The sequence below is a fragment of the Bradyrhizobium sp. A11 genome, assembly GCF_042077125.1.
Classification (GTDB): domain Bacteria; phylum Pseudomonadota; class Alphaproteobacteria; order Rhizobiales; family Xanthobacteraceae; genus Bradyrhizobium; species Bradyrhizobium japonicum_B.
In genome coordinates this window covers 5617930-5674643 of record NZ_CP149509.1, presented here as the reverse complement: position 1 = coordinate 5674643, position 56714 = coordinate 5617930, and the positions used below count along the sequence as shown (strand labels likewise).

Genomic DNA, 56714 nt, shown 5'->3' with positions numbered 1-56714 from the left:
CCACAGCGGGTTGCTTGAAGCGTGAGGCGGCGTGCGCGGTGCATCTTTCTAATTTGTGTCCCGGACGCGCTGCAACGCGTGAGCGTTGCTGCGCTGAGCCGGGACCCAGGAAGCCAGGCACTCGCTGAGACATGGGCCCGGCTCTGCAGCGCACCGATGAAGGAGCGCTGCGCTGCGCCGGGGCAGGAGAATGGAGTTCCAGGCGTAACTGCATCAATAACGTCATTGCAATGACGACGAACGAAGGTTGGATCGCCGCGAGCTCGTTCAACTCGCCCGCAAGCGGGAGGGAGCAGACCTCCGTCGTGGCAAGCGATGCGCCTTCAGGGGCGGATCGGCCAGGGCGTCAGCATCGGGCTCGGTTGAACTATCGCTGGGGCGGCCCCGTCATCGCCAAATACTAAGGCGTGGCGGGCGCGCCACTGATCGTCTGCGATCAATAGATCGCTGCGCTGATCGAGGCATAATTTAATAGCGCGCCTCTACCCCCAAGCTTAGTGCAATACGCGAGCGCCTTCTGCTAGCCGGACTTTCTCTCTTAGGCCCTCAAGATCCTTTACTGCCTTAAGCAATCTCACCAAATCGGAGATTATGTGTGCCAAAGTAGGCTTTTGCGGCTTTGAGGTTCGAGATTTCTGTTTCATCGCGAAACGGCTCCCTGCCAGGACCGGTGAAGATAGGCCGGGATTGGCAAGGACCGTGCCAGCGACGCGAACGGCATTTCAGACCAGAGAGCGCGCAGGAGGCAAGTGAAGTGAAAGGGTTATCTGGCCGGCGCCCCTTTCCATCCATACGACTGGCGCGCGATCTGGCCAGTGATGTCAATGTCCTTTTCGTCAGAGAGGCGCCAGGCCGCCACTCCGAAGCAGACGGTTAGAACCACGGCTGTTGTCAGCAGCAGCATCGATAGAAACTGGCTCACACCTACACCCCCGAACGACCACGCATGAGCGAGCGACCATGGAACGTCGATTCGGAAAATGCAGATGCTTTGACCTATTGGCAGAATATCCCCAAGCCACGCGCGAAAGCGCAATTATCCCTGGGTGCAGCTGTCATCGTTCCAACCGTGAAACTGTGCCAGGCCCTGATGCGGAGCGCCGATCCATGGTTCGGAAAGCAGCCGCTTAAGAACGCACGCCCGAACCGGTCCGCGGCCCGGGGGGCAAAGTGCAGGCGGGAACGTTTGTTGCTGGCGCGAACCGCGTTGAGAACGTTGCGAACTTCGCATCCCGCGTCGCCGAAAGAGCGGCCGAAATAAACGATGAAGATCCGATTGTTGCTAGCGCAACGAGCACGACCCCGAAAATTAGGCTACGCATTTAAAACCTCCCTCGCTCATCTCAGCATCGGACCGCGTTGTTTCGGCATTGCTTCGTCTGGCCGCCAAAATGGCTTCGTGCACACGACCGTGAAGTGCGCCGAGAGCGCTTACCAGCCCCCGATGACCATGGCGACGGGCCCGAAGATAATCCATAGGACATATTTAATTCCCCACGGAGGAATGTTTTAAATCGGCCATTTAAAGCTAGAGTGTCGCGGCAGAGACTTTCAGGCTCCCGGGCCATGATTGCCGCAGCTGGCAGGTTACAGGGCATATCGACTGTTCTGGCAGGCTTTGGGCTTGACCGGGGCAGAATGCGAGTTCCCATTTAAATCTCCACTTCGAGATGAGTCGGGATTTGCCGTGGATATTTACTTGCTCTCACTCGCGGCGTGCGTTGTCGGGGTTCTTCTATTCATGGCATTCCATCGATAGGGCCGACAACGGACGCAACAGTTACATTGAATCCTCAGCCCAAGCCGAAATTAATAATTTGGGCCGGTTGTTTTTGACTGTGCACAAATGCTCGCGTTCAATTCCAAGGGTTGGAGGCGAACGTGTTTTTGAATTGGGTCCTCGTTATCCTTATCGGCGTCAGCGTTGCGGTCCTGATAGCCCACGCGATTGACGCGATGCGTTCCTGAGGTGCCCTCTTGGCGATGGTCCGATAGACCTTGCCGGCAGATCATGAAGGGACTGGAGGCAATCCGAAATCAGCCGCCGCAATAGCCTCACTTGGACCTGGCGTTTCTGCCACCATGTGGACCGAAGCAAATTGGTCCCAGCGGCAACTTGTGGAACTCGCCGCTTTGGTAGATCGCGGAGCGAATTGACGCGCAGTCGATTGAAAATCAACTAACGATACGTCTGGTCGGAAGCACCTGATGGTGGAATAATTCCCGACGCTTTCTTGATTTAATTTTGACGTCGGCCGCGAACGGCCGGCGATGTGGATTTTCATCATGGCCGCGCTTCCTCAGGACGTGGTGACGGATTTGCAGCAGGAGAATGCGCGGCTCCAGGCCGAATTGCGCGCCGCACAAGATCGCGAGAGCGCCACTGCGGACATCCTCAAGATCATCGCCAGTTCGCCATCGGAGGTGAAGCCGGTATTCGATGCAATTGCGAGGCAGGCCAATGCCTTGCTTGGCGGATTTTCGACCACCGTATTCCGCTTCATCGACGGCACGGCCCATTTGGCGGCATTCACGCCGACGAATTCTGCCGCCGACGAGGCCTTAAAGAACATGTTTCCGAGGTCAATTGCCGAGTTTGAAAGTTTTGCAGATGTCCAGGCGGGTAAGGTGGTACCGACTCCCGACACTGAAGCGCTGACGAACGAAATTAAATTCATCGCTCGCGCCCGCGGCTTTCGCAGCATGTTGTTCGTTCCGCTCGCGACCGGCGGCGTGGTGATCGGCATGATCAGCGTAACGCGGACCGAGCCCGGTACTTTCGCTCCGCATCATGTGCAACTTCTGCAGACCTTCGCCGACCAGGCCGTTATCGCCATTGAGAATACGCGGCTGTTCAATGAGGTGCAGGCGCGTACCGACGACTTGCGGGAATCGCTGCAGCAGCAGACCGCGACCGCCGATGTCTTGAAGGTCATCAGCCGCTCCGCGTTTGACTTGCAGCCGGTGCTCGACACGCTGACAGAATCAGCGGCGTGGCTCAGTGGTGCCGACATGGCGGCCATCGTCCGGCAGGACGCCGACGGCGCCTACTGTCATGCAACGCGATACAATTTCTCGCCCGAGTGGGCCGAAGTCTCGGCGGGCATTCGGCTTAGTGCTGGACGCGGCAGCGTCGTTGGGCGTGTGCTGCTATGCGGCAAAGCCGTCCAGATTCAGGATGTCCTGGTCGATCCCGAATATGCCTATCCCGAGCAGCAGAGGGCCGGCGGTTATCGCACCCTCCTGGGCGTGCCCCTGCTTCGGTCCGGGGAAACGATCGGCGTGCTGTTCCTGGGCCGTAAGACCGTGAACTCGTTCACGGACAAGCAGATCGACCTGGTCTCCACTTTCGCCGATCAGGCCGTGATCGCGATCGAGAATGTCCGGCTATTCGATGAGGTCCAGGCGAAGACGCGCGATCTCGCCGAATCGCTTCAGCAGCAAACGGCCACGGCCGATGTACTGAAGGTGATCAGCCGCTCGACCTTCGACCTGCAAACCGTGCTCGATACGCTGGTCGATTCGGCGGCGCGGCTGTGCGAAGCGGAGATGGCGTTCATCATGCGCCGCGAGGGCGATGAATATCAGGCCGGAGCAGCGGTAGGGTTCTCCAAGGAATACATCGAGTTTCTGCGGGTTCACCCGATTTTCCCCGGACGGAGCACGGTCACAGGTCGGGCCGTGCTGGAACGCCGTCCGGTGCAGATCCTCGACGTCGCTGCCGATCCTGAATACGGCCTGCAGGCGTCGATCACCATGGCCGGTCAGCGCACCGCGCTCGGTGTTCCTCTCCTGCGCGAGAATGAGCCGATCGGCGCGATCGTGATCGCCCGCAAGCGCGTGCAGCCCTTCACGGAAAAGCAGCTCGAGCTCGTCACCACGTTTGCCGACCAGGCCGTGATTGCCATCGAGAATGTGCGGCTCCTGGAACAATTGCAGACCAGGACGCGGGATCTGTCCGAGGCGCTGATGTACCAGACCGGCAGCGCCGATATCCTGCGCGTCATCGCGTCCTCGCCGACCGAGGTCGGTCCGGTGCTCAAGGCCATTGTGGAAAGCGCATGCGGACTTTGCGAGGCCTATGATGCGCTGGTCGTTCTGAGGGACGGCGACGATCTCGTTATCCAGGCGCACCATGGCCAAGTTCCCGTGGTGTGGAGCCGACGATCGATCAGTGCGGAATCGCCCACCGGCCGGGCCATTATCGATCGCCGCACAGTTCATGTGCACGACCTGCTCGGGCCTGAAGGGGAGGAATTCCCGACGGGACGAGAATATGCGCTTCGCTCCAGCGTTCGGACCGTCCTGAGCGTGCCGCTTTTGCGAGAAGGCGAGAGCATGGGGGCGATCGTGCTACGCCGTACGGAGGTGCGCCCGTTCGGCGAGAAGGCGAGAGCATGGGGGCGATCGTGCTACGCCGTACGGAGGTGCGCCCGTTCGGCGAGAAGCAGATCAACCTGCTTCAGACCTTTGCAGACCAGGCAGTCATCGCCATCGGCAACGTGCGTCTGTTCGAGCAGCTGAACGAATTGCTGGAGCGACAGACGGCAACGTCGGAGGTGCTGGAGATCATAAGCGCTTCATCGGGCGCCTTGACCCCGGTCTTCGACAAGATGCTGGAGAATGCGACCCGCATTTGCGGCGCAGGTTTCGGCACCATGAATCTCTACGAGGACGGCGGCTTCCGCACGGTGGCGCTGCATAACGCGCCACAGGCTTATATTGACACCCGGCTATCCCAGAAAATTCGCCCGCACCCGGCAAGCGGGCTCGGCACCGTCGAGAAAACTCATCAGACGGTTCATATCGACGATATCAGGACTCAGCCGCCCTACGTCGAAGGCAACCCGAACGTTCGCGCGCTCGCCGATCTGGCCGGTGCAAGGACGCTCGTCATCGTGCCAATGCTCAAGGAAGATGAGCTGATCGGCACCATCACGATCTTCCGGCAGGAAGTTAAGCCCTTCACCGACAAGCAGATCGAACTCGTATCCAATTTCGCGCACCAGGGCGTGATAGCAATCGAGAATGCACGCCTGCTGAATGAACTGCGCGAGCGCACAAGGGAATTGTCACAGTCGCTCGAGGAACTTCGAAATGCGCAGGATCGGTTGGTCAACACCGAGAAGCTTGCCTCGCTCGGGCAGCTTACCGCCGGCATTGCACATGAAATCAAGAACCCGCTCAACTTCATCAACAATTTCGCTGCGCTGTCCTCCGAGCTGATCGACGAGCTCCGCGACGGGCTGCGCTCAGCCACGTTTGGCGAGGCAGCAAGGCAGGACATCGACGCGCTGATACACCTGCTGCAGGGCAATCTGGAGAAGATCGTGCAGCACGGAACGCGCGCCGATTCCATTGTCAAGAATATGCTTCTGCACTCTCGCGAGGGGGCAGGCGAGCGCCGCTCGGCCGATATCAACGCCATCGTCGAGGAGAGTCTCAACCTTGCTTATCACGGCGCGCGCGCTGAAAAAGCAGGCTTCAATATCACGCTTGAAAGGAATCTCGATCCATCCGCAGGGGCGCTCGAGCTGTATCCGCAGGAAATCACGCGGGTGGTCCTCAATCTCGTTTCCAATGGATTCTACGCGGCGAGCAAACAAAAAAGCGCCACCGGCGACGGCTTCGAGCCAAGGCTGCGCGCGACGACCACAAATCTGGGCGGCTCCGTTGAAATCCGGATTCGCGACAATGGCGCCGGCATCCCGGCCGACGTGAGAGAGAAGATATTCAATCCATTCTTCACGACCAAGCCCGCAGGCGAAGGCACCGGCCTCGGCCTTTCAATTTGTCACGACATCATCGTGAAGCAGCACGGCGGCAGCATCGAGGTCGATACCGAGCCCGGCGATTATACCGAGTTCATCATTACGCTGCCACGTACGCTGGCTGCACCATCGCGAACCGGAGGCAGAAGTTGAGCGTCTACATATTGGTCGTCGACGACGAGCCGGACGTCGAGGCCTTGTTTCGCCAGCAGTTTCGCCGCGATTTGCGCGCCGGCCGCTTTCTCATGGAGTTCGCGTCTAGCGCGCCCGCGGCCCTGGAGCGCGCGGTCGAGATGGAGGATGCCACCCTGATTCTGATCCTGTCCGACATCAACATGCCCGGAATGAGCGGGCTGGAGATGTTGCCCATCGTGCGTTCGGTTCGCCCCGATGTGCCGGTCATCATGATCACGGCCTACGGCGACGCCGAGACCAGGCGCAAGGCGCTGGCGAACGGCGCAACCGATCTGATGACCAAACCAATCGACTTCGCGGCGCTGCGCCAGGAGATAGACACAAGGCTTGAGCAGGCCGCCTGACCATTCTTGTGGTCGATGACAAACCGGAATGTCTCGCAAGTTGGAATAGCGCAGCTCATCTGACTTCGATGTTCACCGAAAACACCGGGAGGTTGAAAATGAAGACGCTCTTGGTCCCGCTTCAAAATATTCCGATGATGACATCCACGCTCAATGTCGTCGTAGGCCTCGCGCGACGTACTGGCGCCTATATCGAAGGCTTTCCGCTGCGATTCAGCATCCCGCCATATGTGGCCTCAGAATTGGCCACCGGCATCCTCCTGGATTCGTTTGAGGCGAAGAGCGAGGCCGAATTGAATGACATGCGCAACTCCTTCGAAGCATTCATGCTGAAGCACGACATTCCTCGAGCCAGTGCGGGTTCAGGTCGGCCATGCTTCGGCTGGCTGGAGAACGCGCCCGAGGGCGAAGACTTTGTCGGAAATTATGGGCGCGCTTTCGATCTGATCGTGATGGCACGGTCTGACGTCGATGCTGCGGGCCTTCACCGTCGCGCGATCGAATCCGCGCTGTTTGAGAGCGGCAGGCCGGTCCTGCTGGCGCCGTTGAATGCACCGCCAAGCGTCGCGACAAACATCATGATCCACTGGAATGGTAGTACCGAGCAAGCGCGGGCAAACGCCTTTGCCATGCCGCTGCTTCGCTTGGCGAAAAGGGTATCGGTTCTAACTGTCATTGGCGGCCAGGAGGTAACAGGACCATCTGCCGATCGGATCGTCGAGCAACTGCGCTACAATGACATTGCAGCCGAGGCCATAAGGGTCGAACTGGGGAATCGCGATACCGGCGAGGCGGTCCTCGATGCCGCCAGGACCAGGGGCTGCGATCTCCTGATCAAGGGCGCTTTCACCCGCACTCGGCTGCGGCAAATGATATTCGGCGGGGCGACCAGCTACATCATGGAACACGCGGATCTGCCGGTCCTGATGGCTCATTAGAGCGGTAAGCGGCTCTGTTTTGCCCGGCGGAGCAAGATGAATTCGGCAGGAGGGCAGGGGATGGATGGTGGGCGCACAAGGGATCGAACCTTGGACCTCTCCCGTGTGAAGGGAACGCTCTCCCGCTGAGCTATGCGCCCGGGACCATCATGCAGACGGCCGGACCTTATCGGCCGGCCGGCGCATCGGAGCCCGCGATTTAGAAGTGCGGGCTTGAGGTGTCAAGTTTCCAGGTGCCGCGGGGCCGGAAAACCTTGCCCCGGTCACCTGACGTGCCACCGAGGCGCGATTTGGGCCGCTTACGCGCCCTGCTGGCGGGCGCGGGAGGCGTGGGCCTGCAGCGCCCGGATCCGCTCGGCCAGCGTTCCGCCGCCTTCGGGCAGGCTCGGCGTGCCGTTGGTCGCGGCGTCGTTGGCCGGGCGCGGCGCCGGCTTCGGCGGCTGGCCGGCCTCGGCCGCCAGCAGCGCCTCGATCGGCGAGTTAGGGCCTTCGAGCTGCATCGCGAGCTTGGCCACCTCGGCGGCGATGTCGTTGATGCGCTCGCGCAACAGCGCATTCTCCATGCGCTCGGTCGCCCAGGAGCTCTCCGCCTGCTGCTGGATCGCGTTGACATCGCGCTGGAGCTTGGCGCGCTCCTCGCGCGCGGTGCGGAGCTGCGCCTCGAGCGCGGTCTTTTCCGCGCGCAGGGTCTCGACGGCGGCCGACGACTTCGCGCTGCTCAACCCGGCGATGTCGACGCGCAGGTCCTTGATGGTGCGCTCGGCTGCTTCGTTGGCCTGGCGCAGCTGGTTGTTCTCGTACTCGCGCTCGGCGAGCAGCTTGCCCTGCGTGGCGAGGCGGCCTTCGAGATCGGTGACGCGGCCGGACAGCATCTCGGCTTCCTTGACCTGCAACAGCAGCTGGCGGTCGAGCTCGGTGACGCGCTGGCTGAGATTCTCGACCCGGCCACGCGCCTCGCCGAGTTCGCGCGAGGCGGTCTCGGATTCGGTGCGCTCCTGCGCGAGGCGCGCCTGGGTGGCGGCAAATTCCTTCTCGGCGTCGCCGACGCGGTTCTTCAATTCCTCGATCTGCGCGCGCACGGCGAGCAGCTCGACCTGGCGGCTCTCCGCCATCATCGAGCGATCGGAGAGTTCAGAGTTGATCCTGGCGAGCTCGGCCTGCTTGTCGGCCAGCGCGATCTCGGCTTCGCGCAAGGCTGCGGTCTTGGTGTTGAATTCCTCCTCGGTGGCGCGGAGCTGCTCCTTCACCGCTTTCTCGCGCGCCTCGAGCGCGAAGATCGTGGCGTTCTTCTCGCCGAGCTCGATCTTCATGCGGTTGATGGCGTCGCTCTTCTTGCCGAGCTCGGCGAGCTGGCTCGTGGTCTTGTTCTTGAGCTGGTCGACGCTCATCTCCAGCCGCCGCGCCGACATGGCGAATTCGGCGCGGAGCTGGTCCTTGTCGGCCTGGATCTCCGCCATCGACAGCGGCGTGGCGGCTTCCAGCCGGCGCGTGGTCAGGCGCACGGCGCGGTTATGCACCAGCGGCACGATGGCGAGCCCGCACAGCATCGACAGCAGGAAACCGATCGCCAGGTACATGATCGGCTCGACCATGGGGCAGAACTCCCAAGCTTAAGGAAAAATTCACCAACGACCATGCCATGGGGCGCCGGCAGAAAGCCAGCCCCGGCCTGTCGTTAACCTTGATCCGTAACCGGATGGGAGCAGAAGGACCTAGAACGGGTTCCAGGTCGCCCGCGGGGTGTATTTGAGATAGCCGATATTGGCGCCGAGCCGCAGGCCGAGCCCAGAGCGGATCGGCACCAGCACGATGTTGTTGGCGGTGAGCGCCGTCATGCCGAAGCCGCCGATGATATAGGCCGAGCCGTCGAGGCCGGCGAAGCGCTGGTAGATCGCGTTGGTGGCGGGCAGGTTGTAGACCAGCGTCATGGTGCGCGCGCCGTCGCCGCCCCAGTCGAAGCCGAGCGAGGGGCCCTGCCAGTAGACGCGCAGATCCCCGGCGTTCTTGGTGTAGAGCGTGCCTTCGCCGTAGCGCAGCCCGGCGACGAACGCGCCGGAACCTTCCTCACCCAGGATGTAGCCGTTGGGCAGGCCCCATTGGCTGACCGCCTTCTCGATGATCGAGGCGAGCCCGCGCGAGACGTTGCCGAAGAAGCGGTGGCCGGCCGTGACGAGCTCGTCCGGTCCGTAGGTGCTGGGCGTCGGGGTCCGCTGCGGCGGCGGCAAGTCCGGCGGCGGCGCCGTCTGGGCCGAAGCCGGCACGATCCAGCCGACCATCGCGGCAAGCGCGAGCGCAGCAAGGCGTGATGCGAAAGTCATGAAAGAACCCCTGGTACCGAATCCGGTCGCTTCCTTAACCTGACGCCAACAGGCATGGCTCTAGGTTGCGCCGGATGTCCCCTCGACTCGGATGTTATCCGTAGCAACTATGACGGCACAACGGCAGGAAGATAGCCCTTTGCGCCCCGGAATCGCCTTGATCGGGCTTCTCGTCTGCCTGCTGTCGGGCATATGGATTGCCGGCTCCGGCTTGCCGGCCGAGGCCGCCACCACCGAGCGAGTCGTCGTCAACCGCTTCACCGGCGTCGCCATCGAAGGCTTCGACCCCGTGGCCTATTTCGTCGATGGCCAGGCGGTGCAGGGCACGGCGGAGTTCGAGGCGAACCTGTGGGGCGCGGTCTGGCGCTTCCGCAACGAGGGCAACCGCGCCTCCTTCCTGGCCCATCCCGAAATCTATGGACCGCAATTCGGCGGCTACGATCCCGCCGATATCGCCCGCGGCGTCACCATCGCCGGCAATCCCCGTTTCTTCGCGATCGCGGCGCAGCGGCTGTATCTGTTCAGCCGGGAAGCCAATCGCGACGCCTTCGCCGCCAATCCCGAACGGTTCCTCTATGAGGTCGGCAAGCGCTGGCCGGCGCTTCTGGAACAGCTTGGTCAGTAGCGGCCTACCGCCTGTGGATCGCCCCAGGCGATGAATTCCGGGATGATGAAGCCGCGCGCCTGCCGCGCACCGAAGCGCAGCTCGCCGCCTTGGCCGTCGGTCACCCTGCCGCCGGCCGCGGTCACGACCGCAGCACCGGCCCCGACGTCCCATTCACAGGTGGGCCCGAAGCGGGGGTAGATGTCGGCGCTGCCTTCCGCGATCCGGCCGAATTTCACCGCCGAGCCGCAGGTCTTGCGCACGGCGTTGGGCCTGCCATCGATGAAGGCCTCGCTCCTGGGATCGCCATGCGAGCGGCTCACCGCTGCGATCCAGGGCTCGCCCCGTGCCGGCAGCTTGCGGGTGTGGATCGGCTCGGCCGCGCCGATGGTCGGGCCGTCAAACCTTACGCGCTCGGCGCCGCGGCCGACGATGCCGCGCCAGAGCACGCCGAGCGCGGGCGCGCTGACGATGCCGAGCACCGGCACGCCTGACGTCACCAGGGCGAGGTTGACGGTGAACTCGTCGCGACCGGCGACGAACTCCTTGGTGCCGTCGAGCGGATCGATCAGGAAGAAGCTGGCCTCGAACGGCGGCGAGGCGAGCTGGGCCCGCTCTTCCGAGAGCGTCGGGACGTCGCCTGCGAGCTGTGCCAGGCCCTCGGCAATGATGCGGTCGGCGGCGAGGTCGGCCTCGGTCACGGGCGAACCATCCTGCTTGCCCTCGACCCGCATCGCCGCGCGGTTGACCGACAGGATCGCCTCGCCCGCCTTCACGACCAGCGCCGTCAGCGGCTCCATCAGCCCGGAGGCGGCCGCGCCGTCGATGATCCGCTTCACCTGGATGCCTCAATCATCGGCAATTCGTTCCTTCTGGACTGATTCGGCCCGATCGATTGATGGGGCTTATGTCCGCCTCGACCCGATCGCAAGCTAGCTGCCGCGGGCTGGCGAATGTTAGAACCCGCAGCATCCGTCAAGCATGCGTGATTCGCGGCGTCCAGCGCCGTGCAATTCCAGGAACCCTCCAGGACCCCTTTATATGTCTGACGCCTCGTCGCCCGCGACCGCTACTGCTCCCGATATGCTCGAACTCGCCGCGCTGCTGTGCTCGCGGGTCTGCCACGATCTCATCAGCCCCGTCGGCGCCATCGTCAACGGGCTCGAGGTGCTCGACGACGATCCCAAGCCCGAAGACCGGGAGTTCGCGCTCGACCTGATCCGCAAGAGCGCCAAGACCGCCTCGGCCCGGCTCCAGTTCTGCCGTCTTGCCTTCGGCGCGGCCGGCTCCTCCGGCGCGCAGATCGATCTCGGCGATGCCCAGACCATGGCGAAAGGCCACATCGAGGACGGCAAGTGCTCGATCACCTGGAATCTGCCGCGGCTCCTCCTGCCGAAGAACCGCGTCAAGCTGCTGCTCAACATGCTGGTCGTCGCCCAGCACACGATCCCGCGCGGCGGCATGCTGACGATCGACCCGATCGGCGAGGGCGAGACGATGAGCTTTCGCATCACCGCGACCGGTCATAACGCGCGCCTGCCGCAGAACATCTCCGAGCTGCTGAGCGGCGAGCGCGGGCCGGCCGCCGATGCGCACGCGATCCAGCCTTATTATACGCGGCTGCTGGCGCAGGCCTGCGGGCTCACCGTGAAGCTCGCGCCGGAAGGCGAAGCCATCACCGTTACCGCTTCGTAAACGGCGCGTCGCGCCCGGCCTCTTAAGCAAATCTTTACGAGGCGCTTCGGCTTGTCCGGAGCGCCTTATCTCTTTGTTGGTTCCGTTCTTTTGCACATACTCAACCAATATTAAACGCTTTGCGGTGAAGCTGGCATCATTCCGAAATGGCGCATCACACCTCGTGCGCGCCCTTCCTTATGAAGGCCTGTTTTCATGGATGATCTGTTGCGGGAGTTTTTGACGGAGACCAGCGAGAGCCTGGACACCGTGGACAATCAATTGGTGAAGTTCGAGCAGGAGCCGAACAACGCCAAGATCCTGGATAACATCTTCCGCCTGGTCCACACCATCAAGGGCACCTGCGGCTTCCTCGGGCTGCCGCGGCTGGAAGCGCTGGCCCATGCCGGCGAGACCCTGATGGGCAAATTCCGTGACGGCATGCCGGTGACGGCCGAGGCCGTGACGGTGATCCTGTCCTCGATCGACCGCATCAAGGAGATCCTCGCAGGGCTCGAAGCCACCGAGGCCGAGCCCGAGGGTAACGACCGCGATCTCATCGACCAGCTGGAAGCCATGGTCGAGCAGGGCATGGCCGCCATGTCAGCGTCGGCTTCGCCGATCGCGGCAGGCGCTGCTGCTCCCGCACCCGTCGCCGACGCCCCGCCGCTGGTGCCGGAAGCCCCGGCTGCCGCACCCGCCAAGGAGATGGCCACGGGCACGCTGATCGACCAGACCCTGGAGCGTCCGCTGCGTCCGGGCGAAGTCTCGCTCGACGAGCTCGAGCGCGCCTTCCGCGAGACCGCGATCGAAGCGCCGGTGCCCGCGCCGGTTGCCAAGGCCGAGGTGAAGCCCGAGGTGAAGCCCGAGGTTGCTCCCGAAGCACCGGCCGCCAAGGACGCAAAACCCGCCAGGGAGAAGGCCGCGCCGAAGAAGTCGATGGCCGACGAGGGCGCCTCTGAAGGCGACCGCATCGCCAACCAGTCGATCCGCGTCAACGTGGATACGCTGGAGCATTTGATGACCATGGTCTCCGAGCTGGTCCTGACCCGCAACCAGCTGCTGGAGATCTCCCGCCGCAACGAGGACACCGAGTTCAAGGTGCCGCTGCAGCGCCTGTCCAACGTCACCGCCGAGCTGCAGGAAGGCGTCATGAAGACGCGCATGCAGCCGATCGGCAATGCCTGGCAGAAGCTGCCCCGCATCGTCCGCGACCTCTCATCCGAACTCGGCAAGCAGATCGAACTGGAGATGCACGGCGCCGACACCGAGCTCGACCGCCAGGTGCTCGATCTGATCAAGGACCCGCTCACCCACATGGTGCGCAACTCCGCCGATCATGGCCTGGAGACCCCCGCCGAGCGCCTGGCCGCCGGCAAGGGCGAGCAGGGCACCATTCGCCTGTCCGCCTATCACGAGGGCGGCCACATCATCATCTGCATCGCCGACAACGGAAGAGGCCTGAACACCGAGAAGATCAAGGCCAAGGCGATCTCTAGCGGTCTCGTCACCGAGGTCGAGCTCGAGAAGATGAGCGAGGCCCAGATCCACAAGTTCATCTTCGCTCCGGGCTTCTCCACCGCGGCCGCCATCACCTCGGTCTCGGGCCGCGGCGTCGGCATGGACGTGGTGCGCACCAATATCGACCAGATCGGCGGCACCATCGACATCAAGAGCGTGGCCGGCGAGGGAAGCTCGGTCACCATCAAGATCCCGCTGACGCTCGCCATCGTCTCCGCTTTGATCGTGGAAGCCGCCGGCGACCGCTTCGCCATCCCGCAGCTCTCGGTGGTCGAGCTGGTGCGGGCCCGCGCCAACTCCGAGCACCGCATCGAGCGGATCAAGGACACCGCGGTGCTGCGCCTGCGCAACAAGCTGCTGCCGCTGATCCACCTCAAGAAGCTCTTGAAGATCGACGACGGCGCGGCCTCCGATCCCGAGAACGGCTTCATCGTGGTCACTCAAGTGGGCAGCCAGACCTTCGGCATCGTCGTCGACGGCGTGTTCCACACCGAAGAAATCGTGGTCAAGCCGATGTCGACCAAACTGCGTCACATCGACATGTTCTCCGGCAACACCATCCTGGGCGATGGCGCCGTCATCATGATCATCGACCCCAACGGCATTGCCAAGGCGCTCGGCGCCGCCGGCTCCTCGGCCCATGACATGGGCGACGAGAACGGCGCCCATCACATCGGCTCGGGCGAGCAGACCACTTCGCTGCTCGTGTTCCGCGCCGGCTCCTCGCAGCCCAAGGCGGTCCCGCTCGGCCTGGTCACTCGGCTGGAAGAGCTGCCCGCCGACAAGATCGAGTTCTCCAACGGCCGCTACATGGTGCAGTACCGCGAGCAGCTGATGCCGCTCGTGGCCATGGAAGGCGTCACCATCGCCAGCCAGGGCGCCCAGCCGATCCTGGTGTTCGCCGACGACGGCCGCTCCATGGGCCTCGTCGTCGACGAGATCATCGACATCGTCGAGGAACGCCTCAACATCGAGGTCGGCGGCTCCTCCTCCGGCATCCTGGGCTCGGCCGTGATCAAGGGCCAGGCCACCGAGGTGATCGACGTCGGCCACTTCCTCCCGATGGCGTTCTCCGACTGGTTCACCCGCAAGGAGATGAAGCCGTCGCTGCACTCGCAGTCGGTGCTGCTGGTCGACGACAGCGCGTTCTTCCGCAACATGCTGGCCCCGGTGCTGAAGGCGGCCGGCTACCGCGTCCGCACCGCGCCGACCGCGCAGGAGGGCCTGGCCGCGCTGCGGGCCCAGAGCTTCGACGTGGTGCTGACCGACATCGAGATGCCCGACATGAACGGGTTCGAGTTTGCCGAGACCATCCGCGCCGACAACAATCTCGGTTCGATGCCGATCATCGGCCTCTCCGCGCTGGTGTCGCCGGCGGCGATCGAGCGCGGCCGCCAGGCCGGCTTCCACGATTATGTCGCCAAGTTCGACCGTCCCGGCCTGATCGCGGCGCTGAAGGAGCAGACCGCGGGCGCCGCCGGCGCCTCCGAGCTGAGCCGGGCCGCAGCGTAACCCAGGGGATCAGGAGACAGGCTTATGGCCAACAACAAGATGCAGTCCAGCGAAGGCGCCATGGTCGAATACGTCACCGCGATGATCGGCGGCCAGCTGTTCGGCCTGCCGATCTCCCGCGTCCAGGACGTGTTCATGCCCGAGCGCGTCACCCGCGTGCCGCTGTCCTCGCGCGAGATCGCCGGCGTGCTCAATCTGCGCGGCCGCATCGTCACCGTGGTCGACATGCGCGCCCGTCTCGGCCTGCCGCAGCCCGAGGACGGCAAGGTGCCGATGGCGGTCGGCGTCGATCTGCGCGGCGAATCCTACGGCCTTCTGATCGACCAGATCGGCGAGGTGCTGCGCCTGCCCGAGGCCGGCATGGAAGAGAACCCCGTCAACCTCGATCCCCGCATGGCCAAGCTCGCCGGCGGCGTCCACCGCCTCGACGGACAGCTCATGGTCGTCCTCGACGTCGATCGCGTCCTCGAGCTCGCGCCCGAGATGATGGCGGCCTGATACCGCGGCCTCACTGCCGACGGACCTGCAATTGGAAGTGCCCCCCAACGGGGGGAGGAAGCAGAGGTTCACATGCGCACTTGTCTCGTCGTTGATGATTCCAGCGTCATCCGCAAGGTTGCGCGCCGCATCCTGGAGGGCCTCGACTTCCAGATCCTCGAAGCCGAGGACGGTGAGAAGGCGCTGGAAGCCTGCAAGCGCGGCTTGCCCGACGCGGTGCTGCTCGACTGGAACATGCCGGTGATGGACGGTTACGAGTTTCTCGGCCATCTCAGGCGGATGCCCGGCGGCGACCAGCCCAAGGTGGTGTTCTGCACCACCGAGAACGACGTCGCGCATATCGCGCGCGCGCTGCATGCCGGCGCCAACGAATACATCATGAAGCCGTTCGACAAGGATATCGTCACGGCGAAATTCCAGGAAGTCGGCCTTATCTGAGCGATCCGCCGGTGGCCGACCGGATCCTCCGGCGCCTGTTTTCAACTGTCTCCTTTCAGTCTGAGTTGGTGAGTAATGAGTGTTGCGTTCGCAGGTAATTCGACCACGACCGGCTCGCGCGAAGCGGGGCCGCTGCGGGTGATGATCGTCGACGATTCCGTCGTCATCCGCGGTCTGATCTCGCGCTGGGTCGGAGCCGAGCACGACATGGAGGTCGCAGCCTCGCTTCGGACCGGGCTCGAGGCGGTCAACCAGATCGAACGCATCAACCCTGACGTCGCGGTGCTCGACATCGAAATGCCCGAGCTCGACGGCATTTCGGCGCTGCCGAGACTGCTGGCGAAGAAGCGCGATCTGGTCATCATCATGGCCTCGACGCTGACCCGCCGCAACGCGGAAATCAGCTTCAAGGCGCTGTCGCTCGGTGCGGCCGACTACATCCCAAAGCCGGAATCGACCCGCGAGGCATCGGCCGCGGACATCTTTCATCACGACCTGATCCAGAAGATCCGTCATCTCGGCGCGCGGCTGCGGCGCAAGTCCGCAGTTGCGAGCCCGCCGCTGGCGCCCGCGAGCCCGGCTCCGGCCCCGCGCGGTCCCGTTGCCCGGCCCGCCGCGCCGGCTGCGACCGTGCCGGCCGCGCCGTCGGGATCGCTGGCGCTTCGCCCGTTCTCCAATCAGGCCCCCAAGGTGCTGCTGATCGGCTCATCGACCGGCGGTCCGCAGGCGCTGATGGCGCTCGTCACCGAGCTCGGCCCGGTGATCGACCGCTTCCCGGTGCTGATCACCCAGCACATGCCGCCGACCTTCACGACCATTCTCGCCGAGCATCTGGCGCGTTCGAGCCGCCGGCCGGCAGCCGAGGCGGTCGACGGCGAGCCGGTGAAGCCCGGACGGATCTATCTTGCGCCCGGTGGCAAGCACATGCGCGTCGCACGCAACGGCGCGGACACCGTGATCGCGCTCGACGACGGCCCCGCGGTCAATTTCTGCAAGCCCGCGGTCGACCCGCTCTTCATCTCCGCCATCGACATCTGGCACGGCAACATTCTCTCCGTGATCCTGACGGGCATGGGGTCGGACGGCATGCGCGGCGGCAAGGACATCGTTGCCGCCGGCGGCAGCGTCATCGCGCAGGACGAAGCCTCCAGCGTGGTCTGGGGCATGCCCGGTGCGGCGGCCAATGCCGGCATCTGCGCGGCCATCCTGCCGCTCAACCAGATCGGCGCCAAGGTCAACCGCCTGTTCGCGGGAGACCGCTCGTGACGCCTGTCGATTACGACTATCTGCGCAAGTTCCTGAAAGAGCGCTCCGGCCTCGATCTCTCGCCCGACAAGCAATATCTGGTCGAGAGCCGGCTCTTGCCGCTGGCGCGCAAGGCGAGCCTTCCCGGCATTCCCGATCTGGTGCTGAAGATCAGGAACGGCGACGGCCGGCTTGCGACCGACGTGGTCGAAGCCATGACCACCAACGAGACGTTCTTCTACCGCGACAAGATCCCGTTCGATCACTTACGCGACACCATCCTGCCGGGTCTGATCCAGGCGCGCGCGGCGCGCAAGAGCCTGCGCATCTGGTCGGCGGCGTCCTCGACCGGGCAGGAGCCCTATTCGATCGCGATGTGCGTGAAGGAGATGGGCGCGGCTCTCGCCGGCTGGCGCATCGAGATCGTCGCCACCGACCTGTCGCAGGAGGTGCTGGAGAAGTCGAAGGCCGGCGTCTACAGCCAGTTCGAGGTGCAGCGCGGCCTGCCGATCCAGATGCTGGTCAAATATTTCAAGCAGACCGGTGAGCTCTGGCAGCTCAATGCCGACATTCGCGCCATGGTGCAGTTCCGCCAGCTCAATCTGCTGCAGGACTTCTCTCATCTCGGCACGTTCGACGTGATCTTCTGCCGCAACGTGCTGATCTATTTCGACCAGGACACCAAGGCCGTGATCTTCGAGCGGATGGCGAAGGCCCTGGAGGCCGACGGCACGCTGCTGCTGGGGGCCGCCGAATCCGTCGTCGGCATCACCGATGCATTCCGCCCCATCGCGGACCGCCGCGGTCTCTACCAGCTCAATCCCGCCCGCTCCGGCCGCCCGATGGGCGGATTGATGCCGCAGCCGCTGAAGCTCGCCGCGGCGAAGTGATCTTCTCCTCGTCATTCCGGGCTCACTCGCTTCGCGAGCGCCCCGGAATGACAATTCACAAAATCGCATGCGGCAGAAACCGCGAGCGGTTGCCCGTGATCGGGCTCTCGTCCTCGCGGATCGACAAGCCGCACGGCTCGTGATTCACCAGCCAGCTTCCCACCACCGGATAGAAGCCTGAGAAATTCGGCAGCGGTGCCAGCGCCTGGCGCACGAAACCCTCGGCGCCGTAGGGGCCTGCCTGCTCGTCGAGCGGCATCCCGCCGGACACCAGGGTGACGTTGGCGCCTTCGCGCGACAGCAGCGGCTTGCGCACATAGGACGTGCCGAGTTCGGCGGCGCGCGGATCATCCTCGAAGAATGCCGGCAGCAGGTTGGGATGGTTCGGAAACATCTCCCACAGCAGCGGCAGAATGCCCTTGTTCGAGAGCACCGCCTTCCACGGCGGCTCGATCCAGCGCGTCGGCGCATCCTTCAGCTTGGCGCCGAAGGAATCGTGGAACATCCACTCCCAGGGATAGAGCTTGAAGGCGAGCGCGATGTCGTTCTCGTCGAGATCGACGAAGCCGCCGCCCTCGTCGCGCCAGCCGATCTCCTCGATGTCGAGCAGCCTTGTCGGGAGCCCGGCCTGGCGGGCGGTGTCCTCGAGATAAGCGAGCGTGCCGGCGTCCTCTGCGTTGTCGGTGATGCCGGCGAGATGGAGATGGCGCCCGGCAGCAATCTCCTTCCACGCCGCGATCAATCGCTCATGGATGGAATTGAACTGATCGGCACGGGAGGGGATGACGCGGCGTTCGATCGCCTGTTCGAGCCAGGTCCATTGAAACACCGCGGCCTCGAAGATCGAGGTCGGCGTGTCCGCGTTGTATTCGAGCAGCTTTGCCGGACCTTTGCCGTCATATTTCAGATCGAGACGGCCATAGAGGCTGTGATCGTCGCGCCGCCAGCTTTCGGCGATCAGGCTCCAGAACGCGTCCGGTATCTGCAAACGCCGCAAATGGCGCTCGTCGCCGATGACGCGGCCGGCAAGCTCGAGGCACATCGTCTCGATCTCGCCGGTCGGCGTTTCGATACCGCGCTCGATCTCGTCGAGCGTGAAGCCGTAATAGGCACGTTCGTCCCAATAGCGTTCGCCGTCGATGGTGTGGAAGACGAAGCCGCATTTTGCTGCGGTCTCTCGCCAGTCGTCGCGCTCGAGGCAAGTGATCCGCTGCATGGATCAACCGCCGCCGGAGAAGCCGTGGCCGAACGAGCCGAAGCCACCGCGGCTCACGCTGCTGTGGCCGGAATCGGACGAGGTCGCCGACGATGAATGGGACGACGAATCGCTGCTGAACAAGCTCGATCGCGACGACCAGCGCGAGCTGCTGCCACTGCCCGACGAACTGCTGCTGCTGCATGTCGTGGTGGTCTGCCCCGGCACGGCGCCAGGGGTCGGCTCGCAGTTTTGCCGCGGCATCAAGGTGTAGGCGGTGGTGCCGACCGCGATCGTGCCCATCACCAGCAGGGCGACATGGCCGGAGCGTTTCGTCTGCGCCTTTTGCGGCGCTGGCTCGGGGACCGGCCGGCGCTTGCCGAACTTGATTGTGACGGGTGGGTCGGCCATGTCAGTAGATCATGCTGGCGGCGTTGAGGAGGCCGGCGGCGAGCGAGGCCAGGCCGAGCCAGATCGCAGGCGCGAGCTCGCCGGCATCGATACGCGTCGACAGGTTCGGCACCGGAACCTTGACGAGATAGAACACGATCACCTGCACGATCAGCGCGATGGTCGCCCAGATCAGGCAGTCCAGCACGTTGGCCGAATGCGCGATGGCGCTGACCAGCGGCGCGACGAAGCCGAGCAGGCTGAGTCCGAGCGCGATCGCCGCAGCCGGCTGGTTGTCGCGGATGAGCTGGAATTCGTTGTGCGCGGTGATACGGGTATAGACGAACAGATACGCAACGATCGCGATCAGCCCGGTGCAGAAATAGACCAGGAAGGCGGGCAGGCCGGCCAGTGATTGCAGGATCATCGTTCCCCCGTCGTGCAGCGACCATTCGTCGGCCGGGGAAGGATAGCGGTTCAAACGTTAAGCGAGGGATGAAGCGATGCCCAAAAACAAAACCCCGCCATTTGCGGCGGGGTCCAGGCTGGGAGGAGCGAGCCCTAAGGGCTCGCGACGTAACTCAAAAGGTCAGGCGGGGATGCGCTCGTCGGCCTCGTGCGGCTCGCGCAGCACGTAGCCGCGGCCCCACACGGTCTCGATGAAGTTGCGGCCCTCGGAGGCGTTGGCCAGCTTCTTGCGGAGCTTGCAGATGAAGACGTCGATGATCTTCAGCTCCGGCTCGTCCATGCCGCCGTAGAGGTGGTTGAGGAACATTTCCTTGGTGAGGGTGGTGCCCTTGCGGAGCGAAAGCAGCTCCAGCATCTGGTATTCCTTGCCGGTCAGATGCACGCGCTGGCCGCCGACTTCCACCGTCTTGGTGTCGAGGTTGACGACGAGGTCGCCGGTCTGGATGACCGACTGGGCATGGCCCTTGGAGCGGCGCACGATGGCATGGATGCGGGCCACCAGCTCGTCCTTGTGGAAGGGCTTGGTCATGTAGTCGTCGGCGCCGACGCCGAGACCCTTGACCTTGTCCTCGATGCCGGCGAGGCCGGAGAGGATCAGAATCGGTGTCTTGATCTTGGAGACCCGGAGCTGCTTGAGCACGTCGTATCCGGACATGTCGGGCAGGTTGAGGTCGAGAAGGATAATGTCGTAATCGTATAATTTACCGAGATCGACGCCTTCTTCCCCCAAATCGGTCGTGTAGACGTTGAAGCTCTCCGACTTCAACATCAGCTCGATCGACTGCGCGACGGCGCTGTCATCTTCAATCAGCAAAACGCGCATGCCAGTTCCCCATAGTCGCCGCTCCTGGGCGTCAGGTCGGCCGCATTCGCGGCACTCAACAAAACGCCTTTGAACAACTGATTCGGATCCTGACAACAGATGGTTAACAAATCCTGATTCTGGAACGCAAGTCCCTCGGGTGCAATTTTTGTCGAATCGCCCTAAGGTCTTGCGGTGAAGCAGCTTTCGTCACCCAGCTCCGTTCAAGTTCCACTTTAAGAGACGGGCCTAACCGACTCCCGCGACTCAGCCTTCTTCTGAAGGGGAGTCACGCTCAGTCACAAAGACAGTGACGCAATGATTAATGATGCGGGTAAACACGAAGTTAAGCGGCGTTCAGAAATATGGCGAAACTTAAGGTTTCCTCCGTGAAGTCCCGGGGATCGCTGCGGCGGCCGGGAATTCGCGAAGGCGACCCATTACATGAAGGCCCTCATATTGAACGCGCGCTCCTGATGAAGGCTTCCCGATGAAGGCTCTTGCCGAACAGATCGGCGACATCGACGGCATCAATATCTACGGCCGCGTGGTCGGCGTCCGCGGCCTGATGGTCGAGGTGGCCGGTCCTATTCACGCCATGTCGGTCGGCGCGCGGCTGGTGATCGAGACCGGCGCCAACCGTTCGATTCCTTGCGAGGTGATCGGCTTCTCCGGCAACAATGCTGTCGTGATGCCGTTCGCCGGCCTCGACGGCGTGCGCCGCGGCTGCAAGGCCGTCATCGCCAATGCCGCCAATCTGGTGCGGCCCTCGTCGGCCTGGCTCGGCCGCGTCGTCAACGCGCTGGGCGAGCCGATCGACGGCAAGGGACCGCTGCCGCAAGGTGCCTCGCCGATGCCGTTCCGCAACACGCCGCCGCCGGCGCATTCGCGCAAGCGCGTAGGCAGCCCGCTCGATCTCGGCGTGCGCGCGATGAACACCTTCCTCACCTGCTGCCGCGGCCAGCGCATGGGCATCTTCGCCGGTTCCGGCGTCGGCAAGTCGGTGCTGCTGTCGATGCTCGCCCGCAACGTCGACGCCGATGTCAGCGTCATCGGGCTGATCGGCGAACGCGGCCGCGAGGTGCAGGAGTTCTTGCAGGACGACCTTGGCGAGGAGGGCCTGGCGCGCTCCGTCGTGGTGGTCGCGACCTCCGACGAGCCGGCGCTGATGCGGCGCCAGGCGGCGTATCTGACGCTCGCGGTCGCCGAATATTTTCGCGACGAGAACAAGGACGTGCTGTGCCTGATGGACTCGGTGACGCGCTTTGCCATGGCCCAGCGCGAAATCGGCCTGTCCGCCGGCGAGCCGCCGACGGCCAAGGGCTACACGCCGACCGTCTTCACCGAGCTGCCGAAGCTTCTGGAGCGCGCCGGCCCGGGCCTGGGGGAGGGCGCCATCACCGCGATCTTCACGGTGCTGGTCGACGGCGACGATCACAACGAGCCGATCGCGGACGCCGTGCGCGGCATCCTGGACGGCCACATCGTGATGCAGCGCTCGATCGCCGAGCGCGGCCGCTATCCCGCGATCAACATCCTCAAATCCGTCTCCCGGACCATGCCGAAATCGGCCGATCCGCAATTCTGGCCCGTGATCCAGCGGGCGCGCCAGGTGATGGCGACCTATGCCGACATGGAGGAATTGATCCGGCTCGGCGCCTACCGGGCCGGCTCCAGCCCGGAAGTCGACGAGGCGATCCGCCTGCACGAGCCGCTGGAGGCCTTCCTGCGCCAGCGCAAGGACGAAAATGCCTCGCTTGCGGACGGCTACCGCCAGTTGGCGCAAATCCTCGGTAATTTGGAAACGGAACGCTAACTTTGTCCGGTCATCATCCGATCCCACAGAGTAGTAGAGCCGGTCTGGGCCTCCATCGGGCCCGTGGGGTGACCGGTATCGTCCCACGTGCAGCGGGGGGACTTCTGGGGAGTACGAGTCGATGAAGTCACGAGATACCCTCATTCGCCTGAAGAAGTTTCAGGTCGACGAGAAGCGCCGCCGGGTCACCCAGATCGAGACCATGATCGCCGATTTCCAGCGGATGTCGGTCGATCTCGAGCGCGAGATCCAGACCGAGCAGGAGCGCGCCGGGATCAACGATCCCTCGCACTTCGCCTACCCGACCTACGCCAAGGCCGCGATCCAGCGCCGCGAGAACCTGACCCGCTCGGCCGACGAGCTCAAGGGCCAGCTCGACGAAGCCAAGGCCGCGCTGGCCGAGGCCTTCGAGGAGCTGAAGAAGGTCGAGCTGCTCGACGAGCGCGACCAGGCCCGCGAGCGCGCCGAAGAGAATGCCCGCGAGCAGGCCGACCTCGACAGCATCGGCCTGATGCGCGCCCGCATCGGCGCCGTCGCCTGACGGCCGACAAGCAAGGCTACCAAGAAATCCGCAGAACCCGGACCCGCAAGGTCCGGGTTTTCGCATGTGCTGTCCACAGCGTGGCGCCGCGCCCCTTGGTGGTCGGCTTGGCCGCGCGCTATGGTGATGGGGATGAATGCTGTGCCAGCGACGGCGGTGCCCACCTCTCCCTTGGGAGAGGTCGGCGCGGAGCGCCGGGTGAGGGGTGACGGTCTCCCGTTGGCCCTGCGCCCCCTCACCCGATTTGCTGGGCAAATCGACCTCTCCCCATCGGGGAGAGGTGACGGCAAGCGGCAGGCCGTGTGTCAGGGGGCTGAATGCTGACGCCAGCAGAGCTGGTCGGGTTGATCGAGGCGGTGGCGAAGGGCGATCAGGCCGCGTTCGAGCGCCTCTACGCCGCCACGCGCGCGAAACTCTATGGCGTCGTGCTCCGTATCTTGCGCCGGCAGGATCTCGCAGAGGAGGTCATTCAGGAGACCTACGTCAAGATCTGGAACGGCGCCGGCCGGTTCAATCCGGCGCTGTCGTCGCCGATCACGTGGATGGCCTCGATCGCGCGCAACGGTGCGATCGACGTCGTCCGCAAGAAGTCGGAAACCTCCATCGAGGAAGAGCCTCAGGCGATGGAGGTTGCGGCCGACAGTCCCGACCCGCTGGCGCGCCGGGAGATGACCGAAGAGCTGAAGCGGCTCCTGGAATGCATCGGCCGGCTCGAGCCGGACCGTCAGCGGCTCGTGCTTCTCGCCTATTACAACGGCTGGAGCCGCGAGCAATTGGCGGAGAAATTCGCAGCCCCCGTCAACACGGTGAAGACGTGGCTCCGGCGCAGCATGTTGGATATCCGGGAGTGCCTCGGACTATAGAGGATGATGAGAGTGCAAAAGATCGTGCAGAGCTCTTGCTTCACCTCTCCCATAGGGAGAGGTCGGATTGCATCGCAAGATGCAATCCGGGTGAGGGGCTGTGCTCTCTCGTGCGACCTGAACCCCTCACCCGATTTGCTCGGGACGATGCTGCGCATCGCCCGGGGCAAATCGACCTCTCCCTTCGGGAGAGGTGAGGGAACGTGATGGCCTATACCGAGGACCATATCGCGCTCGCCGCGGAATATGCGCTCGGCACGCTCGATGCCGACGAGCGTGCGCAGGTCGAGACCATGATGGCGGTGGACGAGGCGTTCGCCGCGATCGTGCAGGCCTGGTCCTTCCGGCTCGGCGGTCTCAACCAGATGGTCGGCTCGATCGAGCCGCGGCCGATCGTGTGGGAGAACATCAGGGCCGAGATCGTGCGGTCGTCGCAGGCGCAGCAGCCGCCCGCGCTTGCGGAAGCTTCGCCGCCGCCACCTCCGCCTGCACGGGAGCTGCCCGCTGCGGGGGCGGCAGAGCCGGCGACGGAGGCTTCGCCGACACCGGCGGGGTCGCAGGCCGAGGCCGCGCCGCCGGAGATGCCGCGTCCGGAGCCGGACACGCTTGCCGACGTCGCGCCGCAATTCATCCCGCAGGTCCATGCCCCGGATCTTGCCGTCGCGCGCGCGCCGCAGGCGGCGGTCGTCGACGATGGCAACGTGATTCGTCTCGAGGGTCGCATCAAGCGCTGGCGCTCCATCGCATCCGTCGCCGGTGCGCTCGCGGCGGCGCTGCTCGTGACGCTGTCGCTCCAGATCTTCCTGCCCGACGCGCTGCCGAACGGCTTGCGTCCCGCACCGCGTATCCAGACCGTGGAAGTGAAGACACCCGCCGCGCCGCTCGCCGCGTCCGCGCAATATGTCGCGCTGTTGCAGGGCCAGGCCGGCGGTCCGGCCTTCATTCTCACCGTCGACGGCGCGACGCGGAATTTCACGGTGCGCAAGGTCGGCGCGGCGCCGGAGCCCGGCAAGAGCTTCGAGCTCTGGCTGATCTCCGACAAGCTGCCGCGCCCGCGCTCGCTCGGCGTGATCGGCTCCGGCGATTTCACCGCGCGTCCGCTGCTCGCCTCCTATGATGCCGAGATCGTCAACGGCGCGACCTACGCCGTCACCGTCGAGCAGGCCGGCGGCTCACCCGACGGCCGGCCGACCTCAGCCCCGGTGTTTTCCGGCAAGCTGATCGAGACCGTGCCGCCGTCCCAGCCGCAGGCGCCCGCGAAGAAATAGGTGCCGTAGCCCGGATGGAGCGCAAGCGTAATCCGGGGCCGCCGTCCCGCATTTCGCTTGCGCTCCGTGCGGGCAACAAGATCCCTGTCGCCAGCGTCCATCCCGCCGTCGCATCCCGACAAGCCCCCCTGAATCGGCCCCCGATTTGAACCTCGCCGCAATCCGTGGCGTCAAATTTCCGGAAATTGCAGTCGGCGCCGCCGATCGCGGAGCCGAAAGAGGGGCTAGAGATCAAATGGATGCAGCGAAAACGCCGGGCATCGTCGTTCACCAATATACGGGACTGCCGCAGGGTGCGGCGTTCGAGCATTGGCGCGAGCGGGCCGTCGGTCCCTGCGGCCTCGACATCGGACCGAGCCATGGCGACAGCATCGATTGCCGGCTCCAGGTCAGCGTGGTCGACAACATCACGCTCGTCATTCCCGAAGGCGCCTCCGCGCAATATTCCCGCACCCAGAGCCATCTCGCCGACGGCAGCGACGACCTCGTCCTGATCGCCGCCCATGCCGGCCGCGTCCGCGTCGGGCAGAACGGCCACACCGTCGAGCTTGCCCCCGCCCAGATGGTGCTCGTCGACATGAGCATCACCGGCACCGTCGGGCACACCGACGAAAACCGCTTCACCACCATCCGCATGCCGCGCCGCGCGCTGCTCGACATCAATCCGCGCGCCGAGGGCAAGCTGTCGCAAGTGCTCTCCGACGGAGCGGTCGCCGAGACCATCTTCCGCTACCATGCGCTCGCCGCCAATCACGCGCCGCATCTCGACGCGGTGGGCCAGCGCCTGACCGCGCAGCACATGGTCGATCTCGTCGGCCTCCTGCTCGGCACCGATGCCGAGCACGCGAGTCTCGCGCGCGGCCGCGGCCACGCGGCGGCGCGGCTCGACCTGATGCGTGCCGACGTGATGGCCGCGCTCGGCCGCAACGATCTGTGCCTGTCCGAGGTCGCGACGCGCTCGGGGCTCAGCCCGCGTCAGGCGCAACGTCTGTTCGAGCAGGCCGGCACGACCTTCACCGAATTCGTGCTGGAGCAGCGTCTGCTGCAGGCACGCAAGCTGCTCGGCGATCCCCGCGCCAGGGCGCGCAAGATCAGCGACATCGCGCATTCCTCGGGCTTCGCCGATCTGTCCTATTTCAACCGCGCCTTCCGCAAGCGCTTCGGCGCGACGCCGTCGGAATTGCGCGAGAGGTAAGCTGCGGTTTTCCGCAGCGGCGCGGCGCTAGCACGGTTGGTCGATCCGGCCGAATGAGCTATATCGGGCTCGGCGGGCAGACCGCAGGATTTTCTTTGGAAAGCACGGTCCACGGACATGGCGCGTATTGTCGTGCTCGGCGCTGGATTTGCAGGCCTGTGGGCGGCCATCGGTGCCGCGCGCAAGCGCGACGAGATCGGCGCCGGCCGCGATATCGAGATCTGCTTGATCGATCGCAATGCTTATCACAACATTCGTGTGCGCAATTACGAGGTCGATCTCAGCGAGGTCGCGATACCGCTATCGAAACTGCTCGATCCCGTCGGCGTCAGTCACGGGATCGGCGAGGTCGAGGCCATCGATCCAGTACGGCGCGAAATTTCGCTGGTCACAAGCAGCGGCGATGAGAAGCTGGTCTATGACCGTCTCGTGCTGGCGCTCGGCAGCGAGGTGATGCGTCCCGACACTCCCGGACTCGCGGAGCACGCGTTCGATGTCGATAGCTACGCTGCGGCGCTCCGCCTCGAGGACCATCTCGCCCGGCTAGGCCGCAGCGCGCCGTCGCAGGGGTATTCGACCGTCGTGGTGGTCGGCGCCGGCTTTACCGGCATCGAGGTGGCGGCCGAGATGCCCGACAGGCTGGCCCGTGCGGGACTTGGCGGCAGCCCCCGTGTCATCCTGGTCGATCCCAATCCAGCGGTCGGCGCCAGCATCGGCGCGGCGGCGCGTCCCGTCATCGAGACGGCGTTGGCCGCGCTCGACGTCGAGATGCGTCTCGGTGTGCGCGTCGTATCGGTCGAGTCGGCCGGCATTCGCTTGAGCTCGGGCGAGTTTATTCCGGCTCAGACGGTGATCTGGTGTGCCGGGATGCGTGCGAGCCCCCTGGCGGCAAGTTTTCCGGATGCACGCGACCGGCTCGGACGCCTCCTGGTCGATCCCTTCATGCGGGTTTCGAATGTCGGCGGCGTGTTCGCGGCCGGCGACGTCGCTTCGAGCGTGGTCGACGGGCTGCATCCGACCGTGATGTCCTGCCAGTTCGCGCGTCCCATGGGCCGCTTCGCCGGCCACAATGTTGTCGCCGATCTCACGGGCTTGCCGATGCTGTCGCTGCGGATTGACTGGTACGTGACCGTGCTCGATCTCGGCGGCTGGGGCGCCCTCTATACCGAAGGTTGGGATCGCGACGTGAGGTCGACCGGCGCAGCCGCGAAGGCGACCAAGGAGATCATCAATCGTAAGCGCATCTATCCGCCGCTCACCGGCAACAAGGACGACCTGTTCGCGGCGGCAGCTCCGACCGTGCAGGCGCCGCCACCCACTTATGGAGCGTGGTCGCACTAGCCAATCTGTGAGCTGCCGGCCCGCGGTGTGCAGGTTGGAGCTTGGCGGGAAGCGCAAGTTGCTCCCTCATTGCGAGCTGGCACTCGCGAATCCCGGACGTCGCTTCGCTCATCCGCGCTACAACCCTACAAGGCCTTGCGTTGCCCGACGGGCAAACACACAAGCCCTCGGTCAATCCGCGTCACCGAAAATATTCCGCTTTACCGAATTTCGGAAATGACGTATGAATCATTCACCACTCTCGTGCCCCGGACGCTGCGCAGCGCCCTCCTCGGCGGTGCGCTGCAGAGCCGGGGCCCATGCAGCAGTGAGCGCTGCGGCTCACTGGGTCCCGGCTCTGCGCAGCAACGCTTGCGCGTTGCAGCGCGTCCGGAACACGCGATTCATGCATTGACGTCCCCACACGCTCCGTCATGGGGTGCGCCGTGCCGAGCTTGAGGCGGATGCAACCAGAAGCAATCGCGACCCCAGACATGAGAAAGCGCCCGTGGGGGGCGGGCGCTTTCTGTAGTCGACTTGGGGTTGGGGTCGTCTACATATCCACGTGGCGACTTTGGGGGGCTGATAAAGAGCCGCGTGAATTCAAAAAACTCGTGTTCTCCTTAGCGAACGAGCGACGTGTTCGCGCTGGTGATGGTCACCGGCTTGCCGGCCTTCATGACGCGTGCAGTCTGGGTGAGGCCTTCGTCCGAGCTCGTCGCGCGCGCAGTAATGCCAAGCCCCGCAACGGCGATGCCGGCAACGAGGGCAACGACCACGATCTTCAAGTGGGTCGAGCGATCTGCGCTGTAAATCGAGTGGTTCATGGAAGGCTCCTGCCGCCATCTACCCGAAGTAGTCGCCTGCGTGTTTGGGCAGGTTCATGCTTCCGGTGCCCAACAACCTAGTATTGGGGGGATTCGTTCCCAAGAGGCCATCACAAGAGCGTGACAGGACGTGAGAAGTCGCGATCGAAAGCGACCCCTGATCGTGCATTTTTTGCAATTATTTCAAAGCTGTAATGTGCCGGTCAGGCGCCTTTTCGACAGCTGGTCGACAAGGCACCAGAACTCAAAAACCATTTGCCTGTGCCGAAAAACACACGGCTTCTTAAGACAAATCAGACGCTTCCGACCGTTTTCAACCTCGCCCTGGGGTGGATTTCAGCCTGCGACAGCACGGTGGTCTGGGCCCGGAACCGCTCCACCAGGGACCGGACGAAGGGACGAATAGCCGCAGAGGTGACCAGCACCGGCGCCTCGCCCTCGCGCGCGGCACGCTCGAAGGCTTCGCGCACGGCGGTCATGAATTCCGACAGCTTCGAGGGCTGCATCGCAAGGCTGCGCTCCTCGCCCTGGCCGATGATGGATTCGGCAAAGGCCTGCTCCCATTTTGCCGACAGTGCGATCAGCGGCAGATAGCCGGCGTAGGAGGTGTTCTGGGCGCAGATCTGGCGCGCCAGGCGCGCCCGGACATGCTCGACCATGGTCGCGGGATTGCGCGAGAAGGCCAGCGAGTCCGCGATGCCTTCGAGGATGGTGGAGAGGTCGCGGATCGAGATCCGCTCGGCGAGCAGCAATTGCAGCACGCGCTGGATGCCGGAGACCGTGACCTGTCCCGGCACGATGTCCTTGACCAGCTCGCTCTGCTCCTTGGGCAGCTCCTTGAGCAGCTTCTGCACCTCGCCATAGGAGAGCAGGTCCGACATGTTGGCCTTGAGCAGCTCGGTGAGGTGGGTGGAGAGCACGGTGGCGGCGTCGACAACGGTGTAGCCCTTGAGCGAGGCCTCCTCCTTGAGGCTGGCATCGACCCAGGTCGCGGGCAGGCCGAAGGTCGGCTCGGTGGTGTGGATGCCGGGCACCTGCACCTGGCTGCCGCCGGGATCCATGACCATGAACTGGTTCGGCCAGATCTTGCCGGTGCCGGCGTCGACCTCCTTGATCTTGATGATGTAGGTGTTGGCCTCGAGCTGGACGTTGTCGAGGATGCGGACCGCCGGCATCACGAAACCCATCTCGATCGCGAGCGAGCGGCGCAGCGCCTTGATCTGCTCGGTTAGGCGGTCGGTGCCGTCGGGGCCGTTGACCAGCGGCAGCAGGGCATAGCCGAGCTCGATCTTGAGGTCGTCGATCTTGAGCGCGGCCGAGATCGGCTCGTCCGCCGCGGCGGCGCCCGGCGCACCCGGCGTTCCCGGAGCGGGTGCGGCCTTGGCGGCTTCCTCGGCCCGGGCGGTGACGCGGTTGCGGTTGCGTGCGTTCCAGGCCAGCGCGCCGGCGCCGGCGCCGAGCGCCAGGAACGGGAGGGTCGGAATGCCCGGCAGCGCCGCCAGCACCAGCATCACCGCCGAGGACATCGCCAGCGCCTGCGGATAGCCGGAGAACTGCTTCATCAGCGCCTTGTCGGCGGCGCCGGAGACGCCGGCCTTGGAGACGAGCAGGCCGGCCGCGGTCGAGACGATCAGCGCCGGCACCTGGGTGACGAGGCCGTCGCCGACGGTCAGGAGCGTGTAGGTGCGGCCGGCGTCGGCAAACGACATGCCCTGCTGCGCCACGCCGATGATCATGCCGCCGACGACGTTGATGAAGACGACCAGGAGGCCGGCGATGGCATCGCCCCGGACGAATTTGGAGGCGCCGTCCATGGCGCCGAAGAAGCCACTCTCGTCCTCCAGCTCCTTACGGCGCTCCTTGGCGACCTTCTCGTCGATCAGGCCGGCTCCGAGGTCGGCGTCGATCGCCATCTGCTTGCCGGGCATGGCGTCGAGGTGGAAGCGCGCGGCGACTTCGGCGATACGGCCCGAACCCTTGGTGATGACGACGAAATTGACGATGATCAGGATGGCGAAGACGATGATGCCGATGACGAAATTGCCGCCCATCACGAAGTTGCCGAAGGCTTCGATGACGTGACCGGCGGCGGCCGTGCCCTCGTGCCCGTGCGACAGGATCAGGCGGGTCGAGGCCATGTTGAGCGACAGGCGCAGCATGGTCGAGATCAGAAGGACGGTCGGGAAGGACGAGAATTCCAGCGGCGTCTGGATGAACAGCGAAGTCATCAGGATCAGGATCGAGAGCGTGATCGAGATCGCCAGGAACACGTCCAGCACGATCGCAGGCAGCGGCAGGATCAGCACCACCAGGATGGTGAGAACGCCGAGCGCCAGCGCGATGTCGCCGCGCTTGAGGACGGTGACGATGTCGTTGAGGGAGGGGATCGAGGGCCTCGTGCTGCCTACGCCCTGTCCTGCGGTGACGTCGACCATGGTAGCTGCCTCCCCGCGCGACTGCCGTCCGCGCGCCCCAAACGTCTGCGCGGCGGCCGATGGGCCGCCGTTCCGAAAGTGAGGCACCGCACTGGCGTCCACGGGGTTCCTCCCGTTCTACGCGGCCGACGACACTCGACTTCACCCGGCAATTCTTGCCGGGTGTATGGTTAGCAAAGGGTTAACGCAGGGTGGGAAGTGAGGCGGGGCGGGTGTTTCGGGGCCCGGCTGTGGTCATTCCGGGGCGCGCGAAGCGCGAGCCCGGAATCCATCGGGCCGCATACGCTATGGAGAAATGGATTCCGGGCTCGCGCCAAAGGGCGCGCCCCGGAATGACGGTCGGGGAAAAGCCCCCTATTTCGCCTTCTGCATCTTCGTCACCGTGTACCCCGAGGCCGCCTCCTCGGCCTCGAAGGTCACCTTGTCGCCGACCTTCACCTGCTTGAGCATGGCGGGATCCTTGACCCGATAGACCATGGTCATGGGGTCCTCCATGCCGAGGCTCTTCGCCGGACCGTGCCTGAGCGTGATCTTGCCGGCGCCCTCGTCGATCTTCTTGACCTCGCCGCTGATCGCGGCGCTCTCGGCGGCGAGGGTTGCAGTCGCAAGGCCGACGGTCAGCGCCAGCGCGGCAGTGATACCGTTGATGCGGTTCATGTGAATCTCCTTTCGCGTTACTTCACGGTGACGTGGCCGACCATGCCGTACTCGCGGTGGTCGGGAATGAGGCACGAATATTCGAAGGTGCCGGGCTTGCTGAACTTCCAGAGGATCTCGGTCGTCTTCTTTGGTGCAAGCCGCGCCGCATTGGGCTCGTCGTGCTCCATGTGCGGATGCTTTTTCATCTGCTCCGCATGCGCGAGATTCTCTTTGGTCGTGGCGAGCAGGAATTCGTGGTCCTCCTTGCCGACATTGCGCAGCACGAAGCGGATCTGCTCGCCGCGCTTGACCTCGATTTTCGCAGGCGTGTAGTCCATCTCGTTGAGCAGGATCTCGATGGTGCGCGCGGGCTTCTTGGGGTCGCCGGGCTCGCCGGCCGAAAAGGTCGCGTGAGAGTGCTTGTCGTGCGCAAGGGCCGGCGCGGTCGACAGCGCAATCAGCGCGAGGCCGAGCTTGATCGTCTTCATGGTCAACTCCAGTTGATGGTTCATCGAAACGCTCACATCTTGTGCTTCATCGGCGGGCTGCCGGATTTCTGCCGTGCCGGCTCCGGGGCGGGTGCGGCCACTTCGTAGGCGACGGTGCCTTGCGGGAATTTGTACGGACCGGGATCGCGATAATCGTCGCGCGCGAGGTCCTCGCGGATCTTCATCACCGTGAACATGCCGCCCATCTCGATCGGGCCGAACTGGCCGGTGCCGGTCATCATCGGCAGCGTGTTGTCCGGCGTCGGCATCTCCATGTTGCCCATCGCCATGCCGGTCGAGCCCATCGCCATGCCGTCGGGCGCGAGCTTGCCCACGGCCTTGGCGAGATCCTTGCGCGACACGCCGATCAGGTTGCGCACGTCGTGCCCCATCGCGTTCATGGTGTGATGCGACTTGTGACAGTGGAATGCCCAGTCGCCGGGATTGTCGGCGAGCACGTCGAACACCCTGACGGCACCGACCGGCACGTCCGTCGTCGTCTCCGGATATTGTGCGCTCTCCGGAATCCAGCCTCCGTCGGTGCAGGTCACCGCGAAGCTGTGGCCGTGCAGATGGATCGGATGGTTGGTCATGCTGAGATTGCCGATGCGCACGCGCACCTTGTCGCCGAGCCGGACCGGCAAGGGATCGATGCCGGGAAACACCCGGGCATTCCAGGTCCACATGTTGAAGTCGGTCATCTCGTTGACATGGGGCAGGTAGGTGCCGGGGTCGACGCGATAGGTGCTCATCACGAAGACGAAGTCGCGGTCGACCGGCCGGAAGCTCTGGTCGCGCGGATGCACGACGACCATGCCCATCATGCCCATCGCCATCTGTACCATCTCGTCGGAATGCGGGTGGTACATGAAGGTTCCACTTTTCTTCATCTCGAACTCGTAGACGAAGGTCTTGCCCGGCTGGATGTGCGGCTGGGTCAGCCCGCCGACGCCGTCCATGCCGCTCGGAATGATCATGCCGTGCCAGTGCACGCTGGTGTATTCGGGCAGGCGGTTGGTGACGAAGATGCGGAGCTTGTCGCCCTCGACCGCTTCGATCGTCGGTCCGGGCGACTGGCCGTTATAGCCCCACAGATTCACCTTCATGCCCTCGGCGAACTCGCGCACCACGGGCTCGGCGACGAGATGGAATTCCTTCCAGTCGCCGTTCATGCGGAACGGCAGCGACCAGCCGTTCAGCGTCACCACGGGACGATAGTCGGGTCCGCTGGCGGGATGGAGCGGCGGCTGCATCACCACCTTGTCCATGTGCGGGGCTTCCGGAATCGACGCGGCCTGCACGCGGCCTTGAACCGCAGACGCGCCGACGAGCGCGGCGGTCCCCAAAAATCCTCGGCGGGAAAACATCTCGGTCTCCGTGTCAGTGGCCGCCGCCGGCGGCAGGCGCTGCCGCGGCGATGGCGGTTGGATTGTCGCCGCCGGCGGCCGGCACGCCGCCGCCGTTGACGGCGGTCTGCAAGTCGGCCTGGGCGAGAAAGAAGCGCTGCCTGGCGTCGATCGCGCCGCGCAGCGAGGCCAGGCGCTGCCGCGCCTCGGTCAGCAGCGCGAAGATGTCGACCTGCATGCTGGAGAAGCGCAGTTGCATCTCCTCGGTGATGATCTTGCGCAAGGGGATGATCTCGCGCTGGTAGTGGCTGGCGATGTCGTAGCTCGAGCGATAGATGCGATAGGCATCGCGCGCTTCCGAGCGCACGTTGACGGCGCGCTCGGTCAGGCGGTTGAAGGCGAGATTGTAGGTCTCCGCCGCCTGCCGCACCCGCACCTCGCCGCCGTCAAAGATCGGGATCTGGAACTGGACGTCGAAGCCGCGTTCGCGGAAAGACGGCCCTTCCGGATCCTGCGTGCGGCGGGCGATGCCGGCGAGGTCGAGCAGGGTCACGAAGCGCGTCGCCTCGGTGAGGTTCAAGGCCTTGGCCAGTGCCACCAGCTCCAGCCGCGCGATCTGCAGGTCGATGCGATGGGCAACCGCGTCGGTCTCGATCGAAGGCAAGGTCAACGGGCGGCGCGGCAGCGGCGGCAAGGCGTTCGGCAGGCGGAAGTCGAGGCCGCCGTCCCACAGCCCCATCAGGCGTGCCAGTCTTTCGCGCGAGCTCGCTGCCATCTGCCGTGCGGTGGCGAGGTCGGCGGTGGTCTCCGCGTAAAACACCTGCTCGCGCGCCTGGTCGAGCTTGTTGAGGGAGCCGGTCTCGCCGAGCTTGACGGCGAGCTGTGCGGTCGATTCCGCCGTCGCCTTGGCGTCGGTCAGCAGCGCCACCATCTCGTTGCCGGCAACGGCGCGCCAATAGGCGCGGCGGACGTCGGCTGCGAGCCGCAGCGTTGCCAGCGCCGCGCGCAACTGGGCCTGACGAAAATGCTCGCGGGCGATCTCGGAGCGGAACGGCAGGGTGGCGAGCGCGAGGATGTCGCCGACCACCTGGCGCTCGATCTCGCTGGCGCCATTGCCCGTGATGCGCGAGACCGCGAACACGGGATTGGGCGGCAGGCTCTGCTCGACCAGGTCGGTCTCGGCCAACGCCAGCTCGTTATAGGCGGCTTGCAGTCCCTTGTTGTTGAGCAGCGCGATCTGCACCGCGCTCTCGACGCTCAGCGTGCGCGCCAGCAATTGGTGAACGCGCCCCTCGACCGCGCCGGCGCCCTCAGTCGTTCGCACGAAGGCGACGTCCTTGTTGATGGCCCGGCTGGTCAGCTCGGAAACGGCGCTCATGCCGCTGTCGGGCGAGAACGCGGCGCAGCCGGAGACGCTGAACGCGATGAGGACGAGCAGGCCTCGCGCAAGATGGGATGTCATGGCGCGCTCCTACCGGTCCTGCTTCGACTGCGGCGTCACCGCGTCGTTGCGGCCACGCCATGGCGCGGGCGTCGCTGGCCGCAGGCTGGTGTAGGGCGCGATGGTCGACCGATAGCCGACCGGCGCGACCTTCGCCGCCGGATCGGCCGGATCGGCGGCCGCGACCTGCGTGGTGGCCGGCATGCAGCCGGACAGCGCCAGCGCAACCAGGGCCAGCAACGGCCAATAGAATCGAAAGTGTCGTCCACGCACCGCAGTTGTTGCGGCGGACTCCGCCCCGGAAAGCGTCAGCATGATTCATCCCTGATCTGAAAGACCACAGGCTCGCGCGCGCGAAAGAGCGCGCAACGGCCCGAAATCGTCGCGTCAGATCAGGCGATGGGAGGGCGGTAGTGCAGGGGCGGCGCCGCGCTGTGCAGGCCGGCCACGATCTCCGGCGCACAGGCGGTGACAGGCAGAAGCGGCATGGCGACGCTGGGCAGATCGGCCGGCAATGCGCTCACGCACATCATTGCGCAGCAGGGGCCGACAGTGCCCCGGTCGCCATGGTGATGCGGCGCCGGCGCATCCCGTTCGGCGGTCTGGTGATGCGCGTGCGGTCCGGCGTGCTGATGCGAGCTGGCGTCATGCCCGTGGCCAGCAGGCATCTGATGATGCGCCGGCACGGCCTCATCGAGGCAGGGCGCCGGGCCGTTGCTCCAGGCGAGGCTTGCTGCCGGCGCGAGCACGCAGAACAGATAGGCGAGGGCAATGAGGCGCCCTACCTTGATCCGCACCGATCGTCTCAATCGCAGCAACATTGCGTCGTCAGGTTCCCACGCGGCGATGGTGCCTGCGTTGATTGCAAGCTAATCGCAAAAGCGGCGGCCGCCAAGCACCTTGTTACCGCAGTGCACAGCGCATGCCCAATATCGCGCCACGATGCTTGACCATCAAGCGCCCAGCGAACATGTTCCGGCCGTGCTCGCGCCAAATCATCCAGGACAGAGACCGGCCTCCTTCACGCCTGATTCGCGTCAGGCCTGGGTGCGCCTCGTACTTGCGCTCGTCATCGGCTCGATCGGCGCCGTCGGCATGTGGGCGGTCGTGGTCGTGATTCCCGTGGTGCAGGCCGAATTCGGGGCGACGCGCGGCGCCGTGTCGCTCGCCTTCACGATGATGATGTTCGGTTTCGGGCTCGGCGGGGTGATCGCCGGCAAGATCACCGACCGGTTCGGCATCGTGCTCGCGATGGCGATCAGCATTGCCTTTCTCGGCATCGCCAATGTGCTCGCGGGCCTGTCGACACAGCTCTGGCAGTTTGTCGCCGCCTATTTCCTGATCGGCCTCGGCACCTCGGCGACCTTCGCGCCGCTGATGGCGGAAGCCTCGCATTGGTTCGAGCGCTATCGCGGCCTTGCCGTGACCATCGTCGCCAGCGGCAACTATGTCGCGGGAGCGATGTGGCCGCCGATCGTGAGCTGGGGCACCGAGACGATCGGCTGGCGCTACACCCATATCGGCATCGGCATCGTCTGCGCCAGCACGATGGCGCTTCTGGTCCTCGTCCTGCGCGCGCAGATGGGCGACGACCATGTCCGCGACCATGCCAATGCGCCGCCGCCCCGCGTCGATCTCAAGCTGTCGACCAACACGCTGACCGTGCTGCTCTCGATCGCCAGCATCTCCTGCTGCGTCGCCATGGCGATGCCGCAGGTGCACATCGTCGCCTATTGCGGCGATCTCGGCTACGGCGTGGCGCGCGGCGCCGAGATGCTGTCCTTGATGATGGGCTGCGGCATCATCAGCCGGATCGGCTCGGGCTATCTCGCCGACAAGATCGGCGGCATCCGCACGCTGCTGGTGGGATCGCTGGCGCAGGGCTTCGCGCTGGTGTTCTATCTGTTCTTCGACAGCCTCGCCTCGCTCTATCTCATCTCCGCGATGTTCGGCCTGTTCCAGGGCGGCATCGTGCCGAGCTACGCCATCATCGTGCGCGAGGCGATGCCGGCGAGCGAGGCGGCGACGCGCGTCGGCATCGTGATCTTCGCCTCGGTGTTCGGCATGTCCTTCGGCGGCTGGGTCTCGGGCGTGATCTTCGACGCCACCGGCTCCTACGGCGCGGCGTTCGCCAATGGCGTGGCCTGGAACGCGCTCAACATCAGCATCGTCGTGCTGCTGCTGATCCGCTCGCGGATGAGCGCGGTGAAAGCGGGCCCGGGGTTTGCGACTTAGACCGGCTCTTCCCTTCGGCAGCGAACAGCCGGATCTCGCATTTTCCGTTCGACTAATGCTTCCGCTTTGCGGCCGGCTTGGCTGGCTTGGCTGTGCGTACCTTGACTGCGCCTGTCTTGACTGCGCCTGCCTTGGCCTTGCCGGCCGGCTGCACGCGCAAGCCGTCGACGAACACGTCGAGCATGCGCAGCACCGAGGATTGCCAGCCGGGCTGGTCGTGCATGTAGCACATCCCGATCAAGGCCCTGAGCAGGTCCTCCGGGCTGATGTCGCCGCGCATCTGGCCGGCCGCGACGGCGCGGTCGAGCAGCGAGCCGATCGCCTTGGTCAGCCGCTCCATCGAGAACGCGGCGAGCTCCGACGAGCTCTGGAATGTCAGCGCCAGCGCGGCCGACATGCCTTTCTTGGTGGCAACGAACTCGACCCCCGAGCGCAGCCAGCGCCGTAACGCGTCGACCGGGTCCTTGGCGTTCTTCAACTGCTCGGCCAGCTCGCTGAGTTGCTCGACCTCGCGCCGGTACACCGCCTCGAACAGATCCTCGCGCGTTGGAAAATGCCGATAGAGCGTGCCGATGCCGACGCCGGCGCGCTTCGCGACGGCTTCCAGGCTGGCCTCGGGGCCTCCGGCGCTGAACACGGCCTTCGCAGCCTCGAGCACGCGGTCGCGGTTGCGCACGGCATCGGCGCGGGGCTTCCGAATCTGGTCGGCGTGGTCGTCCATGGTGCGCAATGTAGATCACGAATTGGTTAGATTGAACCCTCGCCGGACCTTCGCAGGGCTGCATCGCGTTGATGGTGCAAGCGCTTTCGACGAATTCCAAATATTTTCGCACCGGCCTTGTTAAACGGAGGGTGCCTCCGTATCTTCGCTGAGCTGTTGGCCGGCTTCCCACTGGCTGACGCATATCGACGGCGGCCACGGCGGTGGCGCGCTGCGCGATGATTCATGTCCAAATCTGATCGGAGCCTTGTATGAACCACTCCATCAGCCTCACCTTGAACGGTGCGCGGCGCGACTTCGTCCTCGACGATCCGCGCGTCACGCTGCTCGATCTCCTGCGTGAGCGCCTCCATCTCACCGGAACCAAGAAGGGATGCGATCGCGGCCAGTGCGGCGCCTGCACCATTCTGGTCGACGGCAAGCGCATCAATTCCTGTCTCGCGCTCGCCATCAGCCATGACGGCGCCGACATCCTGACCATCGAGGGCGTCGCGCGCGGCGACCAGCTGCATCCGGTGCAGGCCGCCTTCATCGCCCACGACGGATTCCAGTGCGGCTTCTGCACGCCGGGCCAGATCATGAGCGCGATCGGCATGATCCAGGAGGCGCAGGCCGGTAACGATCCCGAGCGCATCCGCGAATGCATGAGCGGCAATCTCTGCCGGTGCGGCGCCTATGCCGGCATCGTCGATGCCGTGCTCGATGCGCAAGGACAGATGGACCAATCCAATCAGAGGCGCTCGGCATGAAACCGTTCGATTACGTCCGGCCTGCGACGGTCGCCGAAGCCGTTGCCGCCGCCGCTCAGCCGGGTGCGGTCTACCTCGCCGCCGGCACCAATCTGCTCGATCTGATGAAAGGCGGCGTCAGCCGTCCGGATCGCCTGGTCGACGTCACCCATCTCGACGGGCTCGATGCCATCGAGACGCTTCCCGACGGCTCGTTGCGCATCGGCGCGCTGGTGAGCAATGCCGACCTCGCGCATGATCCGGCCTTTGCAAAGTCCTATCCGGCCGTCGCCGAGGCGCTGCTCTCCGGCGCTTCGGCGCAATTGCGCAATGCCGCGACCGTCGGCGGCAATCTGCTGCAACGGACGCGTTGCGCATATTTCTACGACACCGCCAGCCGCTGCAACAAGCGCGAGCCCGGCAGCGGCTGCGATGCCCGCGAGGGCGAGAACCGCGGCCACGCCGTGCTTGGCTGGAGCGAGAGCTGCATCGCCACGCATCCATCCGACTTCTGCGTGCCGCTGGTCGCGCTCGACGCCATCGTCGAGATCGAGGGCCGGAACGGCCGTCGCGAGATCGCGCTCGACGAGCTGCATCGCCTGCCCGGCGACACGCCGGCGCGCGAATCCGCGCTCGAGCCCGGCGACCTCATCGTCGCGGTGCGCCTGCCGCCGGCGGCGCGCACGTTCGCGGCGCATGCGCGCTACCTCAAGGTCCGCGAGCGCACGTCCTATGCCTTCGCAGTCGTCTCCGCCGCCGCCGCGTTGCGGATCGAGAACGGCAAGATCGCGGACGCCCGGCTTGCGCTCGGCGGCGTTGCCGCAAAGCCCTGGCGGGCCCGCGCCGCGGAAGACGTGCTGAGCGGCGTCGCGCCCACGGCAGACGTCTTCCAGGAAGCCGCCTGGCGTGCGCTGGCCGATGCGAAGCCGTCCGGCGACAACGCCTTCAAGATCGAGCTCGCGCGCCGCATCGTCGTGCGCGCGCTGCGACTGGCCGCCGCCGGTACGCCTGCGCGCATCCCTGCGCTGCCGGCGTCTCCCTTTGCTTCCACGTCCGGAGCCGTTCATGTCTGAGCTCAACCTCACCAGCGCACCTGCCCATATCAGGCACGGTTCGAACATCGGCCAGCCGCTGACCCGCCGCGACGGCGTCCTCAAGGTCACGGGGCAGGCGACCTATGCCGCCGACAATCATCCGCCCGGCATGCTCTATGCGGTGATCGCTGTTTCCAGCATCTCGCATGGCCGCGTGGTCTCGCTGGACGTCGCCGCCGCAAAACGCCATCCCGGCGTCGTCGACGTCATGACGCCGGACCACAAGCCGCAGCTGGCGATCGATCCGGAGATCAAGACCAATCCGTTCGTGTTCCGGATGGAAGCGTTGCAGAGCAAAGAAGTCCGCTACGCCAGCCAGCCCATCGCGGTCGTGATCGCGGAAACGCTGGAGGCGGCGACGGAGGGCGCGGAGCTGCTGGCGCCGCGCTACGAGGCCTTGCCTCCGCTGGTCGGGCTCGACGCCGGCGCGAGCTTCGTGCCGCCGGTCGTCGGCGTCGGCAACCCCACCGAGAATCACCGCGGCGACATCGAGGCCGGCCTTGCCGCGGCCGAGAAGCGGATCGAGGCGACTTACGAGACGCCGCCGCAATATCACAACGCGATGGAGCCGCACGGCATCGTCGCAAGCTGGGATGGCGACAGATTGTCGATCGACATGCCGACCCAGGGCCTGAAGCTGTCGCTGGCGCGCATTGCCGAACTGTTCGGCATCGCGCACGACAAGATCCATATCCGCAGTCCCTTCCTCGGCGGCGGCTTCGGCTCGAAGGGGCTGATGGGCGGGCCGCCGGTGCTCGGCATCATGGCGGCGAAGCTGGTCGGCAAGCCGGTCAAGCTGGTGCTGCGCCGTGAGCAGATGTACGGCCCGGTCGGCCATCGGGCGCCGACGCGTCAGCGCCTGCGTCTCGGCACTGACGGCGAGGGACGTCTGACCGCTCTCGATCACCATACGCGGACCGTGTCGAGCACGTTCGACGATTTCTACGAGCCCGCGGCCGATGCCTCGCACACGCTCTATGCGGCCCCCGCGATCCGCACCTCGCACGACGCCGTACGCGTCCACACGGGAACGCCGCTGTTCATGCGCGCGCCCGGCGAGGCGACGGGCTCGATTGCGCTGGAGAGCGCGATCGACGAGATGGCCTGGGCCTGCGGCATGGATCCGCTCGCCTTCCGCCTCAAGAACTACGCCGAGGTCGAGCCGATCAGCGGCAAGCCGTTTTCTTCAAAGGCGCTGCTGGCCTGTTACGAGCAGGGCGCCGCGCGCTTCGGCTGGGCCAAGCGTTCGCTGCAGCCACGGCAGATGCGCGACGATGCCGGCCTCCTGGTCGGCTGGGGCATGGGCACGGCGACGTTCCCGGCGCTGATGTTCCAGGCGGAAGCGCGCGCGGCGATCCGGCGCGACGGCTCGGGCGTGATGGAGATCGGCGCGCACGACATGGGGCAGGGCGCCTGGACCGCGCTGGCGCAGATCGCGGCCGACCAGCTCGGCCTCGACATCGATCGCGTCGAATTCAAGGCCGGCACGTCCGACCTGCCCGATGCCGGCATCGCCGGCGGCTCCGCGCATACGGCGACAGCAGGTGCTGCGATCCACAGCGCCGGCGCGGCCGTGATTGTGAAACTCGCTGACCTCGCGACCGGTGACGAGCGCTCGCCGCTGTTCGGCGCCGGCAATGCCGGCGTGATCGCGCGCGAAGGACGGCTGGTCCGGCGCGACGACGAGAGCCGCGGCGAAAGCTATTCCGAGATCCTGGCGCGTGCCGGCCTCGCCGAAGTCGAAGCCCGCGGCACCGGCGCGCCGAACCCGGCCGCGATGGAGGAATACGCGATGCACGCGCACGGCGCGGTGTTCGCGGAGGTGAAGGTCGATCCCGAGCTCGGCCAGATCCGCGTCAGCCGCATGGTCGGGGCCTTTGCCGCCGGGAGGATCGTCAATCCGCGCATGGTGCAGAGCCAGCTGTTCGGCGGCATGATCTGGGGCATTTCCTTTGCGCTGCACGAGGAGGCGATTACCGATCGCCGGACCGGCCGCATCATGAATGCCAATCTCGGCGAGTATCATGTCCCGGTGAATGCCGACGTGCCGCCGCTCGACGTCATCACGGTCGAGGAGCACGACCCCCACGTCAACGCGCTCGGCATCAAGGGCGTCGGCGAGATCGGCATCACCGGCAGCGCCGGAGCGGTCGCCAACGCGGTCTGGCATGCGACCGGCGTTCGTGTCCGCAAGTTTCCGATCCGGATCGAGGAGCTGCTGACGCCGCACTGAGGCGGCAGGTGAGGCGAGGTCTCCTCGCTCCGCCGGGTGTCAGTTCATCATCTTGCGGAGGGTCTTGATCTGCACTCGTAGCGCCGCGACGTATTTCTCGAGGGCTGCGCGCAGCTCTCGCGAGTGCAGCTGGTCGGCGTCGCTCAGCACATCATGGAGTGCGGCTTCGGCATTCACGGGGATGGTCTTCATGCGCGAACTCCGTCTACGAAGCGGCCCCGGAGAGCCCAAGAGAGCCTAAGAGTCCGGGGCCATAACCTCAGCACCTCTACGCCAGGCTGCTCGGCTATGCTTCTCAATATAGAGGCGGTTTGGCCGCCGGAAATTGAGCTGGCTCAATCTGCTTCGGAAAAGGCGGGGCCCCGTATCCTCCCGGATGCGGCCGATCGCGCGTCAGAACGTCGGCGGCGTGCAGGCCGAGATCACCTCGCACGGCTTGCCGCCGACGCAGCGGAAGCGATGCGGTCGGCGGCTCTCGAAATAATAGGCATCGCCCGGGTTGAGGATGCGCCGCTCGTCCTCGACGGTGACCTCGAGCTTGCCCGAAATCACGATGCCGCCTTCCTCGCCCTCGTGGACGAGGTGGACGCGTCCGGTGTCGCTGCCGGGCTCGTAGCGCTCTTTCAGGATCTGCAGATTGCGGCCGAATAGATTGTCGCCGATCTGACGGTAGGAGATCGGTTTCTTGCCGACCTCGGTGAGCTCCTCGGCACGGTAGAAGATCTTGCGCCGGGACTCCGGCTCCAGGGCGAAGAACTCGGCGAGCCCCATCGGGATGCCGTCGAGGATGCGCTTGAGCGCGCCGACCGAGGGGTTCATCTGGTTGGATTCGATCAGCGAGATCGTCGAGTTGGTGACCCCGGCGCGCTTGGCCAGCTCGCGCTGCGACAGCTTGTGGCGCGCCCGGATGAATCGCAGCCGTCCACCGATGTCGACGCTCATGAGCCCAGGTCCCTGTTGCGAGTGTTGCGGATCGCGCAAATATGGACCGGCAGGTCTAGACAAATCAATAGCTTGCGGCGCACCAGAAAAGGACTTGTTGCGCATGCCAAGCCGTGCCTCTGCTATGAAGTCAGCAAAGGAGCGCGGCCGTGACCCTTCATCAGATTCCGAACACTATCAAGACCGACTCGTTCTGGATGCCGTTCACGGCCAACCGGCAATTCAAGAAGGCACCGCGCCTGTTCTCCTCGGCCGAGGGCATGCACTACACCACCGTCGACGGCCGTAAGGTGATCGACGGCTCCGCCGGCCTCTGGTGCGTCAATGCCGGCCACGGCCGCAAGCAGATCGCCGCCGCGGTCGAACGCCAGCTGATGACGCTGGACTTCGCGCCTTCGTTCCAGATGGGCCATCCGCTGGCGTTCGACTTCGCCGAGCGGCTCGCCGAGATCGCGCCGAAGGGCCTCGACCGCGTCTTCTTCACCAATTCCGGCTCCGAGTCGGTCGACACCGCGCTGAAGATCGCGCTGGCCTATCACCGCGCCACCGGCCAGGCCAGCCGCACCCGCCTGATCGGCCGCGAGCGCGGCTATCACGGCGTCGGCTTCGGCGGCACCTCGGTCGGCGGCATGGTCGCCAACCGCCGCGCCTTCACGACCCTGCTGCCGGGCGTCGACCACATCCGCCATACCCACGACCTCAGCCGCAACGCCTTCGCCAAGGATCAGCCGGAGCATGGCGCCGAGCTCGCCGACGATCTCGAGCGTCTGGTCGCCCTGCATGGCGCCGAGACCATCGCCGCCGTCATCGTCGAGCCGGTGCCGGGCTCGACCGCGGTGCTGCCGCCGCCGAAGGGCTATCTGCAGCGCCTGCGCGAGATCTGCGACAAGCACGGCATCCTCTTGATCTTCGACGAGGTCATCACCGGCTTCGGCCGTCTCGGCACGCCGTTCGCCGCCAATTTCTTCGGCGTCACGCCGGATCTGATGACAACGGCCAAGGGCATCACCAACGGCACCATTCCCTGCGGCGCGGTGTTCGCGAGCCGCAAGGTTCACGACGGGCTGATGGTCGGCCCGGAGAACCAGATGGAGCTGTTCCACGGCTACACCTATTCGGCGCATCCGACCGCCTGCGCCGCCGGCATCGCGACGCTCGACATCTACAAGGACGAAGGCCTGCTGACGCGCGGTGCGTCGATCGCCGAATATTGGCGCGATACGCTGCACCAGCTGAAGGGCCTGCCGAACGTCGTCGACATCCGCAATTGCGGCCTGATGGGCGCGGTCGAGCTGGCGCCGCGCGACGGTGTCGTCGGTGCGCGCGGCTATGACGTGATGGTCGACTGCTTCAACACCGGCCTTTATCTGCGCATGAGCGGCGACTCGTTCGCGATGTCGCCCCCGCTCATCGTCGAGAAGAGCCATATCGACCAGATGGTCTCGATCCTCGGCGACGCCATCAAGAAGGTGGCCTGATAATTGCTCTCGCCGCTAGCGAGTTGTGTTCTTGCAGCGGCGAAAAGTGATGCCGCGGGAGTTTGACCAAGCGTGAAAGTTCTGATCCTCGGCAGCGGTGTCATCGGTGTCACCTCTGCCTACTACCTCGCACGTGCCGGCCACGAGGTGACGGTCGTCGACCGTCAGCCCGAGCCGGCGCTGGAGACGTCCTTCGCCAATGCCGGCGAGGTGTCGCCCGGCTATTCCTCGCCCTGGGCCGGCCCCGGCGTGCCGGTGAAGGCGGTCAAGTGGCTCTTGATGAAGCACGGCCCGCTGGTGATCCGGCCCAAGCTCGATCCCGTGATGTGGGTCTGGCTGCTCAAGATGCTGCGCAACTGCACCAGCGCGCGCTACGCGGTCAACAAGAGCCGGATGATTCCGATCGCGGAGTACAGCCGCGACGCCTTGCGCGATCTGCGCCGCGACATCGGCATCCAGTATGACGAGCGCGCGCAAGGCACGCTGCAGCTGTTCCGCTACCAGGCCCAGCTCGACGGCACCGCCGAGGACATCGCCGTGCTCAAGCAATATGGCGTGCCGTTCGAGGTGCTGAGCCGCGAGGGCTGCATCGCAGCGGAGCCGGCGCTCGCGGGCGTCAAGGAGAAATTCGTCGGCGGGCTGCGCCTGCCACAGGATGAGACCGGCGACTGCCACATGTTCACGCAGGCGCTGGCCAAGCATGCCGAAGCGCTCGGCGTGCGCTTCCTGTTCAACACCTCGATCGACCGCATCGTCACCGAGGGCGCCCGCGTCAGCGGCGTTGCGACCAGCGCCGGCCTGTTGCAGGCCGACGCCTATGTGCTCGCGCTCGGCAGCTGGTCGTCCCGGCTGGTCGCGCCGCTCGGCATCTCGCTGCCGGTCTATCCGGTCAAGGGTTATTCGATCACGGTACCGATCAAGGACGCCTCCGGCGCGCCGGAATCGACCGTGATGGACGAGAGCTACAAGGTCGCGATCACGCGATTGGGCGATCGCGTCCGCGTCGGCGGCACCGCGGAAATCTCCGGCTATTCGGACAAGCTCTATGACGCCCGCCGTGCAACGCTCGATCATTCGCTCACAGACCTGTTCCCACGCGGCGGCGATCTCACCAAGGCGACATTCTGGAGCGGCCTGCGCCCGATGACGCCCGACGGCCCGCCCGTGATCGGCCGGACGCACTACGCCAATCTCCACCTCAACACCGGCCACGGTACGCTCGGCTGGACGATGTCCTGCGGCTCGGGCCGCGTGCTCGCCGACATGCTGTCGGGCAAGAAGCCGGACATCGACGTCAGTGCGCTGTCGGTGGAGCGGTACAAGCACCGGTTCGGGTAAGACTTTCTGCGCGTCATTGCGAGGAGCGAAGCGACGAAGCATTCCAGACTGTCTCCGCAGAGGCATCTCTGGATTGCTTCCGCCTTCGCCAAAGGCTTCGGCGGACAAGTCGCTGCGCTCGCAATGACGATGTGGAGGCGACGTGCGTCCAAATCCATCACCGTCACCCTGAGGCGGCCGCTTCTTCAGCGGCCCTCGAAGGGCGACGGCCCGGCTGCATCTGGGCCGTGCATCCTTCGAGGCTTTCCGCGGAACGCGTTGCATCCCACGCCTCGCGCCTCAGGATGACGGGTCGAGCCCGCGGTTCGCGGGATCAAGGTCGCTTCCGACGCGCAGAGATGATGCGGGCGATGTGGCCATCATCGCCGTACATCTTGTCCCAAAGATTGACGCCGGACGCCCACGATCTGATCCAGTCCTCGAAACTGGGAGAGTCCTCGAAGAATGCGTCGGTCCAGTCGTCTCCATCGTGTTCGTTCGGATCGAAAACCTGCATCCTTGAAGCCGGATCCAGACAATCGATGCAAGAATAGATGGCGCATCCCCAATAGCAGATCGGTAGCAGGCCATGGGGCCATCTTAGCTCCGGTGCGCTTCGATAGACCTCGTAAAGCGCAACAGCGGTCCTGTCGGTGTCGTCGGGAACTCCGTTCGTCAAACCGATGATTCCGTATCCAGGTCCGAATCCTCCATTTCCGATCTCTGCGTAAATCCGCTTCAAAAGCGCCGGCAGCCGAAAGCGGAGGTGCTTCTCGTCATCGGCGATATCGCCTGCATTAGCGGGAATCAGCCCCGTGCGTGGAGTTCGGCCCAGATCTGTAACATCAGTCTTCAGCCGTTGTCGGATCGCAGCAATGATGAGGTCATCCATCGACGAGGGGCCTTAGCCTTTGGGAACGCCCTCGTACTGTGCGTGGAGGTGGGAACGGCTGCAACTTACCCCGCCCCCGTCACGCAATTCACCCACAGCACCACGGCGTTCGCATCATTCGCCGGATTGGAGAACCGGTGCGGCCGGCGGCTGGCGAAGCGAAAGCTGTCCCCTCGCTTCAGCGACCAGGTCTCGCTGTCCACCGTCAGCAGCATCTCGCCTTCGAGCACGAGCCCGGCTTCCTCGCCGTCGTGGGTGTAGAGTTCGTCGCCGGTGGAGCCGCCGGGCTCCAGATGCACCAGGAACAGGTTGAGCTTGCTGTCGGCGCTCGCCGGGCTCAGCAGCTGCTTGGATACGCCGGTGCGCCACAGCTTCAATTCCGGGCGCTGCAGCCCGCGCGTCACCACCTGGTCGGATCCGCCGTCGGCGCTCGGGCTCGCGCCGAACAATGCGGCGATGCCGACGCCGAGCACGTCGGCGAGCGTCGCCAGCACGCGCAGCGAGGGCGAGGACAGGCCGCGCTCGATCTGGCTGAGGAAGCCGATCGACAGCTCGGTGCGCGCCGCAACCGTCTCCAGCGAGAATTGCCTGACGCGCCTGAGATCCCGGATGCGGCGGCCGACCGCGACGTCCATCGCGGGCTCCGCCGGTTTGGTCACGGCCTTGGACTTCGCCCGCTTCGCCGGCTTTGCGGCGGCCGGTTTGCGCATTCTCTTGCCACCGCTCACGTCAAACCGCTTCCTTCATGTGCATGAAAACCGCTTGCATCGTCAGCGAAAGTGTGACCAAATTTTCATATTGGTGAAAATAGGCCGAAACGGCGCGGCCCGCAACGTCTGATCACGACATCCGCGAAGCGCCGCCGCCGGCCGGGCCCAAAGGGGGATGCGATGAAGCGTTTTGGTCTGGCCGCGGTCGCGGCACTCGCACTTGCCACCGTCGTGCCGGCGTCGGCGCAACAGGTGCTGAAGGTCGGCTCGACGCCGACGGGCATTCCCTTCACCTTCCTCGACACCAAGACCAATACCATCCAGGGCATCATGGTCGATCTCATCACCGAGGTCGGCAAGGACGCCGGCTTCAACGTGCAGATCGAGCCGATGCAGTTCTCGGCGCTGATCCCGTCGCTGACCTCGAGCAAGATCGACATCATTGCCGCCGCGATGTTCATCACCCCGCCGCGCAAGGAGGTCGTCGATTTCTCCGACCCGATCTACAGCTACGGCGAGGGCCTCGTGGTGCCGAAGACCGACACCAAGTCCTACGCCACGCAGGACGATCTGAAAGGCGCGACGGTCGGCGCCCAGGTCGGCACCGCCTTCGTCGACGCATTGAAGAAGACCGGCCTGTTCGCCGAGGTGAAGGCCTACGACACCATTCCCGACATCCTGCGCGACGTGAACACCGGCCGCCTCAAGGCCGGCTATGCCGATTATCCGATCCTCGCCTACAATCTGAAGCAGGGCGGCTTCCCCGAGGTGCGGCTGGTCGACGGCTACAAGCCGGTCACGGTCGGCTCGGTCGGCATCGGCGTCCGCAAGGGCGAAGCTGCGCTGCTCGGCAAGATCAACGCCTCGCTCGCGAAGCTCAAGGCCAACGGCACCATCGAGAAGATCCTGGATAAATGGGGCCTGAAGGCCCAGGGTTGATCAAGCGGTGCTGATCGTCAGCGACGGATCGATGAAGGCTGCGCGATGAAAGGATTTTGGCACGACGCCGCCGAGTTCTTCCCGATCCTGATGAGCGGCGTCGCGCTGACGATTCTCGTCACGATCGGCTCGCTGCTGCTCTCGACGGTGCTTGGCCTCGTCTGGGCGATGATGCGGGTCTCCGGCATCAAGCCGCTGTCGATGCTCAGCGCCAGCCTGATCAACGTGATCCGCGGCATCCCGATCATCGTGCTGTTGTTCTATCTCTACTTCGTGATGCCCGAACTCGGCGTCACGCTGTCGGCCTTGCAGGCCGCGATCCTCGGCCTCGGCATCGCCTATTCGGCCTACCAGGCCGAAAACTTCCGCGCCGGAATCGAGGCAATCGACAAGGGCCAGATCGAGGCGGCGCAGTCGATCGGCATGGGCTGGTGGCTCACCATGCGCCGCGTGGTGCTGCCGCAGGCCGTGCGCATCGTGCTGCCGCCTTACGGCAACGTCATGATCATGATGCTGAAGGATTCCTCGCAGGCCTCCACCATCACGGTCGCGGAGCTCGCGCTGCAGGGCAAGCTGATCGCGTCCTCGACCTTCAAGAACACCAGCGTGTTCACGCTGGTGGCGCTGATGTATCTCACCATGAGCATTCCGCTGATCCTCCTGGTCCGTCACTTCGAGAAGCGGGCCGGCAAGCGATGATCGAGCTGAACGACGTCCACAAGAGCTTCGGCAAGGTCGAGGTGCTCAAGGGCATCACGGCCTCCGTCGAGAAGGGCGAGGTGGTCTGCATCGTCGGTCCCTCCGGCTCCGGCAAGTCCACCATCCTGCGCTGCATCAACGGGCTGGAAAGCTACGATCGCGGCGACATCAGCATCGAGGGCCTGAAGGTCGACCGCGATGCGCCGTCGATCGTGAACATCCGCACCCAGGTCTCGATGGTGTTCCAGCGCTTCAACCTGTTCCCGCATCGCACAGCGCTGGAGAACGTGATCGAGGGACCGCTGTTCGTGAAGAAGGAGCCGCGGGCCCAGGCGCTGGAGCGCGGCCGCGCGCTGCTCGCCCAGGTCGGCCTCGCCGAGAAGGCCGATGCGCATCCGCCGCAGCTCTCCGGCGGCCAGCAGCAGCGCGTCGCGATCGCGCGGGCGCTGGCGATGCAGCCCAAGGCCATTTTGTTCGACGAGCCGACCTCGGCGCTCGACCCTGAACTGGTCGGCGACGTGCTCGGCGTGATGCGCAAGCTCGCCGACGACGGCATGACCATGGTCGTCGTCACCCACGAGATGGGCTTTGCCCGCGACGTCGCCGACCGCGTGCTGTTCATCGACGGCGGCGTCATCGTCGAGCAAGGGGCGGCCAAGACCGTCCTCAATCAACCCCAGCATCCGCGCACGCAGGATTTTCTCCGCCGCGTGCTGCATCCGCTCTGACCGGTCTTTCGCCATGTCGCGCCTGCCTTTGCCGCCCTCGCTCTATGCCGACACCGCGGTCGCGCCGGTGGCAACGCCGCCGCTCGACGTCGACAGGAATGTCTCGATTGCGATCGTCGGCGGCGGCTACACCGGGCTTTCGACCGCGCTGCACCTGGCCGAGCAGGGCGTCGAGGCCCTGGTGCTGGAGGCGCAGGAGCCGGGTTGGGGCGCCTCCGGCAACAACGGCGGTCATACCAATCCCGGGTTGAAGCACGATCCCGATCAGATCGAGGCCGATTTCGGCCCTGAGCTCGGCCGCCGCATGATCGAGTTCGCCTACGGCACCACCAACTTCACCCATGATCTGATCCGCCACTACCAGATCCCGTGCGAGGCACGGCAGAACGGCACGCTGCGCGCGGCTTACAACGAGGCGAGCGCCGCCGCGATCGAGAAGACAACGCAGCAATGCATCCGCCGCGGCATGCCGGTGACCCATCTGAACCGCGAGCAGCTCCGCGCGATGACCGGCACCGACCGCTACATCGGCGCGATGCTGGATACGCGCGGCGGCGATCTGCATCCGCTGAGCTATGCCCGCGGCCTCGCGCGCGCCGCGATCTCGGCGGGCGCGAAGGTGCATGGCGAGACGCCGGCGCTGTCGCTGCGCCGCGAGGGCACCCGCTGGCGCATCGAGACGCCGCGGGCAATCGTGCATGCCGACAAGGTCCTGCTCGCCACCAACGGTTTCACTGACGATCTCTGGCCGGCGCTTCGCCGCACCATCGTGCCGGTGTTCTCCTCGATCGCCGCCACCGCACCGCTCTCCGATGCGGTGGCGCGCTCGATCATGCCGACGCGTCCGGTGCTCTACGAGAGCGGCCACATCACGGTCTACTACCGCATCGATCAGGACAATCGTCTCCTGATGGGCGGCCGCGGCCCGATGCGCTGGATCAAGTCGCCGTACGATGTCGCCTATCTCATGCGGTACGCTGAGCGGCTATGGCCGCAGCTCAAGGGCGTTGCCTGGACCCACGGCTGGAACAGCCGGCTCGCCATCACCGCGGATCACTATCCCCATGTGCATGAGCCGGCCGAGAGCGTCCTGATCTCGCTCGGCTGCAACGGCCGCGGCGTTGCGCTCGCGACCGCGATGGGCGCGCAGCTCGCGCGCCGGCTGATCGACGGCGCCAAGGCGGAGATCGACATGCCGATCACGGGCATCAAGCCGATTCCGATGCACGCGTTCTGGCCAGTCGGAGTAACGACCGCTGTGATCGCAGGCCGGGTGCGGGACCGGCTCGGCATCTGAAAAAGGCGCCGCCCGGTGAGGAGCGACGCCTAACGCAATGGCAGATTGGGCTTCAGCAGCGGCCCTGCTTCCACAGGCCGGGCGGGCAGCTGTGACCGCGCCAGCCGACCTTGCGCCCGTGGTACCATCCGAACGACTTGCCATGGTGATGATGGCCCATCTTATGGCCATGACCATGGCCGTGACCGCCGCCATGACCGCCGCCATGTCCGCCCTTGGCCAGTGCAGGGCCTGTCAATGTAAAGCCGGCCGCGATGATCAGCGACGCGGCGAGCGCAAGTTTCTTCATCATGTCCTCCACAGGGATGAGCGCATTTGTCCGTTGAGCGAACGAACCGTACGCAGCTAAGTTCCCCGCGAATGTGGAGGAGTGATGATGCTCGCCCGGATGCGTAATCGCACGAGAACTCAACGCGCGCTGGCAGACTCGCGCAGCGATCCCTCGCGCTCAGGCTTCCGCGACCGCGTCGGCCCAGGGCTGGAAGATCTCGACCGCGCCGAAATTCGTGTCGCCCTCGCGCATCACCACGCTCGGGCAGGCGAATTTCTGCGGTAGCGTCTGCACGCGGGTCTCTTCATAGTCGAAGCGCGCGGCCAGAGTCTTGCGCACCTCCTCCGGCAGGCGAGCATCGCCGATCACCACCGCGCCTTCGCTGGCGTCGATGCGCGGCTGATGGATCGCGGCGTCGAGGTCCATGCCGTAATCCATCGCGAACGAGACGAGCTGCAGCACCGACGGCAGGATGCGGCGGCCGCCGGATGCGCCGACCGCGAGGCGCTTGCCGTCCCCGGTCTCGGCGATGACGGGCGTATAGTTGCAGAGGCAGCGCTTGCCGGGCGCGAGCGAGTTGGTGGTGCCGGGCGTCGGATCGAACCACATGATGCCGTTGTTCATGGCGATGCCGGTGTGCGGCGTCACATATCGCGAGCCAAAGGACGAGAGCAGCGTCTGCGTCACCGCGGCGATGTTGCCGTGGCGGTCGACCACGGAGAAATGCGTGGTGCAGGCCGGGGCCAGATATTCGGCGCCGAGCGAGCGTTTGCCGTCGGCATCGCCCATGTCCTTGAGCCGCTCGCGGAAGGCCGCCTGCAGAGCGAGTGCATATTCGGCATAGGCGGCCGCGTCTGGCGCGCCTGCCGGCGTCAGGCTCTGCTGCAGCAGGCGCAGCGCGTGCGCCATGGTGGGCCCGGCCGTGAGCTCGGGCGTCGCATACACCTTGCCGCCGCGATACGGGATCGTCAGCGGCTCGCGCAGATGCGCGCGGAAGGCGGCGAGGTCCTCGACCGACAGCGAACCGCCGTCGGCCTTGACGTCGGAGGTGATGCTCCGGGCGAGATCGCCGTGGTAGAAGTCGCGCGGCCCGGCCTCGGCGAGATGCGACAGCGTCGCCTTCAGCGTGTCCTGCGGCAGCCGCGTCTCGGCCTTGATGCCCCATGGCGCGCTCGGCGGCAGGCCGTCCTTCAGGAATGCCGCCGCGCTGGCGGGATAGCGCCTGAGATCGGCGGCCGAGCCCGAGATCGTCACCGTGGTCCACCAATCGACCAGCAGGCCTTCGCCGGCGAGCCTGGCCGCCGGCGTCACCAGATCCTTCCACGGCATCTTGGCGTAGCGGCGATGCGCCTCCTCCATCCCGGCGACGACGCCGGGCACGGCGATCGAACCGGGACCGTGGATGTTGCGATCGTCCTTCACCCGCGGCCAGGGGAAGAGATCGGACGCAGCGCCTTCGCCGCTGAGCGGATAGTCGGCGACGCGCAGGCTCTGCGGCGCGCACATGCCGTAATCGATTACTTCATAGCGATTTTCCTTGGCGCGGAAGAGCACCATCGCACCACCGCCGCCGATGCCGCTGTTCCAGGGCTCGAGCACGTTCAGCGCCATGGTCGTGGCCACGACCGCGTCCACGCAGTCGCCGCCCGCCGCCAGCACCTGTGCCCCGACTTCGGCCGCCCGCCGCGATTGCGAGGCGACGATGCCGCCCTTGGACGTGACGGCGGGTTTGCGGACGGTTTGGTTGAGGCTGAACTGATGAGGCATGATGTCGTCTTGTTGTTCTGGGCTGGCTTCGCTGCGCTGACTTGCTCCGCGATTGGCGAAGCCCGCGGACAATGGCACATTGCGGCCAACGAGAACATCCAAAGGGAGGCGCGACATGGCTGGTGTGAAACGGGCGCGGGATGGCGCGGTCGGAATCCTGACGCTCGACGAGCCGGCGAGCCTGAATGCGATGACGCCGGACCTGCTCGGCGCGCTCGCCGCCGCCATCGGCGAGATGTCGCAGGACGAGACTATTCGGGCCCTGGTCCTGACCGGCGCGGGACGCGGCTTCTGCTCGGGACAGAACCTGAAGGCTTCGGAGGCGCTGGGCGAAGATATCGCGGCCGGCGTCATGCGTTTCTACTGGCCGGCCTTCAAGGCGCTCCGCGAGTGCCGCGTGCCCGTCGTCGTCGCCGTGAACGGGGTGGCGGCCGGCGGCGGCTTCAGCCTCGCCATGGCCGGCGACATCATCGTCGCGGCGCGGTCGGCCAGCTTCATCCAGGTGTTCAGCCGCATCGCGCTGGTGCCGGATCTCGGCTCGACCTGGCTGCTGCCGCGGCTGATCGGCCGGCAGCGCGCGCTCGAGCTGATGCTGCTGAACGAGCCGCTGACGGCAGAGCGTGCCCAGGAGATCGGCCTGGTGCGCCAGGTCGTCGACGACGCGAAGCTGATGGACGAGGCGCTTGCTTTGGCGCGCCGGCTCGCCGAGGGCCCGACGCGCGCTTTGGTCGCAACCCGCCTGCTGGTCGAGGAGAGCGAGCATGCGACCTACGAGGCTCAATTCCGCCGCGAGATCGAGCTTCAGGCCACCATCCGCAAGAGCGCGGATGCGGTCGAAGGCCGCAATGCCTTCGTCGAAAAGCGCAAGGCGAAGTTCACGGGGAGATGAGGCGGGAGCACGCCTGTCCCCCCAACCGTCATGCCCGGGCTTGTCCCGGGCATCCACGTCTTCGTGTCCGCATCCCCAGAACGTGGATGGCCGGGACAAGCCCGGCCATGACGAAGGATAGACGGAGACTAACGAGGAAGCAGCGGAGACCGCAGCGTCACAGCCCGCGGTTCAGCCGGCTGGCCTGATACTTGGCGCGCCATTTCGGGCCGGGCCCGCGCATATAGTGGAGTTCGGGGCGGTAGGGGTCGCCGGCGACCCTGACCAGCGTCTGCCATTTGGCGGCGACGAAGCTCAAGGGGTGGCGAAGGAGGCTCAGGGAGGCGATCAACATGACATCACCTCAATGCGGCTTGCCGAGCATGGCGGTGAAGGGGAGATCGAAAATCTCCTCGCCGTCGTCGTCGCTGACATGGATCACCCAGTCGCGCCAATCCTCGTTGCTCGGCGTCAGGATCATCGACCGCATGATCTGAGAGGCACGGTCGCGCGCCTCGGTGAGATTGGAGACGGCGGTGCCGTAGCGGTCGATCAGCGTGCCCTCGGTATTGGAGCAGTGAAAATAGACCTGGACCATATGCGCCTCCTGGCGGAGCAACTAGGATGGCAAAGCGATACCACCTGAAGCCTTCGCGAAACATTCGGGTCGATTCCGGTGAGGGAATCTACGGAGATTGGTCGTCACGAAGATCGTTACAGGTTTAATCACAGGCGAGTGATGTTGGGCTGGACCGCGTTTGCGCGTCATGGAACAGGTTTTCGGCGGAAAGTCTGGGAGGCCGCCGTGAGCTATTTCACATTTGGGAGGCTGCGCGCATGTGCGTGGGCGCTTGCTGTCGTGCTCGGGCTCGGCTCGGTGGCGTCATCGGAGCCGCTCCGCCGCAGCGGCTACGCGGTCGGCACGGACACCTGCGGCAACGGCGATCTCGCTTTCCCCAGGATCCAGATCGACATGAAGGCCGGATTTTGCGCCGGGCTCGTCGCCAGCGAGGAGGATCGCCTCATGTTTCCACGGTCGATCGTCCAGGTTCCGGGCCGCGATCTGTTCGTGGTGGCCGACATGGGCGGCTGGGGCCACAGCGACGGACGGCTGCTGCTGCTCGATCCGCGCGCGCCGCAGGCCGGGCGGCTCAAGGAGCTTCTCGCGGGAATCGAATATCCGTTCGGCCTCGCGATCGGTCCGGACAAGAAGCTCTACGCCTCCACCGCCGAGACGATCTTCCGCTTCGATCCGCTCGCCGACAATCCACGCGGCACGGTCGAAACCATCATCCGTCACTTGCCCGGCCGCCGGATCAAATTGCCCGACGGCACCAGGCTCGAGGAAAGCGCGCATCCGCTCAAGCAGTTCGTCTTCGACAGGAACGGACGGCTGTTCGTCAATGTCGGCTCGCACAGCGACGACTGCATCACGCCGGCTCCGATCACAAGACCTTGCGCGGCGGCCGAGGGCGCTGCGGCCCTGGCCTCGATCTGGCTGTTCGCGCCGCCCGCGGGCGGCGTCTTCCCGGCGCTGAATCCCGGCGATCCCGATCCGCCGCACACCGTCTATGCACGCGGCCTGCGCAACTCGATGGCGCTGGCGCTGCATCCGAATTTCCCCGATGCCGGCTACGCCTTCCTGCAGGGCGAGAACAGCCGCGACCTGCCCGATATCTTCAAGCCGAACGAGGAGATCAACGCGATTGTGCAGGGCGGGCATTATGGCTGGCCCTATTGCTACGACCTGTCGACGCCGAGTCCCGAATTCAGAAGCGTGCTGCAATCCGGACCCTACAAATCGTTTTGCACGGCAGGCGCGCTCTACAAGCCGCCGCTCTCGCTGCTGCCGCCCCACGGTGCGCCGCTCGCGATGCTGTATTATCACGGCATCAAATTCCCGGAGCTGGAAAGCAAGTTGTTGGTCGGCCTGCACGGCTATCGCCCGACCGGCAGCCGCGTTCTCGTCTACGACGTCGACGATCGCGGTTTTCCCAGGCCAAGCCCGGCACCGGTGCGCTATCACGTCAGTTGTGCGGCCGAGCCGACGCGCAGCTTTCAGACCGAGGCCGGCGACGTCGCCGCCGCGCCGTTCGACGAGCTGATCGCGGGCTGGCACCGCGTCAACGGCGCGCGGCCGCAAGGCGCGCCGGTCGGCATGACGGTCGCCGAGGATGGCGCGATCTGGCTGGTCGAGGACAAGAACCGCAGCGTGATCCGCATCGACCGTGCCACGGGCGATCCGCCGCCACCGCTGCCGTGCGACACGCGCAGCGAGGCGATGATCGACCAGCTTGCAGCCTTCGTCGCCCGGGACGCGCAGAACAGCACCCGGCTGAGTACGCTGCGCAAAGGCCTTGTCGAGCGGCATTGCGTCGGCTGTCATTCGGACTTCGGCTTGAAGCCGGGACAATCGGAGGCGGAGAAGGACGGCGCTGTGCTCCGCTTCATGCTCGCGCAGGACGGCTGGATCTATCCGGGCGATCCCGCTTCCGGCAGGCTGCGCACGCGCCTGCGCGGCATCGGCGCGGAGAAGCTGATGCCGCCGGGCGGCGCGAGCCTGCCGAAGACCGAACCCGGCTATGCGCGCCTGCTCGACACCATGGACCTGCTTGTTGCGAAGATGGTTCCGGGCACGCGGATGCGAATCAAGCCCGGCCCGCCGCACCGCAAGTTCTTTGGCAAGACCGGCAAGGAATGCGGCGAAATACCGGCTGGGAAGGTCGTTGTCGTGACACAAAGCAGCGCTGTAGACAAACTCGGCTTCAGCCGATTCTTCCGGCCGGCCGACCCTTACCTGAACGGCGAGTGCA

52 protein-coding genes, 1 tRNA gene and 1 pseudogene (2 of these 54 only partly in view) are annotated in these 56714 nt (G+C 65.3%); 29 read left to right on the top strand and 25 right to left on the bottom strand.

Features of this window, described 5'->3' with window-relative positions:
• The 4 genes and pseudogenes from WI560_RS26655 to WI560_RS26640 all read left to right on the top strand — a co-directional run.
• A protein-coding gene (locus WI560_RS26655; protein WP_375305578.1) for a hypothetical protein crosses the window boundary here: on the top strand, positions 1–18 show its 3' portion. It extends 660 nt beyond the left edge of the window; 18 of the gene's 678 nt are visible here — the last part of the coding sequence; its start codon lies beyond the left edge, outside the window; its stop codon occupies positions 16–18.
• A gap of 2268 nt (positions 19–2286) precedes the next feature.
• A pseudogene (locus WI560_RS26650) lies at positions 2287–5924 on the top strand (GAF domain-containing protein).
• On the top strand, positions 5921–6310 hold the full coding sequence (locus tag WI560_RS26645; protein ID WP_126259238.1) for a response regulator: 390 nt from the start codon (positions 5921–5923) through the stop codon (positions 6308–6310). Before WI560_RS26650 ends, WI560_RS26645 begins: the two are co-directional and overlap by 4 nt.
• Before the next feature lie 98 nt (positions 6311–6408).
• Positions 6409–7248, top strand: a complete 840-nt coding sequence (locus WI560_RS26640) for a universal stress protein (protein WP_375305577.1) — start codon at positions 6409–6411, stop codon at positions 7246–7248.
• Between the two features lie 65 nt (positions 7249–7313).
• Here the strand turns inward: WI560_RS26640 and WI560_RS26635 are convergent.
• From WI560_RS26635 to WI560_RS26625, 3 genes are all read right to left on the bottom strand, one after another.
• Positions 7314–7388 (bottom strand) — tRNA-Val (locus WI560_RS26635).
• Positions 7389–7547: 159 nt separating this feature from the next.
• Positions 7548–8840: a hypothetical protein gene (locus WI560_RS26630; protein WP_375305576.1), complete on the bottom strand. Its 1293-nt coding sequence runs from the start codon at positions 8838–8840 to the stop codon at positions 7548–7550.
• A gap of 120 nt (positions 8841–8960) precedes the next feature.
• Positions 8961–9566, bottom strand: a complete 606-nt coding sequence (locus WI560_RS26625) for a DUF1134 domain-containing protein (protein ID WP_028134577.1) — start codon at positions 9564–9566, stop codon at positions 8961–8963.
• 139 nt (positions 9567–9705) lie between these two features.
• On the opposite strand from WI560_RS26625, the gene WI560_RS26620 reads away from it, so the two are divergent.
• Entirely contained in the window at positions 9706–10191 is a 486-nt protein-coding gene (locus WI560_RS26620; protein WP_257178138.1) for a YHS domain-containing (seleno)protein, read from the top strand.
• On the opposite strand, the gene cysQ is transcribed toward WI560_RS26620, so the two are convergent.
• Entirely contained in the window at positions 10185–11009 is an 825-nt protein-coding gene (gene cysQ / locus WI560_RS26615) for a 3'(2'),5'-bisphosphate nucleotidase CysQ (protein ID WP_375305575.1), read from the bottom strand. The genes WI560_RS26620 and cysQ overlap by 7 nt on opposite strands.
• A gap of 202 nt (positions 11010–11211) precedes the next feature.
• Here cysQ and chpT point away from each other — a divergent pair, with 202 nt between their 5' ends.
• The 6 genes from chpT to WI560_RS26585 all read left to right on the top strand — a co-directional run bounded on the left by chpT (position 11212) and on the right by WI560_RS26585 (position 17948).
• The gene (chpT, locus tag WI560_RS26610) at positions 11212–11865 is read left to right on the top strand and encodes a histidine phosphotransferase ChpT (RefSeq protein WP_028134580.1); all 654 of its coding nucleotides are present in this window, start codon (positions 11212–11214) and stop codon (positions 11863–11865) included.
• 195 nt (positions 11866–12060) lie between these two features.
• Positions 12061–14877 carry a chemotaxis protein CheW gene (locus tag WI560_RS26605; RefSeq protein WP_375305574.1) on the top strand — a complete coding sequence of 939 codons (2817 nt, stop codon included), beginning with the start codon at positions 12061–12063 and terminating at the stop codon, positions 14875–14877.
• A gap of 24 nt (positions 14878–14901) precedes the next feature.
• Positions 14902–15375, top strand: a complete 474-nt coding sequence (locus WI560_RS26600; protein WP_375157088.1) for a chemotaxis protein CheW — start codon at positions 14902–14904, stop codon at positions 15373–15375.
• Between the two features lie 72 nt (positions 15376–15447).
• The gene (locus WI560_RS26595; protein ID WP_007600538.1) at positions 15448–15813 is read left to right on the top strand and encodes a PleD family two-component system response regulator; all 366 of its coding nucleotides are present in this window, start codon (positions 15448–15450) and stop codon (positions 15811–15813) included.
• 75 nt (positions 15814–15888) lie between these two features.
• Positions 15889–17079 (top strand): chemotaxis response regulator protein-glutamate methylesterase, encoded by a 1191-nt coding sequence (locus tag WI560_RS26590; protein WP_375305573.1) that lies wholly within the window; start codon positions 15889–15891, stop codon positions 17077–17079.
• Positions 17076–17948, top strand: coding sequence for a CheR family methyltransferase (locus tag WI560_RS26585; protein ID WP_375305572.1), 873 nt, complete (start codon positions 17076–17078; stop codon positions 17946–17948). Before WI560_RS26590 ends, WI560_RS26585 begins: the two co-directional genes overlap by 4 nt.
• Before the next feature lie 55 nt (positions 17949–18003).
• Here WI560_RS26585 and WI560_RS26580 read toward each other — a convergent pair whose 3' ends face one another.
• From WI560_RS26580 to ctrA, 4 genes are all read right to left on the bottom strand, one after another.
• Positions 18004–19164, bottom strand: coding sequence for a glutathionylspermidine synthase family protein (locus WI560_RS26580; protein WP_375305571.1), 1161 nt, complete (start codon positions 19162–19164; stop codon positions 18004–18006).
• Positions 19165–19167: 3 nt separating this feature from the next.
• Positions 19168–19554, bottom strand: a complete 387-nt coding sequence (locus tag WI560_RS26575; protein WP_375305570.1) for a hypothetical protein — start codon at positions 19552–19554, stop codon at positions 19168–19170.
• Between the two features lies 1 nt (position 19555).
• The gene (locus WI560_RS26570) at positions 19556–19960 is read right to left on the bottom strand and encodes a DUF350 domain-containing protein (protein ID WP_375305569.1); all 405 of its coding nucleotides are present in this window, start codon (positions 19958–19960) and stop codon (positions 19556–19558) included.
• Between the two features lie 162 nt (positions 19961–20122).
• On the bottom strand, positions 20123–20824 hold the full coding sequence (gene ctrA, locus WI560_RS26565) for a response regulator transcription factor CtrA (protein ID WP_016848562.1): 702 nt from the start codon (positions 20822–20824) through the stop codon (positions 20123–20125).
• A gap of 469 nt (positions 20825–21293) precedes the next feature.
• Between ctrA and fliI the strand changes: the two genes are divergently transcribed.
• The 6 genes from fliI (at position 21294) to WI560_RS26535 (ending at position 27827) form a co-directional block, all read left to right on the top strand.
• Complete coding sequence (gene fliI, locus WI560_RS26560) at positions 21294–22619, top strand: flagellar protein export ATPase FliI (RefSeq protein ID WP_375157081.1); 1326 nt, start codon at positions 21294–21296, stop codon at positions 22617–22619.
• Between the two features lie 121 nt (positions 22620–22740).
• Positions 22741–23160 carry a flagellar export protein FliJ gene (fliJ, locus tag WI560_RS26555; protein ID WP_011084990.1) on the top strand — a complete coding sequence of 140 codons (420 nt, stop codon included), beginning with the start codon at positions 22741–22743 and terminating at the stop codon, positions 23158–23160.
• Positions 23161–23477: 317 nt separating this feature from the next.
• Positions 23478–24023: a sigma-70 family RNA polymerase sigma factor gene (locus WI560_RS26550; RefSeq protein WP_257178130.1), complete on the top strand. Its 546-nt coding sequence runs from the start codon at positions 23478–23480 to the stop codon at positions 24021–24023.
• 206 nt (positions 24024–24229) lie between these two features.
• Positions 24230–25291, top strand: a complete 1062-nt coding sequence (locus WI560_RS26545; protein ID WP_375308916.1) for an anti-sigma factor domain-containing protein — start codon at positions 24230–24232, stop codon at positions 25289–25291.
• A gap of 235 nt (positions 25292–25526) precedes the next feature.
• Complete coding sequence (locus tag WI560_RS26540; protein WP_375305568.1) at positions 25527–26486, top strand: AraC family transcriptional regulator; 960 nt, start codon at positions 25527–25529, stop codon at positions 26484–26486.
• 117 nt (positions 26487–26603) lie between these two features.
• Entirely contained in the window at positions 26604–27827 is a 1224-nt protein-coding gene (locus tag WI560_RS26535) for an NAD(P)/FAD-dependent oxidoreductase (protein ID WP_375305567.1), read from the top strand.
• A 602-nt stretch (positions 27828–28429) separates the two neighbouring features.
• Here WI560_RS26535 and WI560_RS26530 read toward each other — a convergent pair.
• The 8 genes from WI560_RS26530 to WI560_RS26495 form a co-directional block, all read right to left on the bottom strand.
• Entirely contained in the window at positions 28430–28633 is a 204-nt protein-coding gene (locus WI560_RS26530; protein WP_024341740.1) for a hypothetical protein, read from the bottom strand.
• 293 nt (positions 28634–28926) lie between these two features.
• Positions 28927–31068: a flagellar biosynthesis protein FlhA gene (flhA, locus tag WI560_RS26525; protein ID WP_375305566.1), complete on the bottom strand. Its 2142-nt coding sequence runs from the start codon at positions 31066–31068 to the stop codon at positions 28927–28929.
• A 354-nt stretch (positions 31069–31422) separates the two neighbouring features.
• Positions 31423–31725 carry a copper-binding protein gene (locus WI560_RS26520; RefSeq protein ID WP_375305565.1) on the bottom strand — a complete coding sequence of 101 codons (303 nt, stop codon included), beginning with the start codon at positions 31723–31725 and terminating at the stop codon, positions 31423–31425.
• Positions 31726–31742: 17 nt separating this feature from the next.
• Positions 31743–32219 carry a cupredoxin domain-containing protein gene (locus WI560_RS26515; RefSeq protein WP_375305564.1) on the bottom strand — a complete coding sequence of 159 codons (477 nt, stop codon included), beginning with the start codon at positions 32217–32219 and terminating at the stop codon, positions 31743–31745.
• Between the two features lie 8 nt (positions 32220–32227).
• A complete protein-coding gene (locus WI560_RS26510) occupies positions 32228–33562 on the bottom strand; it encodes a copper oxidase (RefSeq protein WP_375305563.1) in 1335 nt (444 codons plus the stop codon).
• A 13-nt stretch (positions 33563–33575) separates the two neighbouring features.
• Positions 33576–35003 (bottom strand): TolC family protein, encoded by a 1428-nt coding sequence (locus WI560_RS26505; protein ID WP_375305562.1) that lies wholly within the window; start codon positions 35001–35003, stop codon positions 33576–33578.
• Positions 35004–35012: 9 nt separating this feature from the next.
• A complete protein-coding gene (locus WI560_RS26500) occupies positions 35013–35297 on the bottom strand; it encodes a hypothetical protein (protein ID WP_375305561.1) in 285 nt (94 codons plus the stop codon).
• Between the two features lie 77 nt (positions 35298–35374).
• Positions 35375–35803, bottom strand: coding sequence for a hypothetical protein (locus WI560_RS26495; protein ID WP_375305560.1), 429 nt, complete (start codon positions 35801–35803; stop codon positions 35375–35377).
• A 226-nt stretch (positions 35804–36029) separates the two neighbouring features.
• On the opposite strand from WI560_RS26495, the gene WI560_RS26490 reads away from it, so the two are divergent.
• On the top strand, positions 36030–37217 hold the full coding sequence (locus tag WI560_RS26490; RefSeq protein ID WP_375305559.1) for an MFS transporter: 1188 nt from the start codon (positions 36030–36032) through the stop codon (positions 37215–37217).
• Positions 37218–37269: 52 nt separating this feature from the next.
• Here the strand turns inward: WI560_RS26490 and WI560_RS26485 are convergent, their stop codons facing one another.
• Positions 37270–37938 (bottom strand): TetR/AcrR family transcriptional regulator, encoded by a 669-nt coding sequence (locus WI560_RS26485; protein ID WP_375305558.1) that lies wholly within the window; start codon positions 37936–37938, stop codon positions 37270–37272.
• 251 nt (positions 37939–38189) lie between these two features.
• On the opposite strand from WI560_RS26485, the gene WI560_RS26480 reads away from it, so the two are divergent.
• Genes WI560_RS26480 through WI560_RS26470 form a run of 3 tightly spaced genes read left to right on the top strand, consistent with a single transcriptional unit; the run spans position 38190 to position 41993 of the window.
• Complete coding sequence (locus WI560_RS26480) at positions 38190–38687, top strand: (2Fe-2S)-binding protein (RefSeq protein WP_375305557.1); 498 nt, start codon at positions 38190–38192, stop codon at positions 38685–38687.
• The gene (locus WI560_RS26475) at positions 38684–39739 is read left to right on the top strand and encodes an FAD binding domain-containing protein (RefSeq protein ID WP_375305556.1); all 1056 of its coding nucleotides are present in this window, start codon (positions 38684–38686) and stop codon (positions 39737–39739) included. The genes WI560_RS26480 and WI560_RS26475 overlap by 4 nt, the downstream gene beginning before the upstream one ends.
• On the top strand, positions 39732–41993 hold the full coding sequence (locus WI560_RS26470; RefSeq protein ID WP_375305555.1) for a xanthine dehydrogenase family protein molybdopterin-binding subunit: 2262 nt from the start codon (positions 39732–39734) through the stop codon (positions 41991–41993). The genes WI560_RS26475 and WI560_RS26470 overlap by 8 nt, the downstream gene beginning before the upstream one ends.
• A gap of 39 nt (positions 41994–42032) precedes the next feature.
• On the opposite strand, the gene WI560_RS26465 is transcribed toward WI560_RS26470, so the two are convergent.
• Both WI560_RS26465 and WI560_RS26460 read right to left on the bottom strand, forming a co-directional pair.
• The gene (locus WI560_RS26465; RefSeq protein ID WP_375305554.1) at positions 42033–42185 is read right to left on the bottom strand and encodes a hypothetical protein; all 153 of its coding nucleotides are present in this window, start codon (positions 42183–42185) and stop codon (positions 42033–42035) included.
• A gap of 201 nt (positions 42186–42386) precedes the next feature.
• Positions 42387–42935 (bottom strand): cupin domain-containing protein, encoded by a 549-nt coding sequence (locus WI560_RS26460; protein WP_028134606.1) that lies wholly within the window; start codon positions 42933–42935, stop codon positions 42387–42389.
• Positions 42936–43084: 149 nt separating this feature from the next.
• Here WI560_RS26460 and WI560_RS26455 point away from each other — a divergent pair, with 149 nt between their 5' ends.
• Positions 43085–44413 (top strand): aspartate aminotransferase family protein, encoded by a 1329-nt coding sequence (locus WI560_RS26455; RefSeq protein ID WP_375305553.1) that lies wholly within the window; start codon positions 43085–43087, stop codon positions 44411–44413.
• A 72-nt stretch (positions 44414–44485) separates the two neighbouring features.
• Positions 44486–45751, top strand: coding sequence for a D-amino acid dehydrogenase (locus WI560_RS26450; protein ID WP_375305552.1), 1266 nt, complete (start codon positions 44486–44488; stop codon positions 45749–45751).
• Positions 45752–46064: 313 nt separating this feature from the next.
• Here WI560_RS26450 and WI560_RS26445 read toward each other — a convergent pair whose 3' ends face one another.
• Together WI560_RS26445 and WI560_RS26440 are read right to left on the bottom strand one after the other, a co-directional pair.
• Entirely contained in the window at positions 46065–46622 is a 558-nt protein-coding gene (locus tag WI560_RS26445; RefSeq protein WP_375305551.1) for an SMI1/KNR4 family protein, read from the bottom strand.
• Between the two features lie 65 nt (positions 46623–46687).
• Positions 46688–47332 carry a helix-turn-helix domain-containing protein gene (locus tag WI560_RS26440; protein ID WP_375305550.1) on the bottom strand — a complete coding sequence of 215 codons (645 nt, stop codon included), beginning with the start codon at positions 47330–47332 and terminating at the stop codon, positions 46688–46690.
• 180 nt (positions 47333–47512) lie between these two features.
• On the opposite strand from WI560_RS26440, the gene WI560_RS26435 reads away from it, so the two are divergent.
• From WI560_RS26435 to WI560_RS26420, 4 genes are read left to right on the top strand one after another with little or no spacing between them, the layout of a single operon-like run.
• Positions 47513–48271 (top strand): ABC transporter substrate-binding protein, encoded by a 759-nt coding sequence (locus WI560_RS26435; RefSeq protein WP_375305549.1) that lies wholly within the window; start codon positions 47513–47515, stop codon positions 48269–48271.
• A gap of 45 nt (positions 48272–48316) precedes the next feature.
• On the top strand, positions 48317–48970 hold the full coding sequence (locus WI560_RS26430) for an amino acid ABC transporter permease (protein ID WP_028134612.1): 654 nt from the start codon (positions 48317–48319) through the stop codon (positions 48968–48970).
• Positions 48967–49698, top strand: coding sequence for an amino acid ABC transporter ATP-binding protein (locus WI560_RS26425; protein WP_375305548.1), 732 nt, complete (start codon positions 48967–48969; stop codon positions 49696–49698). The genes WI560_RS26430 and WI560_RS26425 overlap by 4 nt, the downstream gene beginning before the upstream one ends.
• Before the next feature lie 13 nt (positions 49699–49711).
• Positions 49712–50995 carry an NAD(P)/FAD-dependent oxidoreductase gene (locus WI560_RS26420; RefSeq protein WP_375305547.1) on the top strand — a complete coding sequence of 428 codons (1284 nt, stop codon included), beginning with the start codon at positions 49712–49714 and terminating at the stop codon, positions 50993–50995.
• 52 nt (positions 50996–51047) lie between these two features.
• Here WI560_RS26420 and WI560_RS26415 read toward each other — a convergent pair whose 3' ends face one another.
• Both WI560_RS26415 and WI560_RS26410 read right to left on the bottom strand, forming a co-directional pair.
• Positions 51048–51287 carry a hypothetical protein gene (locus WI560_RS26415; RefSeq protein ID WP_375305546.1) on the bottom strand — a complete coding sequence of 80 codons (240 nt, stop codon included), beginning with the start codon at positions 51285–51287 and terminating at the stop codon, positions 51048–51050.
• 156 nt (positions 51288–51443) lie between these two features.
• Entirely contained in the window at positions 51444–53033 is a 1590-nt protein-coding gene (locus WI560_RS26410; protein WP_375305545.1) for a gamma-glutamyltransferase family protein, read from the bottom strand.
• Positions 53034–53148: 115 nt separating this feature from the next.
• Between WI560_RS26410 and WI560_RS26405 the strand changes: the two genes are divergently transcribed.
• Positions 53149–53922: an enoyl-CoA hydratase-related protein gene (locus tag WI560_RS26405; protein ID WP_375305544.1), complete on the top strand. Its 774-nt coding sequence runs from the start codon at positions 53149–53151 to the stop codon at positions 53920–53922.
• A 157-nt stretch (positions 53923–54079) separates the two neighbouring features.
• On the opposite strand, the gene WI560_RS26400 is transcribed toward WI560_RS26405, so the two are convergent.
• Together WI560_RS26400 and WI560_RS26395 are read right to left on the bottom strand one after the other, a co-directional pair.
• On the bottom strand, positions 54080–54256 hold the full coding sequence (locus tag WI560_RS26400) for a hypothetical protein (RefSeq protein WP_375161803.1): 177 nt from the start codon (positions 54254–54256) through the stop codon (positions 54080–54082).
• Between the two features lie 9 nt (positions 54257–54265).
• Positions 54266–54499 (bottom strand): DUF6894 family protein, encoded by a 234-nt coding sequence (locus WI560_RS26395; RefSeq protein WP_094895205.1) that lies wholly within the window; start codon positions 54497–54499, stop codon positions 54266–54268.
• Between the two features lie 207 nt (positions 54500–54706).
• Here WI560_RS26395 and WI560_RS26390 point away from each other — a divergent pair, with 207 nt between their 5' ends.
• A protein-coding gene (locus WI560_RS26390; protein ID WP_375305543.1) for a PQQ-dependent sugar dehydrogenase crosses the window boundary here: on the top strand, positions 54707–56714 show its 5' portion. 53 nt of this gene lie beyond the right edge of the window; the window shows 2008 of its 2061 coding nt (coding positions 1–2008); it begins with the start codon at positions 54707–54709; its stop codon lies beyond the right edge, outside the window.

Bases quoted from the DNA above. Each gene is read 5' to 3' on its own strand.
- WI560_RS26640 (WP_375305577.1), top strand. From the start codon at position 6,409: ATGAAGACGCTCTTGGTCCCGCTTCAAAATATTCCGATGATGACATCC.
- WI560_RS26630 (WP_375305576.1), bottom strand. From the start codon at position 8,840: ATGGTCGAGCCGATCATGTACCTGGCGATCGGTTTCCTGCTGTCGATG.
- WI560_RS26625 (WP_028134577.1), bottom strand. From the start codon at position 9,566: ATGACTTTCGCATCACGCCTTGCTGCGCTCGCGCTTGCCGCGATGGTC.
- chpT (WP_028134580.1), top strand. From the start codon at position 11,212: ATGTCTGACGCCTCGTCGCCCGCGACCGCTACTGCTCCCGATATGCTC.
- WI560_RS26605 (WP_375305574.1), top strand. From the start codon at position 12,061: ATGGATGATCTGTTGCGGGAGTTTTTGACGGAGACCAGCGAGAGCCTG.
- WI560_RS26600 (WP_375157088.1), top strand. From the start codon at position 14,902: ATGGCCAACAACAAGATGCAGTCCAGCGAAGGCGCCATGGTCGAATAC.
- WI560_RS26595 (WP_007600538.1), top strand. From the start codon at position 15,448: ATGCGCACTTGTCTCGTCGTTGATGATTCCAGCGTCATCCGCAAGGTT.
- WI560_RS26590 (WP_375305573.1), top strand. From the start codon at position 15,889: ATGAGTGTTGCGTTCGCAGGTAATTCGACCACGACCGGCTCGCGCGAA.
- WI560_RS26580 (WP_375305571.1), bottom strand. From the start codon at position 19,164: ATGCAGCGGATCACTTGCCTCGAGCGCGACGACTGGCGAGAGACCGCA.
- WI560_RS26575 (WP_375305570.1), bottom strand. From the start codon at position 19,554: ATGGCCGACCCACCCGTCACAATCAAGTTCGGCAAGCGCCGGCCGGTC.
- WI560_RS26570 (WP_375305569.1), bottom strand. From the start codon at position 19,960: ATGATCCTGCAATCACTGGCCGGCCTGCCCGCCTTCCTGGTCTATTTC.
- ctrA (WP_016848562.1), bottom strand. From the start codon at position 20,824: ATGCGCGTTTTGCTGATTGAAGATGACAGCGCCGTCGCGCAGTCGATC.
- fliI (WP_375157081.1), top strand. From the start codon at position 21,294: ATGAAGGCTCTTGCCGAACAGATCGGCGACATCGACGGCATCAATATC.
- fliJ (WP_011084990.1), top strand. From the start codon at position 22,741: ATGAAGTCACGAGATACCCTCATTCGCCTGAAGAAGTTTCAGGTCGAC.
- WI560_RS26550 (WP_257178130.1), top strand. From the start codon at position 23,478: ATGCTGACGCCAGCAGAGCTGGTCGGGTTGATCGAGGCGGTGGCGAAG.
- WI560_RS26545 (WP_375308916.1), top strand. From the start codon at position 24,230: ATGGCCTATACCGAGGACCATATCGCGCTCGCCGCGGAATATGCGCTC.
- WI560_RS26540 (WP_375305568.1), top strand. From the start codon at position 25,527: ATGGATGCAGCGAAAACGCCGGGCATCGTCGTTCACCAATATACGGGA.
- WI560_RS26535 (WP_375305567.1), top strand. From the start codon at position 26,604: ATGGCGCGTATTGTCGTGCTCGGCGCTGGATTTGCAGGCCTGTGGGCG.
- WI560_RS26530 (WP_024341740.1), bottom strand. From the start codon at position 28,633: ATGAACCACTCGATTTACAGCGCAGATCGCTCGACCCACTTGAAGATC.
- flhA (WP_375305566.1), bottom strand. From the start codon at position 31,068: ATGGTCGACGTCACCGCAGGACAGGGCGTAGGCAGCACGAGGCCCTCG.
- WI560_RS26520 (WP_375305565.1), bottom strand. From the start codon at position 31,725: ATGAACCGCATCAACGGTATCACTGCCGCGCTGGCGCTGACCGTCGGC.
- WI560_RS26515 (WP_375305564.1), bottom strand. From the start codon at position 32,219: ATGAACCATCAACTGGAGTTGACCATGAAGACGATCAAGCTCGGCCTC.
- WI560_RS26510 (WP_375305563.1), bottom strand. From the start codon at position 33,562: ATGTTTTCCCGCCGAGGATTTTTGGGGACCGCCGCGCTCGTCGGCGCG.
- WI560_RS26505 (WP_375305562.1), bottom strand. From the start codon at position 35,003: ATGACATCCCATCTTGCGCGAGGCCTGCTCGTCCTCATCGCGTTCAGC.
- WI560_RS26500 (WP_375305561.1), bottom strand. From the start codon at position 35,297: ATGCTGACGCTTTCCGGGGCGGAGTCCGCCGCAACAACTGCGGTGCGT.
- WI560_RS26495 (WP_375305560.1), bottom strand. From the start codon at position 35,803: ATGTTGCTGCGATTGAGACGATCGGTGCGGATCAAGGTAGGGCGCCTC.
- WI560_RS26485 (WP_375305558.1), bottom strand. From the start codon at position 37,938: ATGGACGACCACGCCGACCAGATTCGGAAGCCCCGCGCCGATGCCGTG.
- WI560_RS26480 (WP_375305557.1), top strand. From the start codon at position 38,190: ATGAACCACTCCATCAGCCTCACCTTGAACGGTGCGCGGCGCGACTTC.
- WI560_RS26475 (WP_375305556.1), top strand. From the start codon at position 38,684: ATGAAACCGTTCGATTACGTCCGGCCTGCGACGGTCGCCGAAGCCGTT.
- WI560_RS26470 (WP_375305555.1), top strand. From the start codon at position 39,732: ATGTCTGAGCTCAACCTCACCAGCGCACCTGCCCATATCAGGCACGGT.
- WI560_RS26465 (WP_375305554.1), bottom strand. From the start codon at position 42,185: ATGAAGACCATCCCCGTGAATGCCGAAGCCGCACTCCATGATGTGCTG.
- WI560_RS26460 (WP_028134606.1), bottom strand. From the start codon at position 42,935: ATGAGCGTCGACATCGGTGGACGGCTGCGATTCATCCGGGCGCGCCAC.
- WI560_RS26445 (WP_375305551.1), bottom strand. From the start codon at position 46,622: ATGGATGACCTCATCATTGCTGCGATCCGACAACGGCTGAAGACTGAT.
- WI560_RS26440 (WP_375305550.1), bottom strand. From the start codon at position 47,332: ATGCGCAAACCGGCCGCCGCAAAGCCGGCGAAGCGGGCGAAGTCCAAG.
- WI560_RS26435 (WP_375305549.1), top strand. From the start codon at position 47,513: ATGAAGCGTTTTGGTCTGGCCGCGGTCGCGGCACTCGCACTTGCCACC.
- WI560_RS26430 (WP_028134612.1), top strand. From the start codon at position 48,317: ATGAAAGGATTTTGGCACGACGCCGCCGAGTTCTTCCCGATCCTGATG.
- WI560_RS26425 (WP_375305548.1), top strand. From the start codon at position 48,967: ATGATCGAGCTGAACGACGTCCACAAGAGCTTCGGCAAGGTCGAGGTG.
- WI560_RS26420 (WP_375305547.1), top strand. From the start codon at position 49,712: ATGTCGCGCCTGCCTTTGCCGCCCTCGCTCTATGCCGACACCGCGGTC.
- WI560_RS26415 (WP_375305546.1), bottom strand. From the start codon at position 51,287: ATGATGAAGAAACTTGCGCTCGCCGCGTCGCTGATCATCGCGGCCGGC.
- WI560_RS26410 (WP_375305545.1), bottom strand. From the start codon at position 53,033: ATGCCTCATCAGTTCAGCCTCAACCAAACCGTCCGCAAACCCGCCGTC.
- WI560_RS26405 (WP_375305544.1), top strand. From the start codon at position 53,149: ATGGCTGGTGTGAAACGGGCGCGGGATGGCGCGGTCGGAATCCTGACG.
- WI560_RS26400 (WP_375161803.1), bottom strand. From the start codon at position 54,256: ATGTTGATCGCCTCCCTGAGCCTCCTTCGCCACCCCTTGAGCTTCGTC.
- WI560_RS26395 (WP_094895205.1), bottom strand. From the start codon at position 54,499: ATGGTCCAGGTCTATTTTCACTGCTCCAATACCGAGGGCACGCTGATC.